General features: G+C 68.0%; 56 protein-coding genes and 1 riboswitch (2 of these 57 cut by a window edge). Of the genes, 27 read left to right on the top strand and 29 right to left on the bottom strand.

From position 1 onward, the window contains the following. From grpE to ACWPXK_RS13430, 4 genes are all read left to right on the top strand, one after another. Window positions 1–291, top strand: partial view of a nucleotide exchange factor GrpE gene (gene grpE / locus ACWPXK_RS13445; protein WP_454196378.1) — the end only. 399 nt of this gene lie to the left of the window's left edge; the window shows 291 of its 690 coding nt (coding positions 400–690); its start codon lies off the left edge, out of view; the stop codon is at window positions 289–291. A gap of 24 nt (window positions 292–315) precedes the next feature. Further along, window positions 316–1,470 carry a molecular chaperone DnaJ gene (dnaJ, locus tag ACWPXK_RS13440; protein WP_454196377.1) on the top strand — a complete coding sequence of 385 codons (1,155 nt, stop codon included), beginning with the start codon at window positions 316–318 and terminating at the stop codon, window positions 1,468–1,470. Further along, a complete protein-coding gene (locus ACWPXK_RS13435) occupies window positions 1,470–1,889 on the top strand; it encodes a heat shock protein transcriptional repressor HspR (protein WP_454196376.1) in 420 nt (139 codons plus the stop codon). The genes dnaJ and ACWPXK_RS13435 overlap by 1 nt, the downstream gene beginning before the upstream one ends. 531 nt (window positions 1,890–2,420) lie before the next feature. Continuing rightward, window positions 2,421–3,590 (top strand): globin domain-containing protein, encoded by a 1,170-nt coding sequence (locus ACWPXK_RS13430; protein ID WP_454196375.1) that lies wholly within the window; start codon window positions 2,421–2,423, stop codon window positions 3,588–3,590. Window positions 3,591–3,610: 20 nt separating this feature from the next. On the opposite strand, the gene ACWPXK_RS13425 is transcribed toward ACWPXK_RS13430, so the two are convergent. The 4 genes from ACWPXK_RS13425 to ACWPXK_RS13410 form a co-directional block, all read right to left on the bottom strand. Continuing rightward, a complete protein-coding gene (locus ACWPXK_RS13425; RefSeq protein ID WP_454196452.1) occupies window positions 3,611–4,375 on the bottom strand; it encodes an FAD-binding oxidoreductase in 765 nt (254 codons plus the stop codon). 30 nt (window positions 4,376–4,405) lie between these two features. Further along, window positions 4,406–5,563 carry an FAD-binding oxidoreductase gene (locus ACWPXK_RS13420; protein ID WP_454196374.1) on the bottom strand — a complete coding sequence of 386 codons (1,158 nt, stop codon included), beginning with the start codon at window positions 5,561–5,563 and terminating at the stop codon, window positions 4,406–4,408. 295 nt (window positions 5,564–5,858) lie between these two features. Continuing rightward, the gene (locus tag ACWPXK_RS13415; RefSeq protein ID WP_454196373.1) at window positions 5,859–6,743 is read right to left on the bottom strand and encodes an LLM class flavin-dependent oxidoreductase; all 885 of its coding nucleotides are present in this window, start codon (window positions 6,741–6,743) and stop codon (window positions 5,859–5,861) included. A gap of 58 nt (window positions 6,744–6,801) precedes the next feature. Then, a complete protein-coding gene (locus ACWPXK_RS13410; RefSeq protein ID WP_454196372.1) occupies window positions 6,802–7,737 on the bottom strand; it encodes an NADP-dependent oxidoreductase in 936 nt (311 codons plus the stop codon). Window positions 7,738–8,120: 383 nt separating this feature from the next. Between ACWPXK_RS13410 and clpB the strand changes: the two genes are divergently transcribed. Further along, complete coding sequence (gene clpB, locus ACWPXK_RS13405) at window positions 8,121–10,676, top strand: ATP-dependent chaperone ClpB (protein WP_454196371.1); 2,556 nt, start codon at window positions 8,121–8,123, stop codon at window positions 10,674–10,676. A 23-nt stretch (window positions 10,677–10,699) separates the two neighbouring features. Here clpB and ACWPXK_RS13400 read toward each other — a convergent pair whose 3' ends face one another. Both ACWPXK_RS13400 and ACWPXK_RS13395 read right to left on the bottom strand, forming a co-directional pair. After that, window positions 10,700–11,935, bottom strand: coding sequence for an MFS transporter (locus ACWPXK_RS13400; RefSeq protein WP_454196370.1), 1,236 nt, complete (start codon window positions 11,933–11,935; stop codon window positions 10,700–10,702). Continuing rightward, window positions 11,932–12,138: a hypothetical protein gene (locus tag ACWPXK_RS13395; RefSeq protein ID WP_454196369.1), complete on the bottom strand. Its 207-nt coding sequence runs from the start codon at window positions 12,136–12,138 to the stop codon at window positions 11,932–11,934. Before ACWPXK_RS13395 ends, ACWPXK_RS13400 begins: the two co-directional genes overlap by 4 nt. A gap of 40 nt (window positions 12,139–12,178) precedes the next feature. Between ACWPXK_RS13395 and ACWPXK_RS13390 the strand changes: the two genes are divergently transcribed. The 6 genes from ACWPXK_RS13390 to ACWPXK_RS13365 all read left to right on the top strand — a co-directional run bounded on the left by ACWPXK_RS13390 (window position 12,179) and on the right by ACWPXK_RS13365 (window position 17,304). After that, complete coding sequence (locus tag ACWPXK_RS13390) at window positions 12,179–12,967, top strand: DUF5666 domain-containing protein (RefSeq protein WP_454196368.1); 789 nt, start codon at window positions 12,179–12,181, stop codon at window positions 12,965–12,967. A gap of 65 nt (window positions 12,968–13,032) precedes the next feature. Continuing rightward, window positions 13,033–14,064, top strand: a complete 1,032-nt coding sequence (locus tag ACWPXK_RS13385) for a hypothetical protein (protein WP_454196367.1) — start codon at window positions 13,033–13,035, stop codon at window positions 14,062–14,064. Between the two features lie 55 nt (window positions 14,065–14,119). Next, window positions 14,120–14,929, top strand: a complete 810-nt coding sequence (locus ACWPXK_RS13380; protein ID WP_454196366.1) for an SDR family NAD(P)-dependent oxidoreductase — start codon at window positions 14,120–14,122, stop codon at window positions 14,927–14,929. 2 nt (window positions 14,930–14,931) lie between these two features. Then, window positions 14,932–15,483: an orotate phosphoribosyltransferase gene (gene pyrE / locus ACWPXK_RS13375; protein ID WP_454196365.1), complete on the top strand. Its 552-nt coding sequence runs from the start codon at window positions 14,932–14,934 to the stop codon at window positions 15,481–15,483. 51 nt (window positions 15,484–15,534) lie between these two features. Beyond that, a complete protein-coding gene (locus tag ACWPXK_RS13370) occupies window positions 15,535–16,593 on the top strand; it encodes a beta-ketoacyl-ACP synthase 3 (RefSeq protein ID WP_454196364.1) in 1,059 nt (352 codons plus the stop codon). 3 nt (window positions 16,594–16,596) lie between these two features. Beyond that, window positions 16,597–17,304 carry a lysoplasmalogenase family protein gene (locus ACWPXK_RS13365; protein ID WP_454196363.1) on the top strand — a complete coding sequence of 236 codons (708 nt, stop codon included), beginning with the start codon at window positions 16,597–16,599 and terminating at the stop codon, window positions 17,302–17,304. Here ACWPXK_RS13365 and ACWPXK_RS13360 read toward each other — a convergent pair. From ACWPXK_RS13360 to ACWPXK_RS13345, 4 genes are all read right to left on the bottom strand, one after another. Then, window positions 17,288–17,734 carry a hypothetical protein gene (locus ACWPXK_RS13360; RefSeq protein WP_454196362.1) on the bottom strand — a complete coding sequence of 149 codons (447 nt, stop codon included), beginning with the start codon at window positions 17,732–17,734 and terminating at the stop codon, window positions 17,288–17,290. The two genes, ACWPXK_RS13365 and ACWPXK_RS13360, sit on opposite strands and share 17 nt — an antisense overlap. A 74-nt stretch (window positions 17,735–17,808) precedes the next feature. Next, window positions 17,809–18,375 carry a Uma2 family endonuclease gene (locus ACWPXK_RS13355; RefSeq protein ID WP_454196361.1) on the bottom strand — a complete coding sequence of 189 codons (567 nt, stop codon included), beginning with the start codon at window positions 18,373–18,375 and terminating at the stop codon, window positions 17,809–17,811. 72 nt (window positions 18,376–18,447) lie between these two features. Continuing rightward, window positions 18,448–19,101: a LuxR C-terminal-related transcriptional regulator gene (locus ACWPXK_RS13350; protein ID WP_454196360.1), complete on the bottom strand. Its 654-nt coding sequence runs from the start codon at window positions 19,099–19,101 to the stop codon at window positions 18,448–18,450. Window positions 19,102–19,168: 67 nt separating this feature from the next. Next, complete coding sequence (locus tag ACWPXK_RS13345) at window positions 19,169–20,539, bottom strand: sensor histidine kinase (RefSeq protein ID WP_454196359.1); 1,371 nt, start codon at window positions 20,537–20,539, stop codon at window positions 19,169–19,171. A 91-nt stretch (window positions 20,540–20,630) separates the two neighbouring features. On the opposite strand from ACWPXK_RS13345, the gene ACWPXK_RS13340 reads away from it, so the two are divergent. The 3 genes from ACWPXK_RS13340 (at window position 20,631) to ACWPXK_RS13330 (ending at window position 23,058) form a co-directional block, all read left to right on the top strand. Further along, window positions 20,631–20,969, top strand: coding sequence for a DUF4190 domain-containing protein (locus ACWPXK_RS13340; RefSeq protein ID WP_454196358.1), 339 nt, complete (start codon window positions 20,631–20,633; stop codon window positions 20,967–20,969). 66 nt (window positions 20,970–21,035) lie between these two features. Next, entirely contained in the window at window positions 21,036–21,710 is a 675-nt protein-coding gene (locus ACWPXK_RS13335; protein ID WP_454196451.1) for a TrmH family RNA methyltransferase, read from the top strand. 262 nt (window positions 21,711–21,972) lie between these two features. After that, complete coding sequence (locus ACWPXK_RS13330; protein WP_454196450.1) at window positions 21,973–23,058, top strand: glycoside hydrolase family 76 protein; 1,086 nt, start codon at window positions 21,973–21,975, stop codon at window positions 23,056–23,058. Here the strand turns inward: ACWPXK_RS13330 and ACWPXK_RS13325 are convergent. Both ACWPXK_RS13325 and ACWPXK_RS13320 read right to left on the bottom strand, forming a co-directional pair. Then, window positions 23,039–23,716, bottom strand: coding sequence for a DedA family protein (locus ACWPXK_RS13325; protein ID WP_454196449.1), 678 nt, complete (start codon window positions 23,714–23,716; stop codon window positions 23,039–23,041). The genes ACWPXK_RS13330 and ACWPXK_RS13325 overlap by 20 nt on opposite strands. 52 nt (window positions 23,717–23,768) lie before the next feature. Next, window positions 23,769–24,425 carry a DedA family protein gene (locus ACWPXK_RS13320; protein WP_454196448.1) on the bottom strand — a complete coding sequence of 219 codons (657 nt, stop codon included), beginning with the start codon at window positions 24,423–24,425 and terminating at the stop codon, window positions 23,769–23,771. A gap of 299 nt (window positions 24,426–24,724) precedes the next feature. Here ACWPXK_RS13320 and fbaA point away from each other — a divergent pair, with 299 nt between their 5' ends. Both fbaA and ACWPXK_RS13310 read left to right on the top strand, forming a co-directional pair. Then, on the top strand, window positions 24,725–25,759 hold the full coding sequence (fbaA, locus tag ACWPXK_RS13315) for a class II fructose-bisphosphate aldolase (RefSeq protein ID WP_454196357.1): 1,035 nt from the start codon (window positions 24,725–24,727) through the stop codon (window positions 25,757–25,759). 31 nt (window positions 25,760–25,790) lie between these two features. Further along, complete coding sequence (locus ACWPXK_RS13310; RefSeq protein ID WP_454196356.1) at window positions 25,791–26,909, top strand: BTAD domain-containing putative transcriptional regulator; 1,119 nt, start codon at window positions 25,791–25,793, stop codon at window positions 26,907–26,909. Here ACWPXK_RS13310 and ACWPXK_RS13305 read toward each other — a convergent pair. Next, window positions 26,906–27,232, bottom strand: coding sequence for an excalibur calcium-binding domain-containing protein (locus ACWPXK_RS13305; protein ID WP_454196355.1), 327 nt, complete (start codon window positions 27,230–27,232; stop codon window positions 26,906–26,908). The two genes, ACWPXK_RS13310 and ACWPXK_RS13305, sit on opposite strands and share 4 nt — an antisense overlap. A 169-nt stretch (window positions 27,233–27,401) precedes the next feature. Here ACWPXK_RS13305 and ACWPXK_RS13300 point away from each other — a divergent pair, with 169 nt between their 5' ends. Next, entirely contained in the window at window positions 27,402–28,868 is a 1,467-nt protein-coding gene (locus ACWPXK_RS13300; protein ID WP_454196354.1) for a DUF4185 domain-containing protein, read from the top strand. A gap of 8 nt (window positions 28,869–28,876) precedes the next feature. Here the strand turns inward: ACWPXK_RS13300 and ACWPXK_RS13295 are convergent, their stop codons facing one another. The 3 genes from ACWPXK_RS13295 to ACWPXK_RS13285 all read right to left on the bottom strand — a co-directional run bounded on the left by ACWPXK_RS13295 (window position 28,877) and on the right by ACWPXK_RS13285 (window position 31,477). After that, complete coding sequence (locus ACWPXK_RS13295; protein ID WP_454196353.1) at window positions 28,877–29,806, bottom strand: inositol monophosphatase family protein; 930 nt, start codon at window positions 29,804–29,806, stop codon at window positions 28,877–28,879. A 24-nt stretch (window positions 29,807–29,830) separates the two neighbouring features. After that, entirely contained in the window at window positions 29,831–30,997 is a 1,167-nt protein-coding gene (locus ACWPXK_RS13290) for a helix-turn-helix domain-containing protein (RefSeq protein ID WP_454196352.1), read from the bottom strand. 351 nt (window positions 30,998–31,348) lie between these two features. Continuing rightward, complete coding sequence (locus ACWPXK_RS13285; protein WP_454196351.1) at window positions 31,349–31,477, bottom strand: hypothetical protein; 129 nt, start codon at window positions 31,475–31,477, stop codon at window positions 31,349–31,351. 208 nt (window positions 31,478–31,685) lie between these two features. On the opposite strand from ACWPXK_RS13285, the gene ACWPXK_RS13280 reads away from it, so the two are divergent. After that, entirely contained in the window at window positions 31,686–31,976 is a 291-nt protein-coding gene (locus tag ACWPXK_RS13280) for a DUF6968 family protein (RefSeq protein ID WP_454196350.1), read from the top strand. A gap of 176 nt (window positions 31,977–32,152) precedes the next feature. On the opposite strand, the gene ACWPXK_RS13275 is transcribed toward ACWPXK_RS13280, so the two are convergent. Further along, window positions 32,153–33,187, bottom strand: coding sequence for a fused (3R)-hydroxyacyl-ACP dehydratase subunits HadA/HadB (locus ACWPXK_RS13275; RefSeq protein ID WP_454196349.1), 1,035 nt, complete (start codon window positions 33,185–33,187; stop codon window positions 32,153–32,155). A 113-nt stretch (window positions 33,188–33,300) separates the two neighbouring features. Next, complete coding sequence (locus tag ACWPXK_RS13270) at window positions 33,301–34,608, bottom strand: Rv0361 family membrane protein (RefSeq protein WP_454196348.1); 1,308 nt, start codon at window positions 34,606–34,608, stop codon at window positions 33,301–33,303. A gap of 82 nt (window positions 34,609–34,690) precedes the next feature. On the opposite strand from ACWPXK_RS13270, the gene ACWPXK_RS13265 reads away from it, so the two are divergent. The 3 genes from ACWPXK_RS13265 (at window position 34,691) to ACWPXK_RS13255 (ending at window position 38,214) form a co-directional block, all read left to right on the top strand. Continuing rightward, window positions 34,691–35,836 (top strand): hypothetical protein, encoded by a 1,146-nt coding sequence (locus ACWPXK_RS13265; RefSeq protein ID WP_454196347.1) that lies wholly within the window; start codon window positions 34,691–34,693, stop codon window positions 35,834–35,836. Between the two features lie 728 nt (window positions 35,837–36,564). Beyond that, on the top strand, window positions 36,565–37,008 hold the full coding sequence (locus ACWPXK_RS13260) for a DUF3151 domain-containing protein (protein ID WP_330233474.1): 444 nt from the start codon (window positions 36,565–36,567) through the stop codon (window positions 37,006–37,008). A gap of 33 nt (window positions 37,009–37,041) precedes the next feature. Further along, entirely contained in the window at window positions 37,042–38,214 is a 1,173-nt protein-coding gene (locus tag ACWPXK_RS13255; protein ID WP_454196346.1) for an FUSC family protein, read from the top strand. 342 nt (window positions 38,215–38,556) lie between these two features. On the opposite strand, the gene ACWPXK_RS13250 is transcribed toward ACWPXK_RS13255, so the two are convergent. Then, window positions 38,557–39,339: a site-2 protease family protein gene (locus ACWPXK_RS13250; RefSeq protein ID WP_454196345.1), complete on the bottom strand. Its 783-nt coding sequence runs from the start codon at window positions 39,337–39,339 to the stop codon at window positions 38,557–38,559. Further along, complete coding sequence (locus ACWPXK_RS13245; protein ID WP_454196344.1) at window positions 39,336–39,995, bottom strand: hypothetical protein; 660 nt, start codon at window positions 39,993–39,995, stop codon at window positions 39,336–39,338. The genes ACWPXK_RS13250 and ACWPXK_RS13245 overlap by 4 nt, the downstream gene beginning before the upstream one ends. Window positions 39,996–40,276: 281 nt before the next feature. Between ACWPXK_RS13245 and ACWPXK_RS13240 the strand changes: the two genes are divergently transcribed. The 3 genes from ACWPXK_RS13240 (at window position 40,277) to ACWPXK_RS13230 (ending at window position 44,573) form a co-directional block, all read left to right on the top strand. Continuing rightward, entirely contained in the window at window positions 40,277–41,566 is a 1,290-nt protein-coding gene (locus ACWPXK_RS13240) for an adenylosuccinate synthase (RefSeq protein WP_454196343.1), read from the top strand. Window positions 41,567–41,681: 115 nt separating this feature from the next. Continuing rightward, window positions 41,682–44,285 carry a LuxR C-terminal-related transcriptional regulator gene (locus tag ACWPXK_RS13235; protein ID WP_454196342.1) on the top strand — a complete coding sequence of 868 codons (2,604 nt, stop codon included), beginning with the start codon at window positions 41,682–41,684 and terminating at the stop codon, window positions 44,283–44,285. Between the two features lie 6 nt (window positions 44,286–44,291). Next, a complete protein-coding gene (locus tag ACWPXK_RS13230) occupies window positions 44,292–44,573 on the top strand; it encodes a hypothetical protein (protein WP_454196341.1) in 282 nt (93 codons plus the stop codon). 50 nt (window positions 44,574–44,623) lie between these two features. On the opposite strand, the gene ACWPXK_RS13225 is transcribed toward ACWPXK_RS13230, so the two are convergent. The 3 genes from ACWPXK_RS13225 to ACWPXK_RS13215 all read right to left on the bottom strand — a co-directional run bounded on the left by ACWPXK_RS13225 (window position 44,624) and on the right by ACWPXK_RS13215 (window position 46,955). Further along, window positions 44,624–45,460 (bottom strand): alpha/beta fold hydrolase, encoded by an 837-nt coding sequence (locus ACWPXK_RS13225; RefSeq protein ID WP_454196340.1) that lies wholly within the window; start codon window positions 45,458–45,460, stop codon window positions 44,624–44,626. Between the two features lie 379 nt (window positions 45,461–45,839). Next, window positions 45,840–46,493: a methylated-DNA--[protein]-cysteine S-methyltransferase gene (locus ACWPXK_RS13220; RefSeq protein ID WP_454196339.1), complete on the bottom strand. Its 654-nt coding sequence runs from the start codon at window positions 46,491–46,493 to the stop codon at window positions 45,840–45,842. 222 nt (window positions 46,494–46,715) lie between these two features. Further along, window positions 46,716–46,955: a hypothetical protein gene (locus ACWPXK_RS13215; RefSeq protein WP_454196338.1), complete on the bottom strand. Its 240-nt coding sequence runs from the start codon at window positions 46,953–46,955 to the stop codon at window positions 46,716–46,718. A 62-nt stretch (window positions 46,956–47,017) separates the two neighbouring features. On the opposite strand from ACWPXK_RS13215, the gene yczR reads away from it, so the two are divergent. Further along, window positions 47,018–48,523 carry a MocR-like transcription factor YczR gene (gene yczR, locus ACWPXK_RS13210; protein ID WP_454196337.1) on the top strand — a complete coding sequence of 502 codons (1,506 nt, stop codon included), beginning with the start codon at window positions 47,018–47,020 and terminating at the stop codon, window positions 48,521–48,523. 334 nt (window positions 48,524–48,857) lie between these two features. Here yczR and ACWPXK_RS13205 read toward each other — a convergent pair whose 3' ends face one another. From ACWPXK_RS13205 to ACWPXK_RS13195, 3 genes are all read right to left on the bottom strand, one after another. Continuing rightward, window positions 48,858–49,955, bottom strand: coding sequence for a CaiB/BaiF CoA transferase family protein (locus ACWPXK_RS13205; protein WP_454196336.1), 1,098 nt, complete (start codon window positions 49,953–49,955; stop codon window positions 48,858–48,860). 111 nt (window positions 49,956–50,066) lie between these two features. Continuing rightward, on the bottom strand, window positions 50,067–51,194 hold the full coding sequence (locus tag ACWPXK_RS13200) for a peptidoglycan DD-metalloendopeptidase family protein (protein ID WP_454196335.1): 1,128 nt from the start codon (window positions 51,192–51,194) through the stop codon (window positions 50,067–50,069). Between the two features lie 320 nt (window positions 51,195–51,514). Further along, entirely contained in the window at window positions 51,515–51,802 is a 288-nt protein-coding gene (locus tag ACWPXK_RS13195; protein WP_454196334.1) for a hypothetical protein, read from the bottom strand. Between the two features lie 151 nt (window positions 51,803–51,953). Here ACWPXK_RS13195 and ACWPXK_RS13190 point away from each other — a divergent pair, with 151 nt between their 5' ends. Beyond that, window positions 51,954–52,757, top strand: a complete 804-nt coding sequence (locus ACWPXK_RS13190) for an alpha/beta fold hydrolase (RefSeq protein ID WP_454196333.1) — start codon at window positions 51,954–51,956, stop codon at window positions 52,755–52,757. A 54-nt stretch (window positions 52,758–52,811) separates the two neighbouring features. On the opposite strand, the gene ACWPXK_RS13185 is transcribed toward ACWPXK_RS13190, so the two are convergent. The 3 genes from ACWPXK_RS13185 to ACWPXK_RS13175 form a co-directional block, all read right to left on the bottom strand. Beyond that, window positions 52,812–54,026, bottom strand: coding sequence for an O-succinylhomoserine sulfhydrylase (locus ACWPXK_RS13185; RefSeq protein ID WP_454196332.1), 1,215 nt, complete (start codon window positions 54,024–54,026; stop codon window positions 52,812–52,814). 197 nt (window positions 54,027–54,223) lie between these two features. After that, the gene (locus ACWPXK_RS13180; RefSeq protein WP_454196331.1) at window positions 54,224–54,640 is read right to left on the bottom strand and encodes a rhodanese-like domain-containing protein; all 417 of its coding nucleotides are present in this window, start codon (window positions 54,638–54,640) and stop codon (window positions 54,224–54,226) included. 14 nt (window positions 54,641–54,654) lie between these two features. Beyond that, window positions 54,655–54,771, bottom strand: a riboswitch (SAM riboswitch). Window positions 54,772–54,834: 63 nt separating this feature from the next. Further along, a complete protein-coding gene (locus tag ACWPXK_RS13175) occupies window positions 54,835–55,284 on the bottom strand; it encodes an Rv0361 family membrane protein (protein ID WP_454196330.1) in 450 nt (149 codons plus the stop codon). Window positions 55,285–55,667: 383 nt separating this feature from the next. Between ACWPXK_RS13175 and ACWPXK_RS13170 the strand changes: the two genes are divergently transcribed. Continuing rightward, window positions 55,668–55,734: the beginning of an FAD-dependent oxidoreductase gene (locus tag ACWPXK_RS13170; RefSeq protein ID WP_454196329.1), read on the top strand. 1,397 nt of this gene lie beyond the right edge of the window; only the first 67 of its 1,464 coding nucleotides appear in the window; the start codon lies at window positions 55,668–55,670; its stop codon lies off the right edge, out of view.

Genomic DNA, 55,734 nt, shown 5'->3' with positions numbered 1-55,734 from the left:
GACAAGCTGGAGGCCGCGCTGCTGAAGCAGGGTCTCGAGGAGTTCGGTTCGGAGGGCGAGCCTTTCGACCCGACCCTGCACGAGGCCGTGCAGCACGAGGGTTCCGGCCACGATCCGGTGATCGGCATCGTGATGCGCAAAGGCTATCGCTTCGGCGATAGGGTGCTTCGGCACGCGCTCGTCGGGGTAACCGATGGCGTGGCCGATCTGACGGAAACTGCCGAGGCGGAGACCGCCGATCGGGTGACGGAAGAGGCATCGGACGTTGATGCCGGCGCGAACGACAATTAAGGACGCGAGAGGAGGAGATGCTCGGTGAGCCAACGGGAGTGGATCGAAAAGGACTTCTACAAGGAGCTGGGTGTCTCCTCCACTGCCTCGCAGGACGACATCAAGAAGGCCTACCGCAAGCTCGCACGGGACTTGCACCCCGACGCCAATCCTGGTGATACCAAAGCCGAAGAGCGGTTCAAGACCGTCAGCGAGGCGCACGCCGTGCTGTCGGATCCGGCCAAGCGCAAGGAGTACGACGACACGCGCAAGCTCTTCGCGGGCGGCGGATACACCCGGGGCGGATTCGGTTCCGGTGCGGGCGGGTTCTCGCAGGAGTTCAACCTCGGGGACATCTTCGGCGGCGCGACCGCCGGCGACGGTGGCCTCGGCGACCTGCTCGGCGGTCTGTTCAACCGGGGCGGCACGCGGACCTCGAGCCGCCCCCGGCGCGGCTCCGACGTGGAGACCGAGACGACCCTCGGCTTCCGGGAGGCGGCTCAGGGCGTCACGGTTCCGCTGCGGATGACCAGCCCCTCGCCGTGCACCACGTGTCACGGCAGCGGCGCCAAGCCGGGGACGAGTCCGCGAGTCTGCCCGGTCTGCAATGGAAACGGCGTGGTCAGCCGCAATCAGGGCGCGTTCGGCTTCAGCGAGCCGTGCGACGAGTGCCGGGGCAGCGGGTCGATCATCGATGACCCGTGCGCCGACTGCCGTGGCAGCGGTATCCAGAACCGCACACGGACCATCACGGTGCGGATTCCCCCTGGAGTCGGTGACGGGCAACGAATCCGGCTGGCCGGTCAAGGCGAGGCGGGGCTGCGCGGGGCGCCCTCGGGCGACCTCTACGTCACCGTTCACGTCAGCCAGGACAAGGTCTTCGGCCGTAGCGGCGACGACCTGACCTTGGTGCTTCCGGTCAGCTACAGCGAATTGGTGCTCGGCACCACGGTTTCGGTGCCCACGCTGGAGGGCCGAGTTGGCGTCAAGGTGCCGCCGGGCACCGCCGACGGCCGTATCCTGCGAGTGCGCGGCCGCGGCGTGCCCAAGCGCGGCGGCGGCGCGGGTGACCTCCTGGTCACCGTCAAGGTGGCGGTGCCGCAGAAGCTGGACAGTGACGCCGTGGATGCGCTCAAGCGCTACCAGGAGGCGGAGCGGTCCAGTGGTTTCGATCCACGTGCGGGATGGGCGGGTGCGTGATGTCCTCTGAACCGAAGAACGCGTCCGGCGGGTCGCGCGCCGAGTTCTTCATGATCTCGGTGGCGGCCCAGCTGGCCGGCATGCACGCGCAGACGCTGCGCACGTATGACCGTCTGGGACTGGTGACGCCGCAACGCACTTCGGGCGGCGGGCGGCGCTACTCGGCCAGGGACGTGGAGCTGCTGCGCGAGGTGCAGCGGCTGTCCCAGGACGAGGGCGTCAACCTCGCGGGGATCAAGCGCATCATCGAACTGACCAATCAGGTGGAGGAGCTGCGCCAGCAGGTCGCCGAGCTGTCGGCGGAGCTGGAGCGGATGCGGGCGGGGTACCGTCCCGATCTCTCGCCTCCGCAACGCAGTACCGCGCTGGTCGTCTGGCAGCCGCGCAATCGCCGCGACGACAGCCGGCGCCGACGGTAACGGCACCATCGGGCCCCCGGCCTCCGATCGCGCATCGCGATCCGAGTCCGGGGGCCTTGTCATTCCGGCGTGGTAGCCATCTGATTTGCTGACAGTAAACCGAGATATGTTCGTCGTATATCGTACAAATCACGCCATTTTCGTGCCGAATCGCCTGGACGTCTCCACCATAGATTGGTCGACGGTATCGGCGGCGTCCGGATGTTCCGCGATCGGATCGGCAGTTCCAGTGTTGCCCCACGGTCGCTGGAACAGACCGATCGGGACGGAATATCTCAAGGGAGCCTTGCGAATTCGGCGGTCATCCGGCCGATTTTGCGCCAGATCTGCCGTCTTGCAGTCGGTTTCTCTGGCGTGTCTCGCTTTATGCCCTCGTTTTGCCGAAACTGCACGCGTGATGTTCCATCGAAAGATTCCGTAGCTGGCAAACCTCGCCTACACTCCTTGCCATTGGCTGCTGTCGAGTGGCCCCGCAGCACCTCACTCGCCGGCACGGTTCGTGTACGAGTGCGAAATGGGGTTGTGATATCAATGGATTCGCGCACTGTCGCTTTGATCAGAACTACATTCAAGGCGGTTGCTGCGGAGGATGGGGGGCCGGAGAAACTGGCGAGATCGTTCTACGCGATCTTGTTCACCGACTACCCGCACGTCCGCGATTTCTTTCCGGCCGCGATGGACTCCCAGCGCGATCGCCTGGTCAAGGCGATCTCTTACGCGCTGGACCGGTTGGAGGAGCCCGACAAGCTCCTACCCTTCCTCGCCCAATTGGGCAGGGATCACCGCAAATACGGCGTGCAGCCCGCGCACTACACCGCCGTGGCCACCGCGTTGAAGACGGCCGTCAAAGTGTTCGCGGGAACCGAGATGTGGACCGACGAGGTCGACCGGGCCTGGGACGAGGGCCTGAAGATCATCTCCGACACCATGATCGGCGCGGCGGAGAAGGAGACCACGCCGCCGGTGTGGACGGGCAGCGTCATCGAGCGGCGCGAGGTGCTGCGCAACCTGGTCATCGTCCGGCTGCAGCTCGACCAGCCGATGCGCTACGCCGCGGGCCAGTACCTGAGCGTGCAGATCCCGTCGCGGCCGCGCATGTGGCGGTATCTTTCACCCGCCGTGCCCGCGAACGCCAACGGTGAGATCGAATTCCACGTCCGCGGCGTGCTCGGCGGCTGGGTCAGTTCGGCCATCGTCGGCCAGACCGCCGTCGGCGACCAGTGGCTGCTCGGCGCGCCGCTCGGTGGACTCGGTATCCCGCGCAACACCAAGCGCAAGATGCTGATGGTCGGCTGCGGCACCGGCCTCGCGCCGCTGCGCGCGCAGCTCATGGCGATGGCGCAGCGGCGAACCAATCCCAAGGTGCACTTGTTCGTCGGGGGCCACCATCCGTGCGACCTCTACGACCTGGACACGTTGAACGACCTGGCGGTGGCCAACCGCTGGCTCACCGTCACGCCGGTGACCGAACACGAGGAAAATCCGTGGTGGCACGTGGAACCCGACGAGCCGCGCGGCCCGTGGCCCGCCCTGGAACCGCGGGTGACCGGGCAGATCGGCAAAGTCGTCGCGAGCTTCGGCGCCTGGGCCGACCGCGACGTCCAGATCGTCGGTTCGCCCTCGATGGTGCAGACCACCAAGTTCCGTCTCATGGCGGCTGGGACGCTGGCCAAGAACATCCGCCACGACCCGCTGTTTTGAAGCTGCGGCGCCGGGCTGTTTCAGAGTCCTTCGAATTGGATGAGTTCCGCCGGGGTGCCGGTTTCGAGCAGGCGCTCGACGGTGGTCTGGACCATCGCGGGGGAGCCGCAGACCAGGACCTGGTGGTTCAGGAACGCGCCGTGCGAGCCGACCACGTCGGCGAGCGTGCCGTACAGCAGGTCGTCGGGTGGGAAGCCGATGTCGACGCGGGACTGCTCGTACCACTCGTCCGCCCAGTCCGGGTCCTCCGGACTTTCCACCACGGGGATCACGGTGAGCCAAGGCAATTCGCCGGCCAGCAGGTACAGCATGTCCTCGGCGTACAGGTCGCGCGGGTATCGGCCGCCGACGAACAGATAGGTGCGCGGCGGCTCCGGCTTACGGGCCAGGTCGAGGATCTGCGCACGCATCGGCGCCAATCCCGTGCCGCCCGCGATCATCACCACCTCGGCGCCGTCCGGGTCCACCCAGAACCCGCCGAGCGGAGCGCCGATCCGCCACTCGTCGCCCGGCTTGGTGTCGGCCACGATCGCGCCGCTGCACCAGCCGCCCGGCACCGTCCGCACGTGGAACTCCAATTTGCCGTCCAGCGAGGGCGGCAGCGCCGGGGAGAGCCTGCGCCGCACATCGGGGTGCTGCGGCACCCGCACCTCGACCGACTGGCCCGCGGCGAACGGCACGAACTCGCCGATCAACCGGATCACCGCGAGATCGTGCCGCAGCCGATGATGGCCGACTACGGTCGAGGTCCACTCCGGCGCCTCATGCGCACCGTTACCGAGCATGCTCGGATCCCCCACCGGGGCCTCCTTCAATTACACAGGGTCGCAGCTGATGATCTGCTCGGGCGTACCGACGGCGATGAGCGCGCGCCGGGTGTCCGCGATCATGCGCGCCGATCCGGCGATCTGGATCTGCCGGTCCGCCCACGCGCCGAAGCTCGCGACCACGGCGCCCAGGTTACCGATCAGGCGCCGGTGCATGCCGTACGGTGCGTCCTGCGCTGGATGCGGATACCACCACGGGTTGGTCTTCTCCTCGCACACCGGCACGACGGTCAGCCACGGGTTGCTCTGCGACAGCTGCCACATGTTCTCCACGTCGTACAGGTCGCAGGGGTAGCGGCCGCCGATGAAGAAGTGCACCCGCGGGTTGATGCCGCGCTGGCCCATCTCGATCAGCTGTGCGCGCAGCGGGGCGATGCCGGTGCCCGCGCCGATCATCAGCACGTCACGGCCGCTGTCCCGGTCGACGTGCAGGCCGCCCAGCGGTCCGGCGATCTGCCACCGGTCGCCGACCCTGGTTTCGTTGACGATCGCGGGGCTCACCCACCCACCGCGGATCTTGCGCACGTGGAACTCGATCTCGCCATACGGATTGGACGGGATCGCCGGGGAGAGGTAGCGCCACATCTTCGGGCGCTGCGGCACGCAGACCGGTACGTACTGCCCGGCCTGGTAGGGCACCGGCCCCTCGGACTGCAGGCGCACGATGGCCAGGTCCTCCAGCACCCGGCGATGACCAACCACGGTCGCCTCCCAGTACGGCTGGGACTTGTCGGAGTTGGCGCCGATCGCCATGGACGCCGAGATCAGGATGGTGATGTCGCGCCAGCCTTCCTCCAGGCCGCGATGCCAGGCCGCGCCGTTGTAGACCCGGAACGCGGCCAGCAGGGCGCGCCCGGCGATGTCGTAGTGCGCTGCCTCGACGCCGAATTTGCGGTGGTCGCGGGCGAGTTGTTCCAGGAACTTCTGTGCCCGGTCCCAGTCCTCCAAGTGGTCGAGCACGTACTGGATGGCCGTAGCTATCCGCTTGGCTTGCATATCCATGGCAGGCGGGAACAACTCGCGCAGCCGGGGGTTCTCGGCGAACAAGTGTCCATAGAACGCACTGACCAACCGCTCGGGTCCGTTCGGCGATTCGATCACCGAACGAAAATTGGCGCGGACCAGCGCAGCCGAACGCGCATCCACGACGTCGAGCTTCCTTTCCCTCGGTTCTGCCCGGGGACATATCCGTTACCGGCGGTCTCCCGCCGACAAGTATCCCCGAAAATGCCGTGGTCGTGTGGTGTATAAGGCGTACCTCCGCCTTCGCTCCGGCCGTGCGCGGCTGAAGACGGACCTCGTCCGGCTGCGCCGTTGGAGCGTTCGACCCGGCCAAACGGTAATCGGTGGGCAAACGGCGGATGTCGCTGACCCGTTCTGCGGGGCGCCGCGGACGAGCCGCACCGAAACCCTCGCCGCGTCGTCGCGATGAGACGGCCGGTCAGGCCCCGGCGGCAGCACGGACCGCGGGCACGACCTGCTCGGTATAACGACGGATCTGCTCGACCGGTTCCCCGTCGGTGGGCCAGAAGACGAATCCGTCGATCCGCTGCTCGCGGTGCAGTGCCAGCAGGTCGTCGACCCAGCGCTCGGGCGGGCCTTCCAGGAAGCCGTGATCGGCTCCGTCCGCGGTGATGGTGCCGGACACGTTGTAGACCCGCCGCACCGCCAGCGGGTCCCGGTCGGCCGCCGCGGCGGCGTCGTCGATACGCCTGCCCGCCTCGGCGAGCAACTCCGGCGGCGCCCACGCGGCCGAGGGCACCCAGCCGTCGGCGAGGCGTCCGGTCAGCTCGAGCATGCGCGGTCCCTTCGCGCCGACCCAGATGCCGGGACGGTGGCGCGGACGTGGGCCGGGGTGCGTGCCCGCGAGCGAGTAGAAGACGCCGGGCACGCGGACCGATCGTTCGTCGCTCCACATCGCCCGGATCACCGCGATCGCCTCGGCCAGGGCTCGCACCGCCTCGCCGCCGCTGCGGCGCGGCCCGCCCATCCCGGCGACGGCATCCCAGAAGGCGCCGGCGCCAAGCCCGAGATGGATCCGGCCGTCGCTGATGATGTCGAGTGAGGCCACCGACTTCGCCAGAATCGCGGGGTCGCGCAACGGAAGGTTGGCCACGTCGGGGAAGAAGCTCACCCGCGTGGTGCGCGCCGCGAGGGCGGTGATCAGCGTCCAGGTGTCCAGGAAGCGGCGCTGGTAGGGGTGATCCTGGATGCCGATCAGGTCGAGCCCGGACACGTCGGCATAGGTGCTCAGCTCGGTGAGCTGCCGGTAGTTGTCGGCTTCGGGAATCAGGAACAAGCCGAACTCGGGCGGTCGGGTGCTCACGCACACCTCCGGGCGGTCTCGCGGGACATCGATCCAGCGCTGGGGCCGGGGGTGGTGCTCAAATGGCGAGCACGGTCTTACCACGCGCGCCGGGCGCGCCGATGACCGCGGGACCCTCAGCGAGCGGAACGGTCGCGTCGATCGGCACCACCACGTCGCCTGCCGCGACCCGCTGGATCAGGCGGGCCAATTCGGGTGCTCTGCCTTTGGATTCGATGTTGCCGCCCTTGATGGACCGCGCGCGCAAGGCGTCCTCGTCGGCGGCGAAGGTAGTGGAGTAGACCGTGCCGCCGTCGCGGACGATGGCGGTCAGCTCCGCGAGCGCCTCGGGCGCGCTCACCAGGTCGAACAGGACGTCGATGCCCTCGGGATGGGCGGCGAGGACTTGGTCGCGCACCGGTCCCGCGGTGTAGTCGACCGTCTCGGCCGCACCGAGCCGGGTCATCTGGTCGGCGGAGTCGCCACGCGCCGTCGCGATGACATGCGCGCCCGCGATATTGGCCAGTTGCACCAGGAACGAGCCGACGCCACCGGTGGCGCCCACGATCAGCACGGTCTGGCCGGGTTGGATGTGGGTGGCGTCCACGAGATCCTGCGCGGTGACTCCCGCGGTCGGCAACGCCGCGGCTTGGACGGTCGGGACGCCGACCGGGATCGGCACCAGCGTGCCGCCTTCGGGCAGCACCGCGTACTCGGCGAAGCTGCCGTGGCCGACCGGCGGCGTGAGGAACTTGCCCACCACTCGGTCGCCGACCGCGAACCGGCTGACGCCCGCGCCGAGCGTGGCCACGGTGCCCGCGCCGTCCACCCCGAGGATCATCGGAAAATCGTGCGGCAGTTTGCCGTCCAGCACTCCGGTGGCCATCCGCTGGTCGAAGGGGTTCACCCCGGCCGCCTGGAGTTGCACCCGCACGGTTCCCGGCCCCGGCTCGGGTATCGGCATCTCGGCTAGCTCCGGTGTCGCTCCGAACTTCCGTACCACGATCGCGCGCATCCGTTGGCTCCTCGACTAGGGCTGAATAGTGATGCATCGACTGACGGCCGTGGTCATCGTAGGCACCTGAAGCCCGCCGACGTGCGCAATCACCGCATTCGGCGGTGTCGGATTGATCGCTTTCGCGTAGGCCGGAGCCGAGTGCAGGAAACGTACGGGCATGAGCGTCGAGTTCGCGAGGCGGCAACTCGTGTAACCACGCAGGGCCCGGGCATGCCGAGTAGTACTGGACATGCGCGTCGGAACGGCTCGACGAAATACCAGACTTGAGCGGAACAGACTCAACCTTTTCGACGTTAGACGGTTAGGAACGGTGCCGAGCCGGATGGAGATCGTGCGAGATCGCTGGGCGCCGTGCGTATCGACTAAGAGGAAGGTGACTCGTGGACTCGTTCAATCCCACCACCAAGACCCAGGCGGCCCTGACCGCCGCACTGCAGGCGGCCTCCGCCGCGGGCAACCCGGAGATCCGTCCGGCGCACTTGCTGGTGGCGTTGCTGGATCAGACCGACGGCATCGCCGCGCCGTTGCTGAAGGCCGTCGGAACGGACCCGGCGACCGTGCGACGCGAGGCACAGGACATCGTGGACCGGCTGCCCAGGGCCACCGGCGCCACCACCTCGCCACAGCTGGGCCGGGAGGCGCTGGCCGCTATCACCGCCGGCCAGCGCCTGGCCACCGAACTCGGTGACGAGTACGTCTCCACCGAGCACGTCATGGTCGGTCTCGCCGGGGGCGACTCCGACGTGGCGATGCTGCTCGAGAAGTACGGCGTCACCGCCGACGCGCTGCGATCGGCGTTCACCGCCGTGCGCGGCAGCGCAAGGGTGACCAGCCCCGATCCGGAAGGCACCTACCAGGCGCTGGAGAAGTACTCCACCGACCTCACCGATGCTGCCCGCACCGGCAAGCTCGACCCGGTCATCGGCCGGGACACCGAGATCCGCCGGGTGGTCCAGGTTCTGAGCCGCCGCACCAAGAACAACCCGGTGCTGATCGGCGAGCCCGGCGTCGGCAAGACCGCGATCGTCGAGGGTCTGGCCCAGCGCATCGTGGCGGGCGACGTTCCGGAGTCGTTGCGCGGCAAGTCCGTCGTGGCGCTGGATCTCGGCGCGATGGTCGCGGGCGCGAAGTACCGCGGTGAGTTCGAGGAACGGCTCAAGGCCGTGCTGGAGGACATCAAGAACAGCGCGGGTCAGATCATCACCTTCATCGACGAGCTGCACACCATCGTGGGCGCAGGCGCCACCGGGGAATCGGCGATGGACGCGGGCAACATGATCAAGCCGATGCTGGCCCGCGGTGAGCTTCGCCTGGTCGGCGCGACGACGCTGGATGAGTACCGCAAGCACGTCGAGAAGGACGCCGCTCTGGAGCGGCGCTTCCAGCAGGTGCTGGTCGGGGAGCCGTCGGTGGAGGACACCATCGGCATCCTGCGCGGCATCAAGGATCGCTACGAGGTGCACCACGGCGTGCGCATCACCGATTCCGCGCTGGTCGCCGCCGCCACACTGTCGGACCGCTACATCACCTCCCGGTTCTTGCCGGACAAGGCGATCGATCTGGTCGACGAGTCCGCCTCGCGGTTGCGCATGGAGATCGACTCCCGCCCGGTGGAGATCGACGAGGTGGAGCGTGCGGTGCGGCGCTTGGAGATCGAAGAGGTGGCTTTGAGCAAGGAGACCGACGAGGCCTCCAAGCAGCGGCTGGACAAGCTGCGCGCCGAACTGGCCGACTCCAGGGAGCGGCTCAACCAGCTGACCACCCGCTGGCAGAACGAGAAGAACGCGATCGACCAGGTGCGCGCGCTGAAGGAGCAGTTGGAAGCGCTGCGCGGTGAGTCGGAGCGCGCCGAGCGCGATGGAGATCTGGGCAAGGCGGCGGAGCTGCGCTACGGCCGGATCCCCGCGTTGGAGAAGCAGCTCGCCGAGGCCGAAAAGACCTCCGCCGCAGCGGGAGACGGCGATGTCATGCTCAAGGAGGAGGTCGGACCCGACGATATCGCCGAGGTGGTGTCCTCGTGGACCGGCATCCCGGTGGGCCGGATGCTGGAAGGCGAGACGCAGAAACTGCTGCGCATGGAGCAGGAGCTGGGTCGTCGCGTGGTCGGGCAGGCCGAGGCGGTGCGGGCGGTGTCCGACGCGGTGCGCCGGGCGCGCGCCGGTGTCGCCGACCCGAACCGCCCGACCGGCTCGTTCATGTTCCTCGGCCCGACCGGTGTCGGCAAGACCGAGCTGGCGAAGGCGTTGGCGGACTTCCTGTTCGACGACGAGCGCGCCATGGTCCGCATCGACATGAGCGAGTACAGCGAGAAGCACTCGGTCGCCCGGCTGGTCGGCGCACCGCCCGGTTACATCGGCTACGACCAGGGCGGCCAGCTCACCGAGGCGGTGCGACGCAGGCCCTACACGGTGGTGCTGTTCGACGAGATCGAGAAGGCGCACCCGGACGTGTTCGACATCCTGCTGCAAGTGCTCGACGAGGGCAGGCTCACCGACGGCCAGGGTCGCACCGTGGACTTCCGCAACACGATCCTCATCCTCACCTCCAACCTGGGTGCGGGTGGCGATCGCGAGTTCGTGATGAACGCGGTCCGTTCGGCGTTCAAGCCGGAGTTCCTCAACCGCCTGGACGACGTGGTCATCTTCCACGCCCTCGACGAGGAACAGCTGGAGCACATCGTCGATATCCAGCTCGACCAGTTGCAGAAGCGTTTGTCGCAGCGCAGGCTCAAGCTGGACGTCAGCGATTCGGCCAGGTTCTGGCTCGCGGTCCGCGGCTACGACCCGGCCTACGGCGCCCGCCCGCTGCGCAGGCTGATCCAACAGGCCATCGGCGACACGCTCGCCAAGGAACTGCTCGCGGGCGAAGTCGCCGACGGCGACAACGTCAAGGTGACGGTCAGCCCCGATGGAGACGGCCTGATCGTCGGGCGATAGGCACGCGGCGGACGCGCGGAGCGTCAGCTCCGCGCGGGCCGTCGCTGCGTGGGTGTGGCCATGCGGCTTCCGGCGACCGCGACGACGAACATGGCGCACGTCATCAGCACGCCGGTGCCGGTCGTGCCGAACCAGCTCAGGAGGTAGCCCGCGAGCAGCGTGCCGATCGCGGCGGAACCGTCGATCACCATGGAGAGCGTGCCGACCGTCCGGCCGAGGGTTTCCTCGGGGATGACTTCCACGCGGAAGATTGTCAGCAGGACGTTGGTCATGACGCCGACTCCGCCGACCCCGAACCAGGCCACCGCGAGCACCACGGGGTCCGAACTCAGCGAAATCGGCAGCAGCAGCGCCGTCCACGCCCACAGCGCGCTACGGTAGACCCGCGATCGTCCGAACCGTTTGACCAGCTTTCCCGCAACAGCGGAGCCGATGATGCCGCCGACGCCCGCCGCGCCGAGGACGACACCGATCGTCCACGCCGCTCCGTCGCCGCCCTCGAGTTCCACCATGATCAGCAGAAGGCCCACCTGGATGATCATGTTCGACAGTCCGCTGATCACGGTGGTGGTGCGCAGGAACGGTTCGGTCCAGATAATCCGGGCACCATCCCGGATGAGGCTCCATACTCCCGGACCGGTCCCGTCGCTCCGCGCGGGCCGGGGGGGCTGCGCGGCGGAACCCCATCGGATCGACTGCAGGGTCTCCCGGCAGAAAATGTACGACGCGGCGTTCACCGCGAAGGGCAGCCATGGCGCCGCACCGTAGGCGGCAGCACCGGTGGCCCGGCCGACCACCAAGGCGACGGGCTGTTCGGCTTCGAAGAACGACAGTGCGGCGCGGCGATGCTCGGCGTCGACGATGTCACGGATGGAGGCCAGTTCGCTGGCTTCGAAGAAGACATAGGAGCTGCCCTCGACGAAGGCGGTGAGTATGAGAAGCGTTGCGGAGTACGGCATGTCGAACATGACGACCGCGATGGCCAGGCAGGTCGCCGCCAGTCCGGCCGACTGGCACAGAAGCAGGTTTCGCCGCCTGTTCCCATAGTCCGCGGCGATGCCCGCCGGGATCTGGAAGATCAGACTCGGCAAGGTCACCGCGAACCCGACCCAGCCCGCGAGCGCGGGGGAGTGGGTCAGCGACAAGACCAGCAGCGGATAGGCGAGGCGCACCCCGAAGAACCCGACCAGCGAGACCGCGTTACCCGACCACAGCAACGCGAAATCCCGGTCGATCCGGATGACCCGCGGTTCGCTCATCCGCGCGCCGCCGCGGTGATGTCGGCTCTGACCCTGGATTCGACGTGGCGGATCAGTGCTGCGCTGTCCACCAGCGCGCGAATCTGTGCCTGTTCATCGATACGACCATGCAGCATGAAACCAAACGATGGCGTGCCGGTCGGCGCGTGGCCAAGGTCGCGGGCGGGGGTTGCATCAACGTTGCATCGCACGGCACGCAGCACCGTAGGCGCTGCACAGCGAATACCACCTACGCTGGAACGCATGACCAACCCGAACGATCCGTGGGGACAGCGGCCGGAGGATGCGCCGACCGAGCACCTCGGTCCGGCGGGGAAGTCCGGGTACGGGGACCCGGCGCACACCGCGGAGTACACCGAGGCGTACGGCGTCGGCGCGCCCTCGGAATATCCCCCCACCGAGCAGTACGGGGCGTGGGCGCCGCCAGGACCGAACGCCACGCGAGAGTTTCCGTCCCACGACGCTCAGTGGGCCGCCTACCAGGGCGGGGGTGACAACCGGTGGGCGGGCACGGTGCCGCCCGGCGGGGGCGCTCCGCCCGAACAGCCGCGGCCACCGCGGCGCAATACCGGTCTGTGGATCGCGCTCGGTCTCGGCGTCGTGCTTTTGATCGGCGCGGTCGGCGTGGTGGCGGGCATGTTGTTGGGCGGCAGCGATTCCGGTCCGAGTGACACGGCGGCGGTTTCGTCGGCGCCCGTCCCGACCAGGTCGGTTCCCGGCACCAGGACCGGTGCTCCGACCCCGCCGAGCGGGTTGCCGGGCGTGCCCGGCCTCGGCGATGTCGATGGCCTCGGCACGACCATGGGGACCATCACCGGCAACGACGGGGCCACCCTGACGGTGAACACCGTGCTCGGCAACACCGTCACCGTGCGCACCGACGCCGGCACCCAGGTGATCTCGCTGTCGGGCACCAAGGTGTCCGATCTGCCCACCGGCGAGCTGGTGCTGATCCAGGGCGACAAGGCGGCGGACGGATCGATTCAGGCCGAGGTCATCATCGGCACCTCGCTGCCCGGCGGCGGACGATGATCCCTCGGCCCGGCGCGGGGCCAATGACGGACTATGTCCGGCCGGGACTATTAGGCTAGGCGGCGATGACGGCAATCTGGTTCGGACTGGCGGCGATCGCGCTCGTGGGCGCGATCGTATTGCTGTATTTCGATCGGCTCCAGCGGCAGCGGACCGGTCACGCGCGACAGGTCTGGGCGAAGTCCCAGGGCTATACCTACGTGTCCGTCGAGCCCGCGCTGCCGTCCACGTGGCGGCGTGGCGCGATGGCCAAACTGGGCTATCTGTCCGCGGTCGACGTGGTCTCCGGCATCCGTAAGGGCGAGAAGTTCGTTCTGTTCGACCTGGAGGATGCCGCGACCCTGGTCGCCGTCCGCAGGCAGATCGGCTCGGACATCGACGTGGACATGCGGCTGAAGACCGCCGCACCGCCCAAGGACCACGATCTGGAACTGCTCGGCGCCATCGGAGGCCGGGTGGTCTTCGCGACCAATCCCGAAATCGCCAGGCACGCGGTCGATCAGCGCATGGTCGCCTTCATCGAGAACCTCCCGGACACCGTGCAGATGCTCTGGAGCGAGGGCAACTGGACGCTGGGCATGCTGGCGGTCGGCTCCTCCCCGAAGGACTGGGAGGGCGGGATCGACGCGGTGCTGCGCCTGTCCGGCCTGCTGCACGTGCTGCCGCCGGTCAGCGAGCCGCGCTTCGACGACGGCGGGCACGACCCGGGCCGTCCGCGCCCACGCGAACGTCAGCGGGATGCCGACGACGAGGCGGGCGGTCCGGCCAGGCCGCAGCCGCCGCGGGTCCGCGGCGAGCCGGAGAGCGACGAGCGGCCGTTCGGCGACGAGGTCTACGCGAACGAACGAGCGCCGCTGACCGCGGCGGACGAGTCGAGGCCGGAACCTCCGCGGCGCCCTTCACTCGCCGTGGTGCCGGACGCGCGCGCCCGCGTCCGCGCGGACGACTGGGCCGGTGAGGAAGACCTGGCCCGGGAGGAGCGCGACGCGCGGCCAGCCGCGGAAAACCGGTCCGCTATGGGCGATCGGCCTACCGACCCGCCCGGCGGACCGTTCCACCCAGGATTCCGGCCCTATCAGGGACCCGTGCCGAAGTGACCGGCCGCGCGCCCAGCGCAGTCGGGTCCGCACGGCTGCGACCGCTCGCGGTGTCATGACCGAGCACCCGCATCCTCGTCTGCCCGGCGCCACCCGTCCGGTGGCCTTGGTCACCGGACCGACCTCGGGCATAGGCCACGGCTACGCGAGTCGGCTGGCCGCGCTCGGCCACGACTTGGTGCTGGTCGCCAGGGACGAGCGGCGGCTCGCGGCCCTCGCGACCGACCTGGAGCACCGTTTCGGCACCCGCTCGCAGGTGCTCGTCGCGGACCTGGCGCGGGCGCCCGACCGCGAGCAGATCGCGGCGCGACTGGCCGACGGCGTCGAATTCCTGGTCAACAATGCGGGCTTCGCGGACTCCGGGGAGTTCTGGACGCTGCCGCCCGAGCGGTTGCAGGCGCAACTGGACGTCAACGTGACGTCGGTGGTCCAGCTCACCAGGGCCGCGCTGCCGTCGATGATCGCCGCGGCGAACGGCTGCGTGGTCAACGTGGCCAGTGTGGCCGGCTTGGTCCCCGGACGAGGCTCGACGTATTCGGCGTCCAAGGCCTACGTCGTATCCTTCACGGAAGGGTTGGCAGGCGGATTGGCCGGAACCGGAGTGCGGGTCCAGGCCCTGTGCCCGGGATTCGTGCACACCGAATTCCATGCGCGTGCCGGTATCGAGATGTCGTCGCTGCCGAAAGCGCTGTGGCTGAGCGTCGACCAGGTAGTCGCCGGCTCGCTGCGTGATCTGGAGAAGGATCGGGTGCTCAGCGTGCCCGGTATGCAGTACAAAGCGCTCACTACCGTCGCCGGAATGATCCCGCGAACCCTGGCGGCCCGACTGAATCGCGGGCTGTTCAACGCACGCGGAAGGACTTAGACATGATCGACCAGGTGATTACCAACGACAGGGACAGATTGGCCGCGCTGGTGCGCGAGCTCGCGGTGGTGCACGGCCGGGTCACGCTGTCCTCGGGCAAAGAGGCCGACTACTACGTCGACCTGCGCCGCGCGACCCTGCACCACGGCGCGGGCCCGCTGATCGGCAAGCTGCTGCGCGAGCTGGTCGCGGACTGGGATTTCGACGCGGTCGGCGGCCTCACCATGGGTGCCGACCCGGTCGCGCTGGCCGTGATGCACGCGCCGGGCCGTCCGATCGACGCCTTCGTGGTGCGGAAGGCCGCGAAGTCGCACGGCATGCAGCGTCAGATCGAGGGCCCGGAAGTCGCGGGCAAGCGGGTTCTGGTCGTCGAGGACACCACCACCACCGGCAATTCACCCCTGACCGCGGTGCGCGCGTTACGTGCGGCAGGCGCTACCGTTGTCGGCGTCGCCACCGTCGTCGACCGGGAAACCGGCGCCGACCAGGTGATCGCCGCGGAGGGGCTGGAGTACCGGTCGATCCTAGGCCTGAAGGATCTCGCCCTGGGATAACCTGGTCGATGGTCTGAGTTTCGAAAAGGTGAAGGGTCGTGTGAGTCACCAGTGGTGAGCATTGCAGTCAATCGAAGTCGCGAGAACGTTGCGATGCTCGGAATCGGTGCTTACCGACCCAAACGCCTGGTCAGCAACGCCGAAGTGTGCGAGGTGCTGGATTCCACCGCTGAGTGGATCTACGAGCGCACCGGCGTCCGCAATCGGCGCTGGATCAGCGGTGATGAGACGCTGCGGTCGATTGCCGCCGCCGCGGGCGAGCGTGCGATCGTCAACAGCGGCATCGACCGGTCCAAAATCGGCGCCCTGATCCTGGCCACCTCCAGCTGGCTCACGCTCACCCCGCACGGCGCGCCGCAGGTGGCCTACGACATCGGGATGAACGGAGTCCCCGCCTTCGACCTGACCTCCGGCTGCGGCGGCTTCGGATACGGCCTCGGCGTGGCCGCGGACATGATCCGCTCGGGCTCGGCCGAGTATGTCCTGCTCATCGGCGCGGAGACGATGACCGTCGGGCTCGATCCCACCGACCGGGGCACCGCGATGATCTTCGGTGACGGTGCGGGCGCGGTGGTGGTCGGCCCGAGCGAGGAAAACGGCATCTCGCCGACCGTGTGGGGCAGCGATGGCGAGAACGCCGCCGCGATCATGCAGGACATCGACTTCCTGGAGTACATGCACCGGGCGCAGTCCATGCAGGGCCTCGATCCGGAGCTGGAGCCGGTCGGCCGGATGTCGCTGCGGATGGAGGGACCGCGGGTGTTCCGCTGGGCCGCGGTCACCCTGCCGCGGGCGCTGTCCACCGCGTTGGAAGTGTCCGGCGTGGCGAAAGAGGACATCGAGGTCTTCGTCCCGCATCAGGCGAATGCCCGCATCAACGAGCTGATGAAGAAGAACCTCGGCCTGGCCGACGATGTCCCGATGGCGGGCGACATCGAGAACACCGGCAATACCTCGGCGGCCTCGATCCCGCTCGCGATCGAAGAGATGCTGGTAACCGGCAAGGCCAAAGGCGGCCAGACCGCGCTGCTGCTCGGTTTCGGCGCGGGCCTGAGCTACGCGGGCCAGGTGGTCACCCTGCCGCCCGCCCCGGCCGAGCCGAGCTTCTAGCCGATGCGCCCGTTCCGAGCCGGGTTCCTCGTCGCGGCGGCGGTCACCGTCTATGGTGCCGTCACCGGGCGGGAGAAGGCGCAGTGGATCGCGAAGCCGCTGCTGATGCCGCTGCTCGCGGCCGACGTGGCGACCCAGGGCACCGAGTTGCCGCCTGCCGAACGCACCGTGCTGATCGGGTCGCTCGGCGCGGCGACGGTCGGCGACATCTTGCTCATCGACCCGGACGACGACCGTAGGCTGATCGCGGGTGCGTCGTCATTCGCGGTGATGCAGGCCGGATACTCGGCGCTGTGGTGGCGGAAGGGCGGCAGGCCCACCGCCGGGGCGGTCGTGCCTCGCGTAGCCGCCTGGCTGGGTGCGATCGGGTTACTGCGGGCGAAGGCGCCGTCGGTGGCCGCGCCGCTGGCGGCTTACGGCATCACCTTGGGCACCGCGGCCGTGCTTGCTTCCGATCCCGCGCTGGCGCCCGCCGCGAAAAACATTGCGGGCGTGAATATTCCGGGTGCCGATCCACGCAGCCGCCTCGGTCTCGGCGCGCTGCTGTTCACCGTCTCCGACGGGCTCATCGTGCTGCGGCGGTTGTTCGCGCGCGGCGAGCGGGCCCGCCGGGTGACCGAAGGTGTCATCCTGGCGACCTACGCCGCCGCGCAGTACCTGCTCGCCGATCCTGAGGCGCAGGTGAAGGCCGTGGTCAAAGCACCAGAATGATGCGGTCCCGGTTCACGGGATCGACGCGGATCGAGAGGACCTCACCGACCGCGAGGCGGGGTTTGTCGGCCGGGGTGACGTCGAAAACGATGGTGCCCCGGTAGCTCTCCGATCCGGGCACGGTCAATTCGAGATCCAGTTCGGTGAGTTCGGTGGAGTGGTCGGTGCGCTCCAGCGGATGCACGGCCTCGACGGTCGCCCACCCTTCCAGGCCGTGCCGCCACAGTTTGCGGTCCGCCTTCGACGGTCGCGCCGCCAGAATCATCCCGATCCCCGCACACGAGCCGAACAATCCGACCAGCGCGACGATCTGATAAGGCACGGTCCCCGGCGGCGTCCGATGCACCACCCACCCCAGCCACAACGCCAGCAGCACCAGATACCCGGCCGTTACCCCGAGCACCGTATGCAGTATCCGCTCGTGATCCATGCCAGCCTCCGCCCCGAGTGCCAGACTTCCAGGATAGGCGTATGACACCCGGCTCGGCGGTGCTATCGGCACCCTTAATCGCTGTTCAGCGCGACAATGTCGATCGTGACCGGCGTTCCGGCTAGTTCCAATGTGACCGGGCCCGACCGTTCGGCGACCAGCTCGTAGTCACTGTCGATCAGATGGTAGGCGGTCAGGCTGATCGGTTCGTCGAGATCAATCAGCCAGTAGTACTCGATACCGGCCTCGGCGTACTCGAAGAACTTGGCGATACGATCGGTGCGACGGGAACCAGGCGACAGGATCTCGACAGCGAGCACCACGTCCTCGGGTTGGACGCGTGCGAGATCGTCTTGGAGCGCTTTGCGGCGGATAACCAGGACATCCGGCGCACGTACGGTGGGCGGATCCGTCGGGTCGATGACCAGCTCTGCATCGACTACCGCGGCCAGCTCCCTCGGTAGCTGGGGGTGGAGTTGAGCCGCCATCCGCCACACCGCGAATTGGTGGCGCAGGACCGGCTTCGGTGACACGACCAGAACCCCCTCGACGAGCTCGTAGCTCCGACTGCTGTCTTCCGGCAGCGCGATCCAGTCCTCCAGGGTCAGCAGATGATCAGGCCAGTGCATTTCGACGGTCATCGCTTCCTCCCTCCCCGCACGGCTACCGCGTTGTGGCCAGTCTTGCACAGCAAGCCGACAAACAGAGCTTCGTCAGCCTTTGAGTCGCAATACCGCCAGCACCCGGCGGTGATGCGTATCCGACGGCGGCAAATCGAGCTTGGTGAAGATGTTACCGATGTGCTTCTCCACCGCGCGTTCGGTGACACTCAGGGCGGTGGCGATGGCGTTGTTGGACAGACCCTGAGCCATCAGCTCGAGTACCTCGCGTTCCCGCGGGGTGAGGCGGGCCAGCGAATCCTGCTGACGCGAGGCGCCCATCAATTGGCTCACCACCTCCGGGTCGAGTGCGGTACCGCCCGTGGCGACGCGGTGCAACGCGTCCACGAATTCCCTGACGTCGGCGACCCGGTCCTTGAGCAGATAGCCGACGCCACTCGCACCGCCCGCGAGAAGCTCTGTGGCGTAGCGCGTTTCGACCCACTGCGAGAACACCAGCACGCCGGTCATCGGGTACTTGCGGCGCAGTTCGATGGCGGCGAGCAGCCCTTCGTCGGTGAAGCTGGGCGGCATGCGCACGTCCACCACGGCGACGTCGGGATTGTGCGCGCCGACCACGTCGGCCAGCGTGCTCGCGTCGCCGACCATGGCGACCACCTCGTGGCCGCGTTCGGCGAGCAGCCCGGCGAGTCCGTCGCGCAGGATGGCGCTGTCCTCGGCGATCACGACGCGCAGTCCGTCGCTCATGCCTGCGCCTCGCTGGCGCTCGGCTCCGGCACGAGCGACTGCTCGGCTGTGTTCATCGTTCGCTCGCTCATCGCGACCCCGCCAGCGGCAACAGGATGGTGACCACGGTCGGCCCGCCCGCCGGGCTCTGTACGGTCAGCGTTCCGTCTACGGTCCGGGCCCGTGCCGCGAGGCCGGACAGACCGCTGCCCGCGCCGATCGCGCCGTCCGTGGGCGGCACCACGCCGCCGATTCCGTTGTCGCGCACCGTCACCGCAATGGTCCGCGCGTCGCTCGGCAGCACCGACACCCAGGCACCGGTGGCGTGTGCGTGCCGCACCACGTTGGTCAGCAGTTCGGCGACCGAGAAATACGCGATCGCTTCGATGGCCGGGCTCGGGCGCTCGGGCAGCTGCACCCGTAGCTCCACCGGCACCGAACAGCGGGCGGTCAGCGTCTCCAAGGCCGGTTCGAGGCCCAGTTCCAAGGCGGGCGGGTGAATTCCGCGTACCAGCTCGCGTAGCTCGGCGAGCGCCTCCTTGGAACTGGCGTGCGCGTCGGCGATCAGGTCGCTGGGATCGCCGCCCGCGGCGAGCCGGTCCTCGGCCCGGCCCAGTGCCATCGCGATGGTGACCAGTCTGGCCTGCGTGCCGTCGTGCAGGTCGCGTTCCAGCCTGCGCAGCGTGGCCGCGGAATCCTCCACCGCGGTCCGCCTGCTCTCCTGCAATTCGATCACCCTGCGGTCGCGCGCCGTCGCGCTGAGCAGGGCGATGGTCAGCAGCCCGTGCAGCAAGCAGACGCCGCGCAACAACCACGGCAGCACCAGACAACCCAGGACGCCCAGCAGCGCGAACCCGAGCACCTTCGGCCAGCTGTCGACGTAGAAATCACCGAACTGGACCATGGATTGATGCTCGACACCGTTCTCGTCGACATTGGTCGGGTGGACCAGCGCCCACGGGACCGGGGAGATCGCGGTGAACATGGTCATCGCCACCGTGACGAGCACCAGATACCCCACCGCCACGCCGAGCACCGCTTGCGCGAGCAGGAACAGCGCCGCCCGCCAGCTCACCCGATCGGTGAACGCGCCCTTGAGAAACCCGAACACGCCGGGTGCGGGCGCGAACGGTGGTGGCGGCGGGACGGTGACGCCGAGCAGATCCTTGGCCAGCGCGCGGTAGATCCGCCCCCAGACCCGTCCACCGAGCAGCACCAGCGCGAGCACCGGCAGGCCGATGATGGTGATCGCGAGGTACAGCCCGCCGCCGAAGCCGAAGAACAGGTAGGCGACGGCCGCGCAGCCGAGCACGAAAACCGTTAGGACATAGACGAGTTCCTTCCAGAACCGGGCGCGCAACGGTGCGAGCAGCACGGTGCGCAGCATGTGCTCGGCCGGTTCGGGCCCGCCGGATGGTGGGTCGAGCACGAGGGTCGATTCGGCGTGTGTCTCGGTCATGGACTCCATGGTTGTCGCGGGGGCGCGAACGTTCGATGGGGCTTGCCCGCCGAATGGTGGTGTAGCCAGCAACACCGCTACCATCCTGCGGATGAGCTACCCGCCGCAGCAGCCGCCGTACGGCTACCAACCCTATGGTGCATACGGACCGCCGCCGGACCACCCGCAATCCACGACGATTCTGATCCTGGGCATCCTGAGCCTCGTGCTATGCCAGATCATGGGCCCCTTCGCCTGGGTGATGGGCAAGCGCGCGCTCAACGAGATCGACGCGTCCGGCGGCGCCATCGGTGGCCGGGGGAACGTCAACGCGGGCTACATCTGCGGCATCATCGCGACGGTGCTGCTGTGCCTCAGTCTCTTGATCGTCGTGCTTTTCGTGGTGCTCGGCCTGGTCGGCGCCTTCGCGGGAAGCTCATCCAGCTACTGAGCCGAGCCCCGGCCACCTGTCGCCTGCGTGGTGGCCGGAATTAGCATCGTCGGCGTGAGTCATCCAATGCCGGACGCAACGGACCAGGACCTACCCGGGCCGACGGAGTGGAGTGCGCACTCGCACGGTGTCGGTCCGTGGGCCGTCGAGCACGCGGAGCCGCCGCCGGAGGACCCGCGTCTGGATCCGCAGCTGCTGGCGGGCGGCGACCGCCGCAACGTGGTGGACGCCTACCGGTACTGGAGCCGGGAGGCGATCGTCGCCGACATCGATCGGCGCAGGCACCCGTTCCATGTCGCGATCGAGAACTTCGGGCACGACGCGAACATCGGCACGGTGGTCCGCACGGCGAACGCCTTCGCGGCCGCGGCCGTGCACATCGTGGGCAGGCGGCGCTGGAACCGGCGCGGCGCCATGGTGACCGACCGCTACCAGCACATCGAGCATCACACGGATATCGGCGAGCTGCTGGCCTTCAGCGAACGCACGGGCCTCACCGTGGTCGCCGTCGACAACGTGCCGGGTTCGGTCCCGCTGGAGACGGTCACGCTGCCGCGCGAGTGCCTGCTGCTGTTCGGCCAAGAGGGTCCCGGGGTCACCGAGCACGCCAAACAGGCCGCCATGATGACAGTGTCGATCGCGCAGTTCGGTTCCACCCGCAGTATCAACGCGGGCGTGGCCGCGGGAATCGCGATGCACGCGTGGATCCGGCAACACGCCGATCTCACGACAGCATGGTGAGCGCGACAAGCGCCTGAACAGGAGATCTTGCGGGCACAGAGTTGAACCACCACGATTTCACATCGCTTTCGTAACAAATCGGACGCATAAAGGCGTTCAATCCTGGCACCATTGAGTCATGACCTCGCGGAGCGACGATCTGGACGTGCCGCACGCGGAGCACGCCGAACCGGCCTCCGCGGCACCGCACCCGCCGGCCGGCCCTTCCCGGCCGGGCCGGGAGGCCGTCGCTCCCGCGACACTGTGGTCCGAACGCGCCGACATGGCCGAGTCCGCGATCGTCTCGCGTCACCTGCGCGCGCTGTGGGCGGTGCCGGGTACGGCGCTGGGCGTGGTGGGTTGGCCGGCCACCAAGCGCGAGCGGATATTCGGTTCGTGGCACTACTGGTGGCAGGCGCATCTGATCGACTGTGCCACCGACGCCGCCAACCGCGTGCCGACTCCGTTGCGCCGCAAGCGACTTGCCGCACTGGCGCGCTCGCACCGCATCCGCAATCTCACCGGCTGGACCAACCGCTATTACGACGACATGGCCTGGTTGGCGATCGCGCTGGAACGCGCCGAGCGTACCCAGGGCACCAATGCGCGCAGGGCGTTGGTCGCGCTGGAGAAAACGCTCTACGACGGCTGGGAGCCGCAGATCGGCGGTGGACTGCCGTGGCGCATCGGCTCGGACTATTTCAACGCGCCCGCCAACGGTCCCGCCGCCATCGCGCTGGTGCGCCTCGGGCGGATTCAGCGTGCCCAGGAGATGGCCGACTGGTTGGACGCGACACTGCGCGACCAGCAGACCGGCTTGATCCTGGACGGCATCCACCTGCCCTCCGGCGAGATCGAGCGTCCGGTCTTCACCTACTGCCAGGGTGTGGCGCTCGGCTTGGAAACCGAGCTGGCCGTGCAGACCGGCGAGGCCAGGCACATCGAACGCGTGCACCGGCTGCTGGCGGCGGTCGATGAGCACATGACCACCGACGGTGTCGTGCACGGTGGCGGTGGCGGTGACGGCGGACTGTTCAACGGCATCCTGGCCCGCTACCTGGCGGTGGTGGCGGTGATGCTGCCCGGCGAGGACCCCGCACGACTGGCCGATCGCCGTGCGGCGGCCGCGATCGTGCGCGCGTCAGCGACGGCGGCCTGGGCCAACCGGCTCGAGGTCGAGGGCGAGCCGCTGTTCGGGCACGACTGGAACAAGCCCGCGCAACTGCCCGGTGGCAGCGCCGGAGCCGGATACTTCACCCCCGGCGGTTCGGTGACCTCGTCGAAGGTGCCCGAGCGCGATCTGTCCGTGCAGTTGTCCGGCTGGCTGCTGATGGAGGCGGCCTACCAGGTCAGCGCCGCGGGTCTGTGATCCTGGGGCAGCGCTCGGCCTCCAGCACCACGGTCGGCGCGTCTTCCAGGTCGAAGTCCTCGGCGGGCCGGGACATCTCCTGCCGGTAGTGCCGCACGCCGAGCACCGTTCCGATGATCAGCCCCACCACCAGCGTGCCGATCACGATCGGCATCAGCCACGGCACCCGTTCCAGGAAGCTGCCCGCGTAGTAGCCGATGAGCAACAGCACCGGCGCCCAGACGATCGCACCGATGGTGCTGGCCACGGTGAACTTTCGGTGGTCCATGCGCGCCGCGCCCGCGACCGACGGGCACAGCGTCCGCACCCACGGAATCCACCGCGCGACCAGCACCGCGACGAACCCGTGCCGATGCAGCAACTCCGCCACCCGCTGCAGGTTGCGAACGTTGATGTATCTGCCGTCCTTACGGGCGACCAGGTGCTGTCCGGCGCGATGGCCGATCACGTATCCCACCTGGTTGCCCGCGATCGCCGCGACCATCGCACCCAGGGATAGTGCCCAGACATGTGCTTCGCCTGAGGCGTGCGACGCCATCACGATGCCCGCGGTGATGAGCATGGAGTCGCCCGGCAGGAACAGCCCGAGGATCACCGCGCATTCCAGGAAGACGAAGGTCAGTACCACTGTCCAGACGAGCGCGGGGCCCGCCGACATCAGCGGATCGAAACTGCCCACAGCTAGGGGCGTGGAGGCCGTCGACACCGGCTCAGCGCGAGGGCTCGCTCGTCGAAGCAGTCAGCTCGGCCTCGGACGCTTCGGCCTCCGGCGCGCCCCGGCTGAGCAGCTTCTTCGCGACCGCGGTGATGCCGGGCAGGATCGACACGAACACGATGAGCAGGAAGATCGCCTCGATGTGATCCCGGATGAACGCGACGTTGCCCAGGAAATAGCCGAGCACCGTGACGCCACCGCCCCAGAGGATCGCGCCGACAATGTCGAACGCCACGTACTTGCGGTAGTCCATCTTCGACACACCGGCCAGCACCGGCATGAAGGTACGCACGATCGGCACGAAACGGGCCAGGATGATCGTCTTGGGTCCGTGCTTCTCGAAGAACTCGTGCGTTTCCGTCACGTAGTGCTTCTTGAAGAACCGGGTGTCCTCCTTGTGGAACAGCGCGGGCCCGATCGCCCGGCCGATCCAGTACCCGGACTGATCACCCGCGAACGCGACCAGGACGGTGGCGGGCACCAGCACCCAGATCGACACCGGCGGATTCGGCTGCGCCGCCAGCAGGCCGCCGGTGAACAGCAGCGAGTCGCCGGGCAGCAGCGGGAACAGCAGGCCGGTCTCGATGAAGACGATCACCAGGATGGCGGGGAGCACCGCGTTCTTCAGCCACGTCTCCGTGAGCAGGTGCATCGGGTCGAGCAACTCGGTCAGCGCGAGGTTGCTCGTCACCGATTCTGTCGCTGCCTGCAGAATCACGTGGCCTCCTGTCCCGATACGGCTGGCCTGCATCGCTTGCCACCGCGTCGGAAGCTGCCAGCGCAAATTACCGGCCCCACAGTACCGGCTTCCCCGGAGAATGCTCGCGCTGTGCGCGAAATTACTCGCGAGTCAAGTTTCCACTCCATCCCTGCATACCAGGCGAAACGCCGCTGCCTTAGGGTGAACACTGACAAAATAGGTCTTTGCCGCAACAACACGGAGGTCTTACTGTGCCCATCGCGACTCCGGAGGTCTACGCCGAGATGCTCGGTAGGGCCAAAGCCAACTCCTTCGCCTTCCCGGCCATCAACTGCACGTCGTCGGAGACGATCAACGCGGCCATCAAGGGTTTCGCGGACGCGGGCAGTGACGGCATCATCCAGTTCTCCACCGGCGGTGCGGAATTCGGTTCCGGCCAGGGCGTGAAGGACATGGTTACCGGTGCGGTCGCGCTGGCGGAGTTCGCGCACGTCGTCGCCGCCAGGTACGACGTGACCATCGCGCTGCACACCGATCACTGCCCGAAGGACAAGCTGGACACCTTCGTTCGCCCGCTGCTCGCGATCTCCCAGGAGCGGGTCAACGCCGGGCAGAACCCGCTGTTCCAGTCGCACATGTGGGACGGCTCCGCGATTCCGATCGACGAGAACCTGGAGATCGCGAAGGAACTGCTGAAGGCCACGCACGCGGCCAACATCATCCTCGAGGTCGAGATCGGCGTCGTCGGCGGCGAAGAGGACGGTGTCGAGGCCGAGATCAACGAGAAGCTCTACACCTCGCCGGAGGACTTCGAGAAGACCATCGACGCGCTCGGCGCGGGCGAGAACGGCAAGTACCTGCTCGCGGCCACCTTCGGCAACGTGCACGGCGTGTACAAGCCGGGCAACGTCGTGCTCAAGCCCGCGGTGCTGGCCGAGGGCCAGCGCGTCGCCGCGGCCAAGCTCGGCCTGTCCGCCGACGCGCAGCCGTTCGACTTCGTCTTCCACGGCGGCTCCGGCTCGCTGAAGTCCGAGATCGAGGACTCGCTGCGTTTCGGCGTGGTGAAGATGAACGTCGACACCGACACCCAGTACGCGTTCACCCGGCCGGTCGCCGGCCACATGTTCAGCAACTACGACGGGGTGCTGAAGATCGACGGCGAGGTGGGCAACAAGAAGTCCTACGACCCGCGCAGCTACCTGAAGAAGGCCGAGGCGTCGATGGCGGCGCGCGTGGTCGAGGCGTGCAACGACCTGAATTCCGCCGGACGCTCGATCAGCGCCTGATCCTGGTACACCCGTCAGGGGCTTGGTGCACATGAGTTTGGATGTGCGCGTGCTCGGGCCCGTGCGACTGCTCGTCGGCGGTGAGCCGGTGGCGGTCGGCGGGCCCAAACCGCGAGCTCTGCTCGCCGCGCTCACGGTGAACCGGCGGCGTGCGGTGTCGTCGGCCGCTCTCGCGGAGATGGTGTGGAACGAGGACCCGCCCGACTCCTATGCCGCCAGCCTGCAGGTTTTCGTCTCGAATATCCGCAAGGCGCTACGGAATTCCGGAGTCGACCCGGCTACGGTGCTGCGCACCGAGTCCTCCGGGTACCGATTGGAGATCGACGAGAGCGCCTGCGACCTGGGCCGTTTCGAGGCGGCGCGGGAGGAGGGCGCTCGCGCCGCCGCGGCGGGCGATCACACCGGCGCCGCCCAGCTGTTCGCCTCCGCGCTGCGCGAATGGAGCGGCCGGGCGCTGGCGGATCTGGCCGGTCTGCAATTCGCCGACGGCTTCGCCACCGCCATGGACGAGGAGCGGCTGCTGGCGGCCTCCGCGCGGATCGACGCCGAAATCGCCTGTGGGCGCGCGTCGTCGGTGATCGGGGAGTTGGTCGCGATGACCACCGAGCATCCGCTGCGCGAACCGCTGTGGGGCCAGTTGATCACCGCGCTGTATCTGTCCGGGCGTCAGGCGGACGCGCTGGAAGCGTGCCGGAAGGTGCGCGGGGTGCTCGCCGACGAGCTCGGCATCGATCCGGGACCCGCGCTGATCGATCTGGAACAGCGGGTGCTGCGGCAGGAGCCGCTGAGCACGGTCGAACTGCGTCAGGTCGAGCGGCTGGCCGCGGCGATGACCGAGACGGTCACCGAAGTGCCGCGCGCGGTGCGCACCGGTCAGCTGCGTTTGCCGAACGGTCGCCTGGTGGCGATCGCGCAGGGCGGTCTGCGTATCGGCCGGATGACCGACAACGACCTGGTCCTGGAGGACCCGCGGGCCAGCCGCTACCACGCGCACATCATGCCCAGCCGCGCCGGACTGCTGATCAAGGATCTGCATTCGGCCAACGGCGTCTTCGTCAACGACGACCCGATCGAGCACGGCGCGCTGCTCGCCGACGGCGACCAGATCCGGATCGGCGCGACGATCCTGACCTTTCAGGCCCTGCACTAGTCGCAAGCGATCCCGTCGCCGTCGCGGTCCAAATGCGCGTTGAAGCCAGGCTGGCCGCGATACAGCGGGCCGACGCCCTCCGCGCGGACCTGGTCGCAATCGGTGTAGATCTTTTGCGATCGCTGCTCGGATTCCTCTGGCGACGAGTGGTCTTCCCGAGGGCCGGAGCGATTGTGCGGGATCGGATGATCGTCGCGCGGTCCGGCGATCGCGACGGCCGATTGCGGGACCGCCGACGCCGCTGCCGGCACGAGCAGGCACGCCCCGGCCACCAGCAGCACCGCTCCGATGGCGGGCGCGCCGCGGAGAACTGAATTACTCACGCCTCCATCCTGCTCCCGGATCGGCCGACATGCCGGTGCTCTTCACTCGCAGATGATTCCGTCGTCATGGCCGTGTTCCAGCCCGGTTTCCGGCAGCCGGACGGTAGGGTCGGTCCGCTGGTTCGTGTCCGCAAGATTCGTGTCCGCAACGGATTTCGAGGGGTTTGCTATGGCCATGCGAATGCTGGCCGCGGTCGGTGCCATGGTGGTCGGTGCGGGAATGCTCGTCTACGCCGATGGACCTGCCGCCGCGGCGCCGGAAGTGACCGACGGCCCGGTGGGCGTGGGACCGTGCGCGACCGACCCGGTGCCGACGCACGAGCCGCTGGTGCCCAAGACGCTCGAGGTGCCGATTCCGTATCCGGTGGTCACCGTGCTCCCACCCGCGGCGCCGGAGGCGGCGCCCAAGCGGACACGGATGGAGCTGCCGCCGGACCCGTGCACCAACCCCTGCCCGGATCTCACCGACCTGCCGGGCGCGCCACCCGGTCTCGCCGCGCAACTCGGGATTCCGGAGATCCTGTTGAATCCCAAGCCTTTCTACTTCGCGCTTCCCGGCCCCGGCCCGGACCCGGGTCCGGTGCCGCCGCCACCTGCGCCGGTGCAGCCGCCGGTCGAGCCGGCAGCGCAGTCGCCCGCCCGGCCCGCGCCGCGCCTGAGCCCCGCACGCGAGGTGGCCAAGTTGACCGGCGCGAACTCGGTGAACCGCACCGACAAACGCTGGCAGGTGGACGGCACCGATCTCGGCATCATGTGGGAGAGCGCGCCGGGTGAGATCGCGACCGTGTTCGGCGACACCGTCGGACGCGGCTTCCATCCGCCGGGTGGCATGGGGCTGGATTGGCGCAGCAACGTGCTGGCTTTCAGCACCGACCGCGACCTCGCCGACGGGATGACCTACGACCGGATGGTCACCGACGACCGCTGCCACGCCGCCGAGGTGCTCTCCAGCCGCAAGCTGGACAACGTCGAGGTCACCACGATCCCCACCTCGGGTTTCGCGCTCGGCGAGCGGCAGTACCTGAGCTACATGTCCATCCGGACCTGGAACAGCGCCCCCGGCACGTTCTTCACCAACTACGGCGGCATCGCCTACTCCGACGACCACGGCCAGACCTGGACCAAGGACCCGCACTCCCGTTGGGACAACATCTTCGGCCTCGCCAATTTCCAAGTGAGCGCGATGGTTCCGCACGGCGGATACGTGTACATGTTCGGCACGCCCAATACTCGCCTCGGCGCGGTCGGGCTGGCCCGAGTACCCCAGGATCAGATCCTCAACACCACCGCCTACCAGTACTGGCGGGACGGCACATGGACCCCGGTCGGTGGATTCGCCTCGGCCACACCGATAGTGAACGGCCCGGCAGGTGAACTCTCGGTGCGCTACGACGCCGCCCGAAACGTCTGGCAGATGAGCTACCTGGACACCGCCAAGGCCGCCATCGTCGTCCGTGAGGCGGATTCACCACAGGGTGCGTGGTCGGAGAGCACGCCGACGGTCAGCGTGCTGAACTACCCCGAGCTGTACGGCGGTTTCATTCACCCTTGGTCATCAGGGTCGGACTTCTACTTCACCCTGTCGACCTGGAGCGATTACAACGTCTACCTGATGCACTCCGTGCTGAGCGACTGACCACAGTCTCATGCGTCGAGCGTTCCCTGGATTTCGCTTGCGAGGTCAGTGTTTCCGGCGGCAATGAATTTTTGGCGCCTGTTCATTGCACTCTTGATTTCGGACAATGAACTCAACCCGTAGTCCAGCGGGATCGGCGCGCCGTGCAGATCGATCACGGTACCGCCTGCGGCGTGAAGAATATAGTGACCAGGCGATAGGTCCCAGATTGCGAATCCCTTTGCGAATTCGATCATAGCGTCGGAAAATCCGGCCGCTATATGACATAAGCCAACAGATCCGAAATCTACACCGATACGGCCTCTCGCTTTTCCGTCACGAGATGACGCACTCAACGCGCTCATGAATTTCCGCTGCTCGGCAAGTGGTTGGAATCGTTGTTCGGGTCGCATCATATAATTGGTAACCAGGGCCTCGCAAAGGCTTGCGCGCGAGGGGTTCTCAAGAATATGTTCGTCGCCGTCCGCGGTGATCACGAATGCTCGATCATTGCAGCTGTCATCGCGGCCCGCCAAATATATCTGGAGATGATGAAAGATGTCACCGACCACTGCGGCAACAGGCCGAGCCAATGTGCGTGAGTACACCATGATATGCGTATAGCCGTACAGTCCGCGCACGGCCAGCTCGCTGGTATCGAGGGGATCGACCAGCACGCATAAATCCGGCTCGGCTTCATCTCCGATGACTTCCGGATCAGCTTCCTCCGACGCGTAGACGAACGAGGAGATGTGCTCGACCAGTATCTCTTTGTAGCGCTGGTGCATCCACAAGTCATACTCGGACAGGAAGTTGTCGGTATGGCGTAAATTCTCATTTTCCGCGCGGCGGCCGGTCAGCGCGGCTTCGATTAGTTGTGGCCGGATTTCTCCGATCATCTGGCGCACCACCCCAGCGATGCGTTGGGCGAGGTCGGGGATCGTACTCGAACCAGTCATCGGGCGATCGCCTCTCTTCGGGTGTCATCGCAACTCCAGCGGGGGTTCGATGCCGGGTGGGCTCATGGTTGCCGCAATAAAGATAGCTGCGAAGTCGGCGGCGCGCATGATCTTGGCGCCGGTCAGGTCATCGAAGCTGTCCACTTTCAAATCACGCCCTTTGGTCATGGCGCCGAACACAGCGAAATGCAACTCGGCATTCGGGTACCGCGCACGAACCTGACGGGTGAGATAGCCGACAACATCGGCGTGTTTGACCTCGAAGTCGCAGATGAATATCGTGGGTGCATCTCTGGCATCGGGGAAATACGATGCGTCAGCGAGATCGATACCGTCCTGTATCTTGTTGCAGCGGAGGTAGCCGATCTTGCAGCGGGAGAAACGGGAAGAAGCGAGGAAAGTTGCCATCACAAGACCGGCCTCGTTCACGCCGAAGCACACGTCCACATCTAGGCGTTTGCCGACGTTCTTGATTTGTCGTGACAGCCGTTCGATGCCGAATCCGAATGTGTCCCAAGTCAAATCCAAGAGCTGGCCCGGGTGCGGATTGGGGAGAGTGCACACCATGAGGGTGGAGTTGCCGTATTCGACAGTGGGTACCGAAAGGTTGAACTCGCCGCCCACCTGGCTCGTTATCCCTTCCGGAACTGCGGCGGACTGCTGTCTCGTCGAGATGGCGTTCGACTGTTCGGGCGCAGTTTCCGATCGGCTTTCATTGTGTGCCGTGAACTGCTTGAGCGATAACTGATCCTCAATTGGCAGACGTTCGTAAGCCTCGGCGATCAGCTCGCTCGGCGATACGTATTCTTCCGCCGTGCCAACGGGGCCGCGACCGTACGCCGTGCACAAGATCAACACACTTGACAGTGATGGCGGCGATCCTTGGCCGCGCCCTCGTGCCCATGTTTCCCATGCGTTGATAGAGGTGCCACCCAGACTGGTCTGATGCCCGGTGACCTCGTTATAACGCTCAGCAGCTTGATCCTGAGACAAGCCAGCGGCGTATCGAAATGCCTGCAAACTCGGCACATCCGGGTACCTGGCCGACAACTCTGCCGCTGCGCTTCTCACCGACCCCAGCTCTGTCCACAGCTTCTTGCCTACGGCGGCCATTTCACGACCGCGCGCTTGCGGGCTCAACGGTCGCTTCGACGTGGCGTTGGCCTCCGGCAACCTTGATGAGATCCCCACGGACACACCCCTTTCGCACTCCCGAACGACAGCGGTCCGTTCAAGCTACCCATTCTGATGGGCAGCATCGGACTGAATGCCTGAATTCGCAGGTCAGCGCGCCCATGAACCAGGCGGAGATCGAACCGCTACACAGGTGTGAGGGGAGCAGCCCGGGTGTGACGCTCGTACCCAGCACCCACCCGGCGGGCGCGTCCTAGGTGCTCTCGCGACGCGGACGCACCGCCAGCCGTGAGCGGCCCCGCGGTGACCACAACCCCGCCGGGTGGAGTGCACCCAAACGAAGCGACACAGCAGGGGTGAAATGTGATGGCGTTCAGCTGGTGGCGAGAAGCCGAGCAGGAAGACTCATCAGCGCAAGCGATCATCGACCGCGTGCAGGCCGAGTGGCGTGCCGGACACCGACACCGGCGGACTCGAGCTGAGCAGCCCGACGCCGGACTGTGGCCAGCCGGGTGGCCACATGAAGCGCCCGACCATCCCTTGAGTGTTTCCGAAGCGCACCAGACTATGCAGCGCCACAGGGGATGCCGCGCCGACGAGTGCCCGCGCAAGGCGGTGGCTCGCCAAACATTGATCGACGCCGGTCGGATGCGGCCGGATACATCGCGGGAGCCGTACTGACGTGCGTACACGAATGAAATCTCGGAGCCGCGCGTCACACGAGAGGGTGATTAGGGTTTCGGACATGCAGGTTGACGAGCTGGGTGAGCTGATCGCAAGCCGGGAGCTGCGCCAAGGCGACCGATCAGTGACAGTGACGTTCGGCAAGCCGGTGCAGGACGACAGCGGAGCGTGGTCGTGTGGTGTCCGCATTGACGGAATGGAGCCGGAGCCGTTCACGCGGCGGATCTATGGCGGTGACTCGGTGCAAGCGCTGTTGCTTGCTATGTCGTTCACTGGTCGGCTTCTCGCTCAACGAGAGGAGCTGTACACCTACAACGGGAGCGCTGATCTGGGCTTCCCAGCTGCGCGGTAGCGCCGCTTCCGGATAGAAGCCCCTCACCATTCGCCGCTGGTAAGGGGCTTCCCTGCGTGATTTCTCGAGACACTCGAGAGGAGTGGTCAGGTGCCCGACTACGAAATGCCCTACCGCGATCTCGTGATGGCCGCTGCCAACTGATTCGGCCGGATGGTGTCGAGTGGCTGTGAGCCCTAGCGGAGCCGCACCTCGGCCAGTGCGCGGCCGAACAGTTTGCGGCCCTCGGAAGTGCCACCGAGCAGGATGGTCGCGGTTCGCGTGTTCGCGTCGAGCGATTTGATGCGTCCGGTGAACTCCACCGTGCTCGCAATGTCGGCAGCGACCGGGACGAAGCCGGAGAAGCGGACGCTGAACTTGCGGATGGCGGTCGGATCGCCGAGCCAGGAGGTGAGGTAGCCGCCGGCCAGGCCCATGGTCAGCATGCCGTGGGCGACCACCGTCGGTAGCCCGGCCACCTGCGCGGCGTGGTCGCTGAAGTGGATCGGGTTTGCGTCGCCGGAGACGCCGGCGTAGTTGGCGAGGTCGCCGCGGGTCAGCCGGAAGCTGCCGACCGGCAGCAGGTCGCCAGGGGCGAAGTCGTCGAACGCGGGCACGGTGTGCACCGGCGTGATCTCGCGGTCGATCGGCTCGGCCAGCGGGCTCGCGCCGAGCGGCACCAGAGCGTCGCCGTAGGCGAGATCGGATTCGGCCGGACGCCCGTGCATCATGATGTTCTCGATCACGTCGGCCAAGTTGGCGTCGACGTCGGCGCCGCGGCGCGCGACGATCGTGGTCGATCCGACGATCGCGACCTCGTTGTGCTGGTTGATCATCGCGAACCGCACCGCGATGAAGTCGTTGTCGCCGAACTGGCGGATCGACTCGATCACGATCTCACTGCTCAGCCGGTCGCCCGCCAGGATCGGCCGGTAGATCTCGAAGACCTGGTCGGTCTGCAGGAACTGGGACAGGTCGTATTCGGTGAGCACCGAATCGAGCAGTGCCCTGGTTGCGGTCATCCCGACCACCGACGCGAAGGTCGGCGGAGCGATGACCCCGGGATAGCCGAGCGCGCGTGCGTCGGCTTCGTGCTGATGCGCCGCGTGCTGGTTCTGCACCGCACGGGCGAACTCGCGGACCTTTTCCCGGCCGACCTCGTAGTGATCGAGTACCCGAAAGCGCTGTCCGGCCGGCGTTGCCGGAATCGCGTCGATATCCGGCCGAACCATCGTTTGTTCCCTGCCCATGATCCGGGCCATGCTACTGGCGAGCCGGACCGTTGACCAGGTATGTGTGACGCGCGCGACCGGCATCGATACGTGTCGGCTATCACGCTGGTGGGTTACTGGGTACCGGAGGGCGGGTCGCAGACCTTCCATCCGCCGCCGGTGCGTTGCAGGTCGAAAGTGCGTTGCGACCGTTTGGCGGGGTCGGCCTCGGTGTACACGGTGGCCTGCGCGATAGCCGTGTCGTCGGTGACGCGGATGGCGTCGATGCTGTCGACCACCGGGATGTTCTTGCGCTCCACCGACAGCTTGTGCACGCCCGCGAACTGGTCGTCCGGAATGCCCTGGTAGAAGTCGTGCAGCGGGCCGCAGGTGGTCGAGCGCAGGGTGGCCAGGTCGCCGGTTTTCAGGGCATCGGTGTAGTCGGTGATGGTGGCTCGCACCTGCTCCTCGGGGGAGTTGTTGCCGGACGTCGTGACGAGCGCCACGATCACCGCGACCAGCGCGACCACCAGTACGGCCGCCGCGCCCAGCACGAGCAGCCGCCGATTGGACCGCGCGGTGTCCGACGGCGCGGTGCCGGGCTGCGGCGGCGGAGCGATCCGCTGCGGCTGCGGGATAGGCCGGGGCTGCGGCGGACGCGGACCGGCCAGCGACTGCGCGGGCACAGTTTGCTGGACGTCCGCGGGCGACGGGGCCGTCGCCACCTGCCGGGGCGCGCCCGGCGATCGGTGCGGGGACGGGCGGGTCTCCTCGACTCCTGGTCCGTGCTGCGGTGGCGCCGACGGACCGTGTGGTCCGGGCTGCTTGGGACCGCCCGCGGGCCGCGGGGTGCTCGGCGGCTTCGTGATCGGCACCGGCCCCGCCGCGGGCGCGACCACACGATCGGTGCCCGCCCGGCCACCATCGGCGGGCCGCTGGATCGGCAGCGCGACGGTCTTGGCGTCGTCCAGGTCGACCACCGGCATCGCCATGGTCACGTCATCCGAACCCGGCGGGTTCTGCTCGTCGGACTCGGTGGGTTCTGCCGCCTTCGGACCCGCGGCGCTCGGCGGCTTGCGCATGACGACGGTCGCGGCGTCTCCGCCCGCTCGGCTCGGATCGTTCTGCGGGATCGCTGCCGTCTTCGCTTCGGCGTCGGAAGCATCGGCCGCGGTTCCGGCTGATGTACTCGCCCCTGCTTGCGCGGGCGCCTGGTTCTTCGAATCGGCCCCGGACTTCGCGTCGGCCCCGGGAGCTGGCTTGCCCTTCTCCGGCTGGTCTCGCGCTGCGGCCTCTTTCGCGGCGCGACCGCTCGAAGCGGATGGGAGTTGATCCCGTTTGATCACTTGGGTGCGGTCATCGGACGCGGCCCCACCTGGTGTGGAACGGGAATTCGGCGCGCCCGCAGCCCCGGACTTCGCGTCGGCGCCGGGAGCTGGCATGCCCTTGTCCGGCTGATTCTGTCGCGCTGCGGTCTCTTTCGAGCTTGAAGCGGACGGGAGTTGATCCCGTTTGATCACCTGGGTGCGGTCATTGGATGCGGCTGCGCCCGGTGCGGAACCGGCATTCGGCGCGCCCGAGGCCCCGCCACCGGCGTCTTTCCGGTCCGGGGCGGTCTTCCGTTGGATCTCAGTTGTTTCCGCATCCGGTGTCGCGGGTCGGCCCGGAACTCCGGTCGGCGCGCCCGAACCGGAGCGTGGTCCCGCACCGGCATTCGTCGTCCCACGCGCCGCGTCCACCTTGCCGGTCGCCGGTGCGGCAGGCGCGTTCGCCGTACGTTCGGGTCCGGACGCGCCCGCGTCCGCCGCTCCGGTGCCCGACCCGTCTTCGGTTCGGTCTCCACGGGGTTTCGTGCCCGCTGCTCCGGACTCGGGCGAACTCGCGGACGTCGGCGGGGAAGTCTTCGATTCACCGGGGCTGCCAGGGCTCGCGGCAGCGGACCTGGCGGGTGTGCCACCTGAGGGCTTGCTCGCGGGTGAGTTCGGGCTTGTGCCGGAAGAAGGCCCCTTCGTGCCGCTGGCGGGTCCCGACGCGGCTGTCGGGCTCGATGTGGGCGGTGTGGTGGCGTTACTCCCGCTGGCTGGCCCCGTCGCGGGTGAGTTCGGGGTCGAGCGGGAAGAAGGCGCCTTGGGGCTGTCGGCGGGACCGGAGGCCGGTGCGGACGGGCCGCCGGTCGCCGGTCGGGAGGCGGATGTGCCGTGGCTGCCCGGGTTTCCGGACGCGGCTGCGGGCCGGGCGGCGGAGTTACTCCCGCTGGTTGTGGTATCGGCGGTTCCTGGCGCCGGGGGGTTCGTGCCGCCGGAGTCCCCGGTCCCGGAGCTGGGCTGTTTCGCGGAGCCGCTGCTCTTGGCGGCGGTGCCTGCGGGTCCGGATGCAGGCGAGTTCGTGGACGCAGAGCCGGGGCTCGAGCCACGTGAGGCGGGGCCCGCAGGTCGGGACGCGGCTGTGTTCGTGTCTGCCGATTGCGGTGCCGCCGAACTCGCGTTCTTCTGGGCGTCCGCACCCGAGCCGGGCGTCTGTCCTTGGTCGCCACCTCGCGATGCACCGGACGCAGGGCCGCCCTCCTGTCCCGACGCGGAACCCTTTGCTTCCGTAGGAGGTTCGTCCGCGCCGCCCGGCGACGCGGGGGCGGTCCACGCTGCCCAGGACCCTGGCCGCCGCGGTGGCTGAGCGATCCGCTGCGTGGGTGCGGCGGAAGGTGCCGGAGCGCCTTTCCCGGCGGGCGGGGTGCGTTCGGCGGCGGCGTCGGGGCGTGCGTCGGCCCCGGCCGAGTCAGCCGGTCCAGCGCTATCCCGCGCCGGATTCTTCTCGTCGTTCGGGTCGGACACGCACACCCCTCGCTCAGGTGGAACTGTGGAACTCGACGGCCAGCCTAATGGGCGCAACCGGACCAAGTCCGTCAATCAGCCCCGCACCAGGCCGATCGAAACCGAAGCCGCCGCATCAGTGGGCGTAGCCAGACGAAATCCATCGAATCCAGCGCCGAGCCGAGCGAAGGCTGAGGCAGCCGCATCAAGGACGCTGTCGGGCGATGTCCGTCGATAACCGTGCGCCGGGCTGAGCGAAGGCTGAGGCAGCCGCATCAAGGACGCTGTCGGGCGATGTCCGTCGATAACCGTGCGCCGGGCTGAGCGAAGGCTGAGGCAGCCGCATCAAGGACGCTGTCGGGCGATGTCCGTCGATAACCGTGCGCCGGGCTGAGCGAAGGCTGAGGCAGCCGCATCAAGGACGCTGTCGGGCGATGTCCGTCGCTAACCGTGCGCCGGGCTGAGCGAAGGCTGAGGCAGCCGCATCAAGGACGCTGTCGGGCGATGTCCGTCGATAACCCTGCGCCGGGCCGAGCGAAGGCGAGGCAGCCGCCTATCGAGTAAATCGACCTGCGGTGCAGAATGAACCGCATGACCTCGTTCGGTGACCTGCTCGGACCGCAACCGGTACTGCTACCCGAAATCCCCGATGCCGAGGACGCGCTCGGCGACAATGCCGATCCGGTGCGGGTAGCGGCCGATCATCCCGCCGCCTCGATCGCGTGGGCACACCTCGCGGAGGCGGCGCTGACCCGCGGCGAAGCTCAGGACGAGGCGGTCAACCACGACATCATCGCCGCGTACGCGTTCGCCCGCACCGGCTACCACCGCGGCCTCGACCTGTTGCGCCGCAACGGCTGGAAGGGCTTCGGTCCGGTGCCGTGGAGCCACGAGCCCAACCGCGGTTTTCTGCGCAGCGTCGGGGCGCTGGCCCGCGCGGCGAAGGCGATCGGCGAGACCGAGGAGTACGCGCGCTGCCTGGACCTGCTGGAAGACTGTGACCCGCGTGCGGCCGCGGAACTCGGCCTCGACTGAGCAGTAGTGTTCGCGGCATCGCGTAGCGATTCGATGAGGGCTGGTCGGGTAACGGGTGGGTTCGACCCGAATTCCCGCGTCGGCACCGCTGGCGCGAGCGGCTTGGCTCGGCTGCGCGCCTCGTGGGCGCGGCTGCGGCGTTCGACGCTGCCGATCATCCAATGCGCGGTCGGCGCGGCGCTGGCCTGGTTCCTCGCCCATCACGTGATCGGCCATACGCTGCCGTTCTTCGCGCCGACGGCCGCCGTGGTGTCGATCGGCATCTCCTTCGGCGCCCGGCTGCGGCGCTCGGTCGAACTGGTGGTCGGCGTCGCGCTCGGTATCGGCTTCGGCGATCTGTTCATCTCCCGTGCCGGCACCGGCGTCTGGCAGATCGCGTTCGTGGTCGCGGTCGCCATGGCCGCGGCGGTGTTCCTCGACGGCGGTTCGATCATCACCATGCAGGCGGCCGGTTCCGCGGTGCTGGTCGCGACGTTGCTGCCGCCCTCGGTGGGCGGCGGCTTCTCCCGCATGATCGACGCCTTGGTCGGCGGTCTGGTCGGCGTGGTGGTGGTAGCCGCGATTCCGCTGCATCCGGTGCGCAGGGCCAGGACGTTGGCCGCGGACATTCTCGGGGTAATGGGCAAATCGATCACCGAGTGCGCCGACGGACTGCTCGAGCAGGACCCGGAGAAGGTGCGTCGCGCCCTTACCGCGGTTCGCGCGACCCAACCGCAGATCGACTCGTTGCGCGCCACCTTGGAAGGTGGCCGCGAGATCAGCCGGATCTCGCCGCTGTACTGGAACTCCCGTTCCCGCCTGGAACGCATCAGGGCCACCGCGGACCCGCTGGACAACGCGGTCCGCAACACCCGGGTCCTGTTGCGGCGGTCGCTGACTCTGATCCGCGACGACGAAATCCTCCATCCCGGCTTGATCGATGAGGTGGAGCGCCTCGGCCAAGCCGTGGACGTGGTGCGCCGGATGATGCTCGCCGACCCGGGCGAGCAGCCCGACCGGGCCGAGGCCGCCCGCGTACTGCGCTCGGTGGCGAAGGGTGCGCGGCCGGAATTGGTTGCCGGCGCTGGACTTTCGGCGCATGTTGTATTCGCGCAGGTACGTTCGACGCTGGTAGACCTGATGCAGGTGTGTGGGGTGCAGCGTGTCTCGGCGATTGCCCTGCTGCCGCCGACGGTCAAGCACCCGTACGTGCAGCCGGAAGTCTGAGCCAGACTACTCAGCGGTAATCGGACATTCTTGCCGGACAAGGTGGTACGCGTCCGGCGTTCCATGGCGGAAAGTTGAGCTTCGGGTAGTGCGCTACCCGTGTTCCGCGGGCACCAGCGCCGTAGTTTTGCCATGTGACCGCGAGTTGGCGGGGTATCGCGGTCAAGCGCTTCGCACGCGGACGAAATGGCCCACCAGCCAGGGTGTGGTGGCTGGGGGCGGGTCGGACGCGGGTGAAGAAGCCAAGGCCGCCTGGTCGACACGACCGGGCGGCCTTGTGCTGCTCGGAGCGTTTCCAGGGCGCTCGAGCACCGATGCGCGGGTGGCGATCCCGCCAGGAAATCAGGTCCAGAAGCGGGTCAGGTAGCTCCCATACCGCGACCAATTCGACGGTACGCCGGACAATTCGAACAGTGCGTACACCGCGTCGAAGAACACTTGATTGATGGCGGGCGTGAAGAGCAGTGCGAACAAGATCAGCATGCCGAACGGCTTGAACTGATCGAGTGAGCGTCTGGTCTGGTAGCTCAAGGACGGCTCGACCATCCCGTAGCCGTCCAGTCCTGGTAGCGGGATCAGATTCAGCAGGGTGGCCGTGATCTGAAGGAACGCAAGGAAACTCACGCCGAACCAGAACGCCGGATGCGCGTCGGTGCTGCCCCAGATCCGGACCACCACCAGAAGCAGTACCGCACACAGCGCGTTGACGGCGGGCCCGGCGCCGCTGATGATCCGTTGCGTCCGCGGCGCGACATTGTGCGTGTGCACATACACCGCGCCGCCGGGCAGGCCGATCCCTCCGAGCGCGATGAACACCATCGGCAGAACGATCGACAGCAGTGGATGGCTGTATTTCAACGGATTCAGGGTCAGATAGCCGCGCAGTTCGACCTCGCGGTCACCCGCGCGCCACGCGGTGAACGCGTGCGCGAATTCGTGCAGGCACAGCGTGACGACCCAGCCGAACACCACGAGAACGAACACCCCGGCCTTGGCCCTGGTCGAGTCCACCGGGGCGTCCCAGGCGAGCGCACCGCCCACCGCCGTGAGAACGACCATGAGCAGGAACACCGGGCTCGGCCGGATGGCGCGTGTCCTGCGATTGATCGGAAATGGTGAGCTCATCGCACCAGATGCCAGGACTCGTGGTGGCGGTAGAAGGTCGAGCGCGGCACCGGGCGGTCGGTGCGGATGCCATCTCTGGTGACGATCGCGCCGGGGGTACCGAGCTGGGCGGCCCGCCCCTCCGACCAGCGGCGTTTGCGGATGCCCTTGCGTACGGTGGCCCGCACACCGGGCAGTTCGAGCGACGGTGAGACGATCATGGCCGTCACCTCTCCGGAGAACAGCTGGGTGTCGTCGACGTAGGCTTCGCCCTCCAGCTTCGCGCCATCGACGCCGGTGATCACCGCGCGACCGACGACCACCGTGCCGGTGTCGTCGCGGATCAGCGGCGCCTCCACGCCACGACCCCCGATGGCGCGCTTGGCGGCCGCGTTGCCGGTGCCGGTCTGGTACGCGCGGGAGGCGTAGGTCTTCTCGACCGGCACGTAGCCGATCTCCACGTGCAGCCGCTCGGTGCGCATCAGGTGGGTGAGCACCGCGGCCAGTGCGGCGTCCTCGCCCAGCACGATGAGCCGCGGCAGGCTGTCGGCGGCCAGGACGGGAAGCAGCTCGTCGATCTCGGCGGGATCGGGGATGGCGGCCGTCTGGCTGGTCGGCAGTGCCGCGAGCGCGATGGGTACGGGTGCGCCGTCGCAGCGGAGAACATGGGTACTCAAGCTGCCGTACACCCTCCTCGGTTCGAGCCGACACCGTCGGGCCCCTCGCCACTTCCGGGTGAACCGCCAGGGGCTCGCCCGTGCGCGCCGCGCTGCCGCTCGGCGTGCCGTGCAACCATAGCCCTGCCCGGCCGTGGCCACACGGTTGTGGAGCCTACGACGAGATCCGACCCGACGCCGCCTCGGACGGGTCGGCTAGACTGTGCTTCCGGCCACCGCCTCAGTACGGCAGGTAGCTGCAACACGTCAGTGTTGCCTGTCGAACCGTAGGAGACACGACCATGCCGGCAATCGTCCTGATCGGCGCCCAGTGGGGCGACGAGGGGAAGGGCAAAGCAACCGATCTGCTCGGTGGCCGGGTGCACTGGGTGGTCCGTTACCAAGGCGGCAACAACGCGGGTCACACCGTGGTGCTGCCCAACGGAGACAATTTCGCGCTGCACCTGATCCCCTCCGGCATCCTGACTCCGGGAGTGACGAACGTCATCGGCAACGGCGTCGTCGTCGATCCCGGCGTGCTGCTCGCCGAGCTGGCCGGGCTGGAGGAGCGCGGCGTGGACACTTCCGGTCTGCTGCTCTCGGCCGACGCGCACCTGATCATGCCGTACCACGTGGCCATCGATAAGGTCACCGAACGCTTCCTCGGCAACAAGAAGATCGGCACCACCGGCCGCGGCATCGGCCCGTGCTACCAGGACAAAGTCGCCCGTGTCGGCGTGCGGGTCGCGGATGTGCTGGACGAGAAGATCCTCACCCAGAAGGTCGAGGCCGCGCTCGAGTTCAAGAACCAGGTGCTGGTCAAGATCTACAACCGCCGCGCGCTCGACCCGCAGCAGGTGGTGGACGAGGTGCTCGAGCAGGCCGACAGCTTCAAGCACCGGATCGCCGATACCCGGCTGAAGCTGAATCTGGCGCTGGAGCGGGGCGAGACCGTGCTGCTGGAGGGTTCGCAGGGCACCCTGCTGGACGTGGACCACGGCACCTACCCGTATGTCACGTCGTCGAACCCGACCTCGGGCGGCGCTGCGGTGGGCGCGGGCATCGGGCCGAACAAGATCAATACGGTGCTCGGCATCCTCAAGTGCTACACCACCCGGGTCGGTTCCGGTCCGTTCCCGACCGAACTGTTCGACGAGTCCGGCGCCTACCTGGCCAAGACCGGCGGTGAAGTGGGCGTCACCACCGGCCGCGCCCGGCGCTGCGGCTGGTTCGACGCGGTGATCGCGCGCTACGCCACCCGGGTCAACGGCATCACCGACTACTTCCTCACCAAACTGGACGTTCTCTCCAGTCTGGATACGGTGCCGATCTGTGTGGCCTACGAGATCGATGGCGAGCGGGTCGAGCAGATGCCGACCACACAGACCGAATTCCATCACGCGAAGCCGATTTACGAAGAAATGCCCGGTTGGTGGGAGGACATCTCCGGCGCGCGCAGCTTCGACGAACTGCCGGCCAACGCGCAGGCGTACGTTTTGCGACTGGAGGAGCTGTCCGGCGCGCGGATTTCCTGCATCGGCGTGGGGCCGGGCCGGGACCAAACGATCGTCCGGCACGACGTCCTCGGCTAGAACCTGTTCGAATTCCGCGCGGTCCAGCGAAATTCGGCCGGTTCACCACAAATTCACCAGCACGATAGGGCCCGCTCGGCTTCGATCATGATCGTTGAAGCTCTAGAGTTAGAGCATGGCTCGGAACTGGCCGATGATCGAGCGCGAAAGCGAATTCGAGGCGATCCGCGCGGCGCTGACCGGTCCGGAGCACGTCGGGGTGGTGCTGACCGGCGATGCCGGAGTCGGCAAGACCACCCTGGCCCGGCACGCCACCGCCTCGATCGGCGGCAATATCCGCTGGGTGGCGGGCACCGAGTCGGCGCGCAGCATTCCGCTGGGGGTATTCGCGCACATGGTCGGCGTCTATACGGCGCACGACCCGGTCACGTTCATGTCGGCGGCGCGCGAGGCGCTGCTCGCCGACGGGCACACCGTGATCGGTGTGGACGACGCGCACCTGCTCGACCAGCTCTCCGCCACCCTGCTGCTCCAACTGGCCATCGATAAGGCCGCGCACATCGTGGTCACCGTCCGCAGCGGAGTCCCGGTGCCGGACGCGATCACCTCGCTGTGGAAAGACGGGCACCTGATCCGCATCGACCTGCGCCCGTTCACCCAGCGCCAGAGCGTGGAGCTGGTGGAGTCGATGCTCGGTGGGCAGCTCGAGGGGTTCACCGCCAATCTGATGTGGGAGTCCTCCGCCGGAAACGCGCTGTTCCTCCGGCATTTGGTCGAGGGCGCGCTGGAGGCGGGCACGCTGCGTCAGGTCAACGGCGTCTGGCAGTTGCGCGGGCGGGCCGCGGTGACCTCGGAACTGGCCGCGCTGCTCGAGGACCGGGTCGAGCAGCTGCCCGAGTCGGTGTTGCGGGTGCTGGAGCTGCTGACCTTCTGCGAGCCGATCGATCTGGACGTGCTCGCCGAATTGGCGGGTGAGGACGCGGTGGAAGCCGCCGAAACCCGCGGTGTCATCAAGGTGGTGGAGAATTCGCAAGATCTGAGCGTGCGCTACAACCACCCGCTTTTCGGTGAGGTGATCCGGCGCCGGCTCGGCATCGCCTCGGCGCGCCGCTTGCGCGGCCGCCTGTATTCCTCGCTGAAGGAACGTCCGATCAAATCCGCGGCCGACCGGATCCGCTTGGCCGAATTGGCCTTGGACAGCGATAAATCCGCGGATCTGGAATTGTTCGAGGCGGCCGCCGCCGACGCGATCGGATTGGCGAATCTGCCGCTGGGCGAACGCTTCGCGCGGGCCGCGGTGGAACGACGCGGCGGCGTGGAGGCCGCCGACCTGCTGGCACGCGCCCTGCTGTGGCAGGGCCACCGGATCGAGGCCGAACGCACGCTGGCCAGCTTCGACCCCGATCAGCTCGATGAGGTGCAGCTCGCGCGCTGGGGCAGTACCCGGGTGGCGAACCTGTTGTGGGCCATGGGCGATGCCGACCGCGCCGACGACGTGCTCACCCTGGTGCGCGGGAAGGTGCGGCACCCGAAGATCGCGGCCATCTTCACCGGTCTCGCCTCGGCGAGTGCGGTCAACGAGAACAACATCGATGACGCGATCGCCGAAGCCGAGACGGTCATGTCCACCAAGGACGCGCCGCCCTGGGCGGTGTGGTGGGCCGCGTTCGGCGGCGGCTTGGCTTTGGCGTTGATGGGCAAAGCCGAAGCGGCCAGACAGTACGCGGCCCGCGGGCACGAGGTGGAGGCGCACATCGACGGGCTCAACCGCTTCATGTCCACCCACGCCGAGGTACTCGCGCTGACCTTCACCGGCGATCTCGAGGCCGCACGCCATTGCGCGGGAGCCTATTTCGGTTACTCCTCGCCCGGCCAATACCTGGCCTGGGGTATGTCGAAGATCCTGCAGGGCACTGTCGACGTGGCGCAGGGCCGGTTCAACGACGGCATCGAGCATTTGGAACAGGCACTGGCCGCACTGGCCGCCGAGGGCGCCGCCGCCTGGATGTTCCCCGCGAGAATTCGCCTGGCGGAAGCGTATTCGGCGCTCGGCCGCGCCACCGAGGCCGCCGAGTCGATCGCGCACGCCACCGAGCGCGGCGGCCGGCACAGCGCGGTCTACGAGCCACAACTGGAAGTCGCCCGCGCCTGGGTGGCCGCGGCCGAAGGCACCGTCTCCCCGGCCATCCGGATCGCGGTGGGCGCCGCCGACGCGGCGGCCCGGGCGCATCAGCACGCGATCGAGGCCATCGCACTGCACACGGCGGCCCGCTTCGGCGACCACTCCGTGGCGGGACGACTGGCCGACCTGGCGGCGCGGCTGGACGGGCGCCTGGTGCAGGCGCAGGCGCGGCACGCGGTGGCGCTGGCCGCCCATGACGGTCCCGGACTCGACGCCGCCGCGGCGGAATTCGAGCGGATCGGCGCGATGCTGTCGGCCGCCGACGCCGCGGCGCAGGCCGCGTCGGCACACGAGCGGGCCGGGGACCGGCGCAGGCTGCTGGAGTCCGCCGCCACGGCCAACCGACTGGCCGCCGCCTGCGGCGGAGCGAGCACCCCCGCCTTGCGGCAGGCCGCGCAGCCCTTGCCGCTGACCGCGCGGGAACGCGAGATCGCGAACCTGGTGGCGGCGGGCTTGTCCAACCGGCAGATCGCCGACCGTCTCACCGTCTCGGTACGCACGGTGGAGGGGCACCTCTACCGTGCCTGCATCAAGATGGACGTCACCGATCGCGAGTCGCTCGGCGCGCTGATGCGCGGCGAATCCGGAAGTGGGTGACCGGCCGTGCGATCAACCGTCGTGGCGTGTGCGGTAGCGGCCGGGGTGGCCTTGGTCGCCGGGTGCTCGGACGGGCAGCCCGGACCGGTCACCAGCTCAGCGGGCCCCCCGGCGACGGTGGCGCCGTCGCCGTCGGAAACTCCCCAGGAGCGCAACGCCAGAATCAGGCAGAAGCTGATCGAACTCGGTTGCTCGTCGAACGCGTGCATCCAGACGTACTTCGGCTGCATGGACGGATACATCACCGGGGAAGCCTGCGATTTCTACCGCGAACACCCGATCGACTGATTTCGCGGCGCCGCGCGTTTCGTGCGGCTCGCGTCCGGGATCGAGCCGTGTCACCCGGCGGGCTGCTCGGCGCCGGTGAGGAAGGCGCCCGCGACCGGCGCCAGCAGGCCGATGTTCGGGTTGTGGCTGAGCTTGGGAATCTCCTGGAAGACGGCATCGGGGACAGCCGCGGCGATGGCGCGAGCGCCCTTGCGGAGCAGCGCGTCGCTCTTTCCGCCCGCGATGACGAGGGTCGGCACGCCGACCGCGGACCAGTCCTGGGCGCGCAGCGGCTCACCGCGCATGAAGTCGCGCATCACGGCCCAGTCGTGCGCGGTGGACGGCGCGGTGGCGAGCAGGCCCTTCCAGAACGGGGTGAGGCGCATGACCGCGACCATGGCGCGCGGCACGCCCATCGCCTTGGTCATGTAGAACCGCACGATGTCCGCGCGACGGCCGGCGGCGATCAGCTCGTGCAGGCGCACCTCGAGGCCGGGCTGCGGCACGAACCCCTCCTGGTCGACCACGAAGGGCGGCTCGAACGCGACGACCTTCGTGATGCCGTTCACCCGGCCGGACGCGGCCGCCCGCAGCGCGAGCGCGGCGCCGGAGGACCAGCCGAACAATGCGGCCGAACCGCCCGCGGCCTCGACAAGCGCGGCGATATCGTCGATTTCCCGATCGGCGTCGTAGACGCCCGGTGAGTCCGTGCTGTCGCCGCGACCACGCCGGTCGTAATTGATCACGGTCATTTCGTGCTGCCCGGCGAGCGCCTCGGCCAGCGCGACCATCTTGGGGAACTTCCGGTAGCCGAAGGCGCCGCCGATCAGGATGACGGTCCCGGCCTCGCCGCCGCCGTGCCGGTCGAACGCGATGATGGTGCCGTCGGCGGAGGTAACGGTCTGCATTGCTGGCTCACTTTCCTCTTGGCGGGTCTGCCGAAGTCCTTGCCGATACCGACGGAGTGAACGCTGCGAATTCATCGGACCGCTGCTTCCCAGCGCCGGGACCGTGGGCCGCCGCTCCGTCCGTACCCCTGCCAACGTGGACGAGCGCCAGCGTGTGACAGCTCATTGAGCAGCGGCGCGAGGCTCGGGTCCCTGACCCTACGATGACCTCGGAGGGGCTGCATACGAGCATCTGGTAACTGCGCGTCTACGGCGACGGATGCGCTCTCGCACACTGGCGGAGATACGGTCCGCTGCGCCCCCCGCATGAGTTGGCCGGGTCCATCCGCTCGGCAAGTGACAGGTGTCGAGCGGCGTCACGCCACTGGCGGTTCCAGGTTCAGAATAGGGTGGGCTCGCCGAATCCCGGTGTGCGCTCGATGGTCAAAAGCCGCTGCTTGGTGTCGATTCCGCCCGGGGCGGAGAATCCGTGCAGCGCATGGTCGGCCGCGAGCACGCGATGACACGGGATGATCAGCGGAATCGGGTTGCGGCCGAGGGCTTGTCCGACGGCCTGGGCGGCGCCGGGTGCGCCGACGCGCTCGGCGACCTGGCCGTAGCTGAGGGTGTGGCCGGGATCGATGGCGCGGGTCACGGTGTAGACGGCGCGGTGGAACGCGGGAATTCCGGTGGTGTCCACCGGGATCCAGCGCAAGTCGTCGAGTTCTCCCGCGAGGTGGGCGCGGATACCCGCGATGGCCGCGGCGATGGGGCCGGTGGGCGCTTCTTCGCGGATCTCCTCGCCCTGGTATCCGACACGGCGGCGGGCGATGCGCGCGCGGGTAGCGGCCGGGTTCGCCTCGGGGAGCTGGAATCGGATCACCGCTTCGCCGCTCCACGCGATCGCGCAGCAGCCGATCGCGGTATCGAACAGCGCCGCAGCAACCGGGACGGCCGCGGCCGGACGGCTCGGGGCCGCGGGCTCCACGGCGGGGCCGGCGACCTCGGCTGCCGGGCGAGCGGCCGCGGAGGCGAGGCGCGTGGCGTCACTCATGAGCCAAGTCTGCACCCGGAGACCGACAAGTTGGAAACGACCAGTCCAGTTATTCGGAAGTGGCCTGTGACGACCGTTTCGTGAGCCGGTGGTCCGAGGCGTCTGCTGGGCGGGCGACCAGCGGTGACGTGCCCCGGTGCGTTCTGCTGCCACCATGGCCCGATGCCGCCGGACTGGACTGCCTCGACGGTCCCGCACGCGGGGGCACGAACGGTCCCGTGCTCAAACGAGCGGCTTCTCCGCGTCGGGCCAGTCGGGACCCGCCACGTCTCGGCGACTGTAGATCGCTGCGAGGTCGGAGTATCGCCGCTGGTCCTCGTAGTAGGAGACGGACCGGTCGGACATCGGTGTGCGCGGGTGGAATCGTTCGAGACAGAACGTGTGCTCGTCGCGTTTCGGTGCATAGTGATAGATCGAATAGCCGAAAACGGCGACGATGAACAAGGTGGCGAGGGCGTTCATTCCGCAAGAGTGCGCTCGACTGGCCTTGCCAATAAATATCCAATCAGCCGATACTGGACCGCATGGCAACGAGAGTGATCGGCGCGGGCAGCCTGGCCCGTGATCTGGGCAGCTGGCGCAACGTGCACGACGGCGAACCGGATTCCGCCGGACGGCGGTCCGCGCGTCCGGCATACCTGGCGCTCGCCGAAGGCATCCGGCTGCTGATCCACGATGGTCGCGCCCCGCTCGGTGTCGCGTTGCCCAGCGAACGCGACCTCGCCACCACGCTCGGCGTCAGCCGGACCACCATCACGTCCACCTACGCGCTGCTGCGCGAGCACGGTTACCTGATCAGTCGGCAGGGCTCGCGCAGCACCGTGGCGCTGCCCCGCGACGTGCAGCACGACGGCATCAAGCCGGCCAGGAGCATTCTGGCCATGATGGGCTCGCCCGAGCTGCCGACCATCGACATGACCTACGCCGCCATGGCTGCCCCGCTGGAGATGCAGGACGCGTATTCCACTGCCTTGGAAGGCATTCCAGCCTATCTCGGCACGCACGGCATGGACCCGGTCGGTGTGCTCGCGTTACGCGAGGCGATCGCCCGCCGCTACACCGCGCGCGGGCTGCCGACCGAGCCGGACCAGATCCTGGTCACCCTCGGCGCCCAGCACGGCATGCGCCTGTTGCTCAACGTGCTCACCGCGCCCGCCGCCCGCGTGCTCATCGACCATCCGACCTATCCGAACGCGATCGAGGCGATCCGCGATGTCGGCGCGCGTCCGGTGCCGGTGCCGCTGCGCCCGGACGATCCGGCGGGCGGCTGGGATCTCGACGGAATCCGCAGCGCGGCACGGCAAACCGCGGCCAGCCTGGCCTACCTGGTGCCGGATTACAACAACCCGACCGGCCTGCTGCTCGACACCGACGGCCGCGCCGAGCTGGCCGCCATCGCACGGGAAACCAGGATGACCGTGGTGATCGACGAGTCCATGGCGGATCTGGGACTCGGCGACGCCGCCCCGCCGCCCCCGGTCGCGAGTTTCGCGAAAGGCGCCGAGATCGTCACGATCGGATCGGCCTCGAAGTCGTTCTGGGGCGGTCTGCGCGTGGGCTGGATTCGCACCAACCAGGCGCTGATCACCAAGCTGCTCGGCATCCGCTCCACGGTCGATCTCGGCACGCCCGTGATGGACCAGCTGGCCACCGTGCACCTGCTCGAGCATGCCGACACCATTCTGGACCGTCGCCGGGACCAATTGCGTTCGCAGCGCGCCGCTCTGCTCGACGCGCTCGCCGAAGAGTTGCCGGATTGGCGCGTCACCGTGGGAGCCGGCGGCATGTCGGTGTGGGTGCAGCTGCCCACCTCGGTGTCGACGGCGCTGGCCGCCACCGCCCCCAATCACGGCGTATTGCTCGCGGCGGGGCCGAGATTCGGCGTGCAGGGCGCGTTCGAACGTTTCCTGCGGTTGCCGTTCACCCACCGGGAATCCGACTTGCGGTTGGCGGTCAAGGCGATCGCGTCCGCCTACGAGGCGCTTACGCCGCGCGCCGCCGATCCGTTGACGCCGCTGACCTGCTACTGAACGGATTTCGCCTGGCTCGGCGAGATGCGCGGATCACCCATCCACGCCCCGACCGGGGGAGGGCCTCCGCCGGCGGTACTTCCCTTTCCGGGCGCCGCCGCGCACGACGGGCCGGCCACCCCTCGGGGCTGGCCCTCGTCGTGCTCGGCGGCGCTCGGAAGGTCGCAGGGCGTCGAGGCCTCCAGATGCGAGCGTGCGGTCAAGGAGCGGACCGGATGGCGCCGGAGTGAATTCAGCTGCGCTCGAAAGCCACCTGCTCGCGGACAGTATTGCAGGCGCAGTGCCATACTGTCGAACCGGTTGGTTTGTTGCAAGGTTGAACTATCCGCGATGCTCAGTCGGCCCAGACCGATTCGATGGGCGTGGCCGTGGTCGGCGGCGGGGTGGGGACCCCGTTCGGAGTGCGTGAGAAGCGCGGCGCCGGGGCGTGCTGGGTGATGTTATCCAGCTCGAGAAGTGAGCCGCGGGCCGCGATGTGCTCGTTGGTCGTCGCCTCCTCGAAGGTGAGCACAGGCGAGACGCACGCGTCGGTGCCGATGAAGATCTCCGCCCACTCCTCGCGCGTCTTGGTCCGGAAGCGCTCGGCGAAGAGCTTTTTCAGCGTGTCCTGACCCGCCGGATCGAGCTGGAACGGCAGTCCTTCCTGGTCGATCTCCAGCCCGGCGAGCAGTTGCGCGTAGAACTGCGGTTCGATCGCGCCGACCGCCATGTATTTGCCGTCGGAGGTCTCGTAGGTGTCGTAGAACGACATCCCCGTGTCGAGCAGGTTCACCCCGCGCTCGTCGGACCATGCACCGACGCCGCGCATGCCCCAGATCATGTGCGAAAGGGCAAGCGCGCCATCGACCATGGCCGCGTCGATCACCTGTCCCTTGCCGGAATTCTGCCGCTCGACCAGCGCGGCCAGGACGCCGAACACCAGGAACATCGAGCCGCCGCCGAAGTCGCCCACCATGTTCAGCGGCGGGACCGGACGTTCGCCCTTACGGCCGATGGCGTGCAGCACGCCGGTGATGGAGATGTAGTTGATGTCGTGCCCGGCGCGGTCGGCCAGCGGTCCCTGCTGGCCCCAGCCGGTCATCCGGCCGTAGACCAGGCGCGGGTTGCGGGCGAGCGCGTCGTCCGGGCCCAAGCCCATCCGCTCGGTGACGCCGGGCCGGAAGCCTTCGATAAGCACGTCCGCTTTCTCGACCAGCCGGAGCACCTTCTCGATGTCCGCCGGGTCCTTGAGGTCGGCCTCGACAATGGTCCGGCCGCGCAGCTGCGGCCGGTCGAACCCGCCAGGGAGCTGACCCGGGCGCTGCACCCGCACCACGTCGGCGCCGAGATCGGCGAGCAGCAGCGCCGCGTGCGGACCGGGGCCGATACCGGCCAACTCGATGACCTTGATGCCCGCGAGCGGGCCCTGCCCGGCGGTGGATGAAGAGCTCACGCCATACCTCGGTTCGTCGTTGATCCAGCGCACCCGCACCGGTGCGTCCTCACGGAGGCCACCGGGAGGGTGTATTGACAGTATGACAATAACGCTGGAAGGACGAGACCGTCACACTCGGACGCCCTGCGACGCCAGGTAGGCGACAGGCTCGATGGAGCGGCCGTTGCGACGCACTTCGTAGTGCAGGTGGGGACCCGTGGAGTTGCCGGTGGACCCGACGGCGCCGATCGCGGTCCCTGCGGGAATTCGATCGCCGGCCTTGACCCGGATGCTGCCCGGGGTCTGGTGGGCGTAGATGGTCTCGGTGCCGTCGGCGGATCGGATTCGCACCTGGTAGCCGTAGCCATCGCCGTAGTTGCCCGCCTTGACGACCGTGCCGCCGGTGGCGGCGTAGATGGGCGTGCCCGCGGGAGCGGCCATATCGAGTCCGCCGTGATGCTTGCCGCCCCGGGGGCCGAAGTGCGAGCTGATTCGGTATTTCCCCGGATCGAGAGGCGATCGGGGCCGGCCGCTACCGGGGAACGCGCTGCCGAGCTGTGTCCGTTTTCCGGCAAGGGCATTGAGGTATTGGGCGGTGAGCCGATTGACCGCCGCGGCGGTTTCGGTCGCGTTGGCCTGACCGCCGCGGACGATGGTTTGCGCCTTTCGCAATGCCTCCGTGAGTATTTGGTGCGCTTTCCGCTGGCCTTCTTTGGTGTACGCGGCGGGACCGAGCTCGGCCAGTTGCACGTTGACGTCGCGCAGCAGCCGGATCACCGCTTTCCGGTCGGCCTTGTTCGACCCGGCAAGGCCGGAGACGTAGCGCGCGAGTTCGTTGTCGAGGGTGTTGAACGCTCTCGCCGCGTTCTTCTGGAACAAGGCCCGCGCCTTGATCGCGGTCGCTCCCGCGCCTGAGCCGCCGATTCCCCCAAGCTGCGATCCCAGACTGTTGGTGCCCGATGCGGCGCCGTCGCTGCCGTACAGGGCTGCCAAGGTTTTCAAGGCTTTCATCGCCTCTTGTGCTTCCGGCGTCAGCCCGGCCGCACCGGGTTCGGCGGCTGTGGGTGCCGAACCACCTGATCCCGCACCTGATCCGCCGCCTGCGAGGCCGGCCAGCGCCGACGCCAGCATCGGCAATGCCATCATGGCCGCGGGCGCGAGGCTCGCGATGATCTCCGGATCGATCCCGGGTGGTGGCGGCTCCTCGGTCGCCGCGGGTGTGCCGGACGGTGCCGCGGTGCCCTGCGGTGGTGCCACGACACCACCGGGTGATGGCGCGGCGCCGTTGGATACCGATGCCACGGTGGAAGGCGGCGGCTGCACCCCGTTGGGTGCGGCGGCGGTTGTGCTCAGGGAGGAAACGGCTTGTGCGCGTGGGCCCGACGCCGGCGTCCCGGTGGGACCACCGGGCGCATTTCGTGCCAGGTCGGTGAGAATACGCGCCGCCTGGGCGGCGATGTCGGGCTGCTTCCGATCGGCCGTCGACGTCGAAGGCCCGTGCGCGCCTGGCTCGTTCTCGGCGCGGCCGCTCTCGCCTAACCCTTCGCCATCCGAGAGCTGTGCCACCTCCCCGCTAGTCATGACCACCTCCGCCTGCCCAGAGCCCCATTCGACACGCCTCCCGCCCAGCGCTGGTGCCGAGATAAATTGTGGCCCTGTGTCATAGCGGTTCGGTCCTCATCGCTGGGAATGGCGAGATCGACTACGGACTCGACGCCGAACAGCACGTGGCCCGGCTCGAACGCCGCGCAATCCAGGCCCGCGAACAGCATCGGCCACAGCGAGGCCATCCGATGGTTCCTGCGCCAGGTCATGACCTCGTCTCGGGTCAGCTCGACCTCGGGGAGATGCCGCCGAACGGTCATGGCGCCCGGACCAGACCGGGCGTGCCGTCGTCGCTCCGACAACGGGCTGCCTTGCGCTGCAACGTCTGTGCAACCCCTCCGCACGATCTTGGCCGCGCCCGGCCGGCACGTCATCGTGTGAGCACCACTTGTCCTGAGCTGGAGGTTGTCGATGCCCTACCTGGAATTGCCGGATGGCGTGCCGATGTACTACGAGGATCACGGCGCCGGTCGTCCCGTCGTGCTCATTCATGGCTGGACGATGAACACCACCTTCTGGGCGCAGAATGTGCCCGCGCTGGCAGAAGGGAATCGGGTCATCAATGTCGACCTGCGCGGGCACGGTGCCTCCGGCAAGACCGAGGACGGTCACACCCTCGCGCAGTACGCACGGGACATCCGCAGTCTGCTGGACCATCTCGGGCTCGACGACGTCGCCCTCGTGGGCTGGTCGATGGGCGCCGCGGTGATTCTCGCCTACGTCGAGCAGTTCGGGTGTGAGAAGCTGCGATCGGTGACATTCGTCGATCAGTCACCGCGTTTCCTCGACGGGGAGGGGTGGGACTTCCCGCTCCAAGGTGGCTACAGCCAGACCGACCTCGCGGTGTTCGTGCAGGCGGTGCGGCACGCCCGCCCGTTGGTGATCAAGCCGTTCATCGCCGCCTGCTTCGCGGAAGAGCCGTCCGACGAGGTGATCGATGCGGTGTACGCGGAGACGACGAAGATGCCGACCTCGGCGGCATGCGCCATCTGGTACGACATGGCCTTCGCCGACTTCCGGCCGGTCCTGCCCCAGGTCACCGTGCCGACGCTGCTGATCTACGGAGCGCAGAGCAAGATCTTCCCCGGTCCACTCGATGTATGGATCGCCGCGCGGGTGCCGAACGCGAAGGTGGTCCGCTTCGAGCGCAGCGGGCACGTGCCGTTCTCCGAGGAACCCGAGGGCTTCAACAAAGTCCTCGCCGATTTCCTGTGAGACATCTCGCGAGGTAGACGCTGGGCCCCTCTCCCGTACCGGCTCACCGGCCGGTCAGGAGAGGGCTTGGTCCAGGTCGTCCAAGAGGTCTTCCACGTCTTCGAGGCCAACCGAGACGCGGACGACACCGTCGGACAGGCCGATGGTGGCGCGGCCTTCGGGGCCCATGGCGCGGTGGGTGGTGGTGGCGGGGTGGGTGATCAGGGTCTTGGCGTCGCCGAGGTTGTTGGAGATGTCGATGACGCGCAACCGGTTCAGCACCTCGAAAGCGCGCTTTTTCGCCTCGTTCTCGGGGGCGTTCAGCTCGAAGGTGACCACGGTGCCGCCCCCGCTCATCTGACCGGTGGCCAGCGCGTACTGCGGATGCGACTCCAAGAACGGGTATTTCACCCAGCTGACCGCCTTGTTGCCCTCCAGGAAGCGGGCGATCCGCAGTGCGGACTCGGCCGAATGGCGCACCCGCAGCGGCATCGTCTCCAGCCCCTTGAGCAAGGTCCACGCGTTGAACGGGCTCAGCGCCGGACCGGTGTGGCGCATCAGCGTTTTCACCGGGCCGTCGATGTAATCCTTCGCGCCGAGAATCGCGCCGCCGAGCACCCGGCCCTGCCCGTCGATGTGCTTGGTGCCGGAGTACACCACCACGTCGGCGCCGAGCTCGAAGCCGCGTTGCAACAGGGGCGTGGCGAAGACATTGTCCAGCACCACTTTCGCGCCTGCGGTATGGGCCAGCTCGGTCACCCGGCGCACGTCCACCAGCGTCTGCATCGGATTGGCGGGCGTCTCGAAGAACACCGCCTTGGTCGGCACCGACAGTGCCTGCTCCCACTGGTCGAGATCTTCGCCGTCCACGAAGACGGTCTCCACGCCCCAGCGCGGCAGGATCTCGTTGCACACCACGAAGCAGGAGCCGAACAGACTGCGCGCGGCGACCAGCCGGTCACCGGCGCCGAGCAGCGCTCCCAGCGCGGTGAACACGGCCGACATGCCGCTCGCGGTGGCGAAGCACGCTTCGGCGCCGTCGATCAGCCGCATCCGCTCCTCGAACATGGCGACCGTCGGGTTGCCGTAGCGGGAGTAGACGAAATGCTCCACCTCGCCGGTGAACGCGGCCTCGGCGGCTTCCGCGCTCTCGTAGACGAAGCCGGAGGTCAGGTAGAGCGCCTCGGCGGTTTCCTCGAAACCGGAGCGCCGCAGTCCGCCCCGCACACCGAGCGTCGCGGGGCCGACGCCCTCGGGCAGCGGCTTGTCGAACGCGCCGCCGGTGATCACGACTGCCGCCTATCGGCAGAGTTCCGAGGGCACGCCAGACCCCCGCTCATGACTGCCGCCCATCGGTAGAGCCCCGAGGGCACGCGAGACACCTCGCTCATGACTGCCGCCCATCGGTAGAGCCCCGAGGGCACGCCAGACCCCCGCTCATGACTGCCGCCCATCGGTAGAGCCCCGAGGGCACGCCAGGCCCCCGCTCATGACTGCCGCCAAGGCAGCCCGAGGGCACGCCAGCCGGAGCCGCCGCGGTGCCCGAACTCATCGAGCGGACCTTCGAAGCCTTCGAGCACGTTGTAGGAGGTGCGGTAACCCGCCGATGTGGCGGCGATCGCCGCGCCGACCGAACGCTGGCCGGAGCGACACAAGAACACCACCGGTGCTTCGGGGTCGTGGTCGGCGAGCGCCTGCCGCAGCTGCTCGACGAACGTCTCGTTGCGCGCGCCGGTGGAGTCGACCCACTCGATCAGCACGGTCGGCCGATCGATCGGGCTCGTGTCGGGTACGCCGACGAACTTCCATTCGGCTTCGGTCCGCACGTCCACGAGGACTGCTTCGGGGTTGTCGCGCAACAGTTCCCATGCCTGCTGCGGGGTGATGTCACCGGCGTAACTCATCTACTCCTCCTGCGAATCCGCACTTGCCGCGCCCAGGACCGGAGCACGGCCAGGTCGTCACCCGGAGCACCCCACCGCGGAGGAGGGTTGCCGACCAGTAATGCCGGGGCTTGACACTGGTTCTCATGACCTTCGACTGAGATTGCACCGACCCGGGTCACCGTGTCAAACGGCGGTTCACACTGCGGGAACGCTCAGGTGCAGACCAGCCACTTGTCGCCGGATCTGGTGAGATTCCACGTCTTGGTCGTCTCCGTGCCGTCCGCCTTCGTGGTCACGGTCGCCTTGCCTTTGTCGCCGTCCACCATCGGGTTGTCGATTTTCCTGAGCTCGACGGACTTTCCGGCGCCGGACTGTCCGGCCAGCGGTGAGCGGGCGGCGTCGAAGCCCTCGCATCCGGTGCCGGGCGCAGGCACGGTGCCGGTGCGGTTGGCGCCTTCGACGAAGTTGCGGATGGCCGCGGAGATGCGGTCGGAATCTGTGACATTTTTCTCAGCGGGCGACAGCACCCCGCCGAGCACGATCGCGATGAGCACGATCACCGCGACCACCGCGGCCGCGATGAACGGCACCATGGAGCGCTTGTCGGTTTGATCGACGCGGATGATGTCGTCGTCTCCCGCGGTCGGCTGCTGCTCGGTCATGGCTCGATGATCCCTGGTCGGCGCGGGTATCCAGCGCCCGGCCCCGGGGCAGGGGCGCTGGCGGCGTCCGTCGGCGAGCAGGGGGCCGCTATAGGTCGCGCGGGAGCGGGTACGCGCGGATCGAGATGTTCGATGACATCCACCGACTGCACGCACCGGATCTGGGTGGCATCGACGGTCCCGATAGAATCGCGGGACGGCAGCCTGCTGTCATAGCGAATCGGCAGCTCATCGCCGCGGCGAACGGAGCACCGTGCAGCCACGAGCCGGCAACGCCAACGTCGGCGTCCGCACCGGACGGGTGCGACCGAGCCGGTGCGTCAACTTAGCCTAAGCTAAGCCAGACGTCATTATTGTTTCGACCATAAGGGTGCGCGTAAGAGATGACCGAACAGAGTGCAGTATCGGATGGCGGTGTTCGCGAGCCCTCCGTGGTGACGCAGGCTTCCT

The sequence above is a fragment of the Nocardia sp. Marseille-Q1738 genome, from assembly GCF_965283145.1.
Note: the sequence above shows the minus strand (reverse complement) of the source record. Positions and strands in the feature narration are given on the sequence as shown.

Bases quoted from the DNA above. Each gene is read 5' to 3' on its own strand.
- ACWPXK_RS13435 (WP_454196376.1), top strand. From the start codon at position 1,470: ATGTCCTCTGAACCGAAGAACGCGTCCGGCGGGTCGCGCGCCGAGTTC.
- ACWPXK_RS13430 (WP_454196375.1), top strand. From the start codon at position 2,421: ATGGATTCGCGCACTGTCGCTTTGATCAGAACTACATTCAAGGCGGTT.
- ACWPXK_RS13425 (WP_454196452.1), bottom strand. From the start codon at position 4,375: ATGCTCGGTAACGGTGCGCATGAGGCGCCGGAGTGGACCTCGACCGTA.
- ACWPXK_RS13410 (WP_454196372.1), bottom strand. From the start codon at position 7,737: ATGCGCGCGATCGTGGTACGGAAGTTCGGAGCGACACCGGAGCTAGCC.
- ACWPXK_RS13400 (WP_454196370.1), bottom strand. From the start codon at position 11,935: ATGAGCGAACCGCGGGTCATCCGGATCGACCGGGATTTCGCGTTGCTG.
- ACWPXK_RS13390 (WP_454196368.1), top strand. From the start codon at position 12,179: ATGACCAACCCGAACGATCCGTGGGGACAGCGGCCGGAGGATGCGCCG.
- ACWPXK_RS13385 (WP_454196367.1), top strand. From the start codon at position 13,033: ATGACGGCAATCTGGTTCGGACTGGCGGCGATCGCGCTCGTGGGCGCG.
- ACWPXK_RS13380 (WP_454196366.1), top strand. From the start codon at position 14,120: ATGACCGAGCACCCGCATCCTCGTCTGCCCGGCGCCACCCGTCCGGTG.
- pyrE (WP_454196365.1), top strand. From the start codon at position 14,932: ATGATCGACCAGGTGATTACCAACGACAGGGACAGATTGGCCGCGCTG.
- ACWPXK_RS13365 (WP_454196363.1), top strand. From the start codon at position 16,597: ATGCGCCCGTTCCGAGCCGGGTTCCTCGTCGCGGCGGCGGTCACCGTC.
- ACWPXK_RS13360 (WP_454196362.1), bottom strand. From the start codon at position 17,734: ATGGATCACGAGCGGATACTGCATACGGTGCTCGGGGTAACGGCCGGG.
- ACWPXK_RS13355 (WP_454196361.1), bottom strand. From the start codon at position 18,375: ATGACCGTCGAAATGCACTGGCCTGATCATCTGCTGACCCTGGAGGAC.
- ACWPXK_RS13350 (WP_454196360.1), bottom strand. From the start codon at position 19,101: ATGAGCGACGGACTGCGCGTCGTGATCGCCGAGGACAGCGCCATCCTG.
- ACWPXK_RS13345 (WP_454196359.1), bottom strand. From the start codon at position 20,539: ATGACCGAGACACACGCCGAATCGACCCTCGTGCTCGACCCACCATCC.
- ACWPXK_RS13340 (WP_454196358.1), top strand. From the start codon at position 20,631: ATGAGCTACCCGCCGCAGCAGCCGCCGTACGGCTACCAACCCTATGGT.
- ACWPXK_RS13335 (WP_454196451.1), top strand. From the start codon at position 21,036: ATGCCGGACGCAACGGACCAGGACCTACCCGGGCCGACGGAGTGGAGT.
- ACWPXK_RS13330 (WP_454196450.1), top strand. From the start codon at position 21,973: ATGGCCGAGTCCGCGATCGTCTCGCGTCACCTGCGCGCGCTGTGGGCG.
- ACWPXK_RS13325 (WP_454196449.1), bottom strand. From the start codon at position 23,716: ATGTCGGCGGGCCCCGCGCTCGTCTGGACAGTGGTACTGACCTTCGTC.
- ACWPXK_RS13320 (WP_454196448.1), bottom strand. From the start codon at position 24,425: ATGCACCTGCTCACGGAGACGTGGCTGAAGAACGCGGTGCTCCCCGCC.
- ACWPXK_RS13310 (WP_454196356.1), top strand. From the start codon at position 25,791: ATGAGTTTGGATGTGCGCGTGCTCGGGCCCGTGCGACTGCTCGTCGGC.
- ACWPXK_RS13300 (WP_454196354.1), top strand. From the start codon at position 27,402: ATGGCCATGCGAATGCTGGCCGCGGTCGGTGCCATGGTGGTCGGTGCG.
- ACWPXK_RS13295 (WP_454196353.1), bottom strand. From the start codon at position 29,806: ATGACTGGTTCGAGTACGATCCCCGACCTCGCCCAACGCATCGCTGGG.
- ACWPXK_RS13285 (WP_454196351.1), bottom strand. From the start codon at position 31,477: ATGGTCGGGCGCTTCATGTGGCCACCCGGCTGGCCACAGTCCGGCGTC.
- ACWPXK_RS13280 (WP_454196350.1), top strand. From the start codon at position 31,686: ATGCAGGTTGACGAGCTGGGTGAGCTGATCGCAAGCCGGGAGCTGCGC.
- ACWPXK_RS13275 (WP_454196349.1), bottom strand. From the start codon at position 33,187: ATGGTTCGGCCGGATATCGACGCGATTCCGGCAACGCCGGCCGGACAG.
- ACWPXK_RS13270 (WP_454196348.1), bottom strand. From the start codon at position 34,608: ATGCCAGCTCCCGGCGCCGACGCGAAGTCCGGGGCTGCGGGCGCGCCG.
- ACWPXK_RS13260 (WP_330233474.1), top strand. From the start codon at position 36,565: ATGACCTCGTTCGGTGACCTGCTCGGACCGCAACCGGTACTGCTACCC.
- ACWPXK_RS13255 (WP_454196346.1), top strand. From the start codon at position 37,042: ATGAGGGCTGGTCGGGTAACGGGTGGGTTCGACCCGAATTCCCGCGTC.
- ACWPXK_RS13250 (WP_454196345.1), bottom strand. From the start codon at position 39,339: ATGAGCTCACCATTTCCGATCAATCGCAGGACACGCGCCATCCGGCCG.
- ACWPXK_RS13240 (WP_454196343.1), top strand. From the start codon at position 40,277: ATGCCGGCAATCGTCCTGATCGGCGCCCAGTGGGGCGACGAGGGGAAG.
- ACWPXK_RS13235 (WP_454196342.1), top strand. From the start codon at position 41,682: ATGGCTCGGAACTGGCCGATGATCGAGCGCGAAAGCGAATTCGAGGCG.
- ACWPXK_RS13225 (WP_454196340.1), bottom strand. From the start codon at position 45,460: ATGCAGACCGTTACCTCCGCCGACGGCACCATCATCGCGTTCGACCGG.
- ACWPXK_RS13220 (WP_454196339.1), bottom strand. From the start codon at position 46,493: ATGAGTGACGCCACGCGCCTCGCCTCCGCGGCCGCTCGCCCGGCAGCC.
- ACWPXK_RS13215 (WP_454196338.1), bottom strand. From the start codon at position 46,955: ATGAACGCCCTCGCCACCTTGTTCATCGTCGCCGTTTTCGGCTATTCG.
- yczR (WP_454196337.1), top strand. From the start codon at position 47,018: ATGGCAACGAGAGTGATCGGCGCGGGCAGCCTGGCCCGTGATCTGGGC.
- ACWPXK_RS13195 (WP_454196334.1), bottom strand. From the start codon at position 51,802: ATGACCGTTCGGCGGCATCTCCCCGAGGTCGAGCTGACCCGAGACGAG.
- ACWPXK_RS13190 (WP_454196333.1), top strand. From the start codon at position 51,954: ATGCCCTACCTGGAATTGCCGGATGGCGTGCCGATGTACTACGAGGAT.
- ACWPXK_RS13180 (WP_454196331.1), bottom strand. From the start codon at position 54,640: ATGAGTTACGCCGGTGACATCACCCCGCAGCAGGCATGGGAACTGTTG.
- ACWPXK_RS13175 (WP_454196330.1), bottom strand. From the start codon at position 55,284: ATGACCGAGCAGCAGCCGACCGCGGGAGACGACGACATCATCCGCGTC.